Source organism: Alcanivorax sp. MD8A (assembly GCF_002888555.1).
GTDB lineage: Bacteria > Pseudomonadota > Gammaproteobacteria > Pseudomonadales > Alcanivoracaceae > Alcanivorax.
Window position 1 is genome coordinate 57,672 of sequence record NZ_AQOQ01000007.1, and the last position, 57,671, is coordinate 115,342.

Consider the following 57,671-nt stretch of genomic DNA (forward strand, 5'->3'; position numbering starts at 1 on the left):
GGCTTACACCTTCTTCTGGCTGATCTGCGCGAACAGGCCGCCGGGGCGCAGGATCAGCACCAGCAACATCAACGCATAGGGGGCAACCTGGCCAGCCCCGGAAGGCAGATACCGGCCCGCAAAGGGCTCGACAATACCCACCAGCAAGCCGCCCAGCAGGGCGCCAGGCAGCGACCCCAGCCCCCCGATCACCGCCGCGGCAAAGGCCTTGATACCGAACAGCAGGCCAACAGAAGGTTCCACCGCGCCCTTGGCCGCAAACATCACCCCGGCAATGGCGGCCACCACCCCGGACAGCGCCCAGACGATGGCATTGATGCGTTTGACAGGAATCCCCATGTAGTACGCCGCCATCTGGTTCTGGCTGCTGGCCTGCATGGCCACCCCCAGGCGGGTACGCGCAAAGAAGAAGTACAGGATGGCGGTCAACGCCACGGTGGTGCAGATGATGACCGCATCCACAACCGGAATTATCAGCTCGCCCAGCTGCCAGACCTTGCCGACAAACGGGGTTTCCAGTGAAGACGGATCATGGCCCCAGATCACCCCGGCCACGAAGCGCATCAGGAAACCCAGGGCGATGGTGAGAATCACCATGGCAAACTGCGGCTGGCCAAAGATGGCCCGTAACACCAGCCTGTCCAGCAGATAGCCAAACAAGCCGAGCAACAAGGCGGCCAAGGTAATGCCGATCAGAAATGGCAGGTCGGCGTAACTCGCGTTAATGAAGGTGATGCCGAGGAAAGCACCCAGCATCATCATGTCGCCCTGGGCAAAGTTGACGGCTTCTGACGCTTTGTAGATCAGCACAAAGCCCAGCGCCAACAACCCGTAGATACAGCCGTTCGCGACCCCGCTGACCAGCAGCTGGAGAATATCCATGGTCCCACTCTCTCCCGGGATTATTGTTCTGTTGTGGTGTTTTTTTATTCAATTCACCCGAGCCTATCTGAACCCCGACATTCTCGCCAGTATGTCAAATGTAACAAGGTAGGACGAAGGCGCCCGATGGACGAAACCCTCGCCACCGCTGGCGTCGCTCGACAATAAACGCCGTAAAGACTCGCCCAGCTCTCCCGTGCAGTGCCATCGTCATGCCGGTGACTTTCCACTCTCACCCCCACCGGTGTCCCGCCCCTGAATCCCAAACACTTCTCAAATCCGGTTGGCCCGAAGTGCCGGAACAACCTTGGATCTTCAGGGTTACCCTTGGCTTTTGTTCAATTTTCAGGCGACAATGCTGCCCATTCCGAATACCAATCATGGCGGCCCATGTATAACAACCCTGGCCAGCAGCGTGAACTCGCGCGCCCGTACCGCAAGTCCCTGCTGATTGCGTTGCTGCTGATTACCTTCAGCAGTGGCCTGCTATTCGCCTGGATCAATTTGGGCCGCGGCAATGTGGTCGTCGCCGCTGCCGAGCTCATCATGGCCGCCTACTCCGTGGTGCTGTATTTCAATATTCGCCGTACCCAACGGCTGGAACTGTGGGCCTTTGCCTACCTGATCCCGTTTTTCAGTGTGATGATGGTGGCGCTGGCCTCGCCGCGTTCCACCATGAATGTGTTTGTCTGGGTGCTGTTGATTCCCATGGTGTCGCACTTGTTGCTGGGCAGGATCAAGGGGCTGGTTCTGACGGTGATTTATATGTCCATTGCCGCCGGGCTGTTCTTTTGGCGCTTTGGTGATGACCCGGAGGCCATGCAACCGGTGATTCTGGCCAACATTGGTGTGCTCACGCTTTGTCTCACGGCGTTTTCGCATGTCTATGAAATTACCCGTGAACAGAGCGAACGCCGGCTGGTAAAACTGGCGCACTCGGACGTGCTAACAGGGCTCCCTAATCGGGCGCACCTGCAAAGCCGGTTTGAGTACGAACAAGCCCGGCACCAACGGCTGAACAATCCCATGTCGCTGGTACTCCTGGATCTGGACTACTTCAAGAAGGTGAACGACCGGCACGGCCACGAGGCCGGTGACAAGGCATTGCAGCATGTGGCCAGACTACTGAAACAGCGGCTCCGCAAAACAGATCTGGCGGCACGCCTTGGCGGAGAGGAATTCTGCCTGTTACTGCCGGATACCGATGGTGACCAGGCACTGCTGGTGGCCGAGAAAATCCGCCAGCAACTGGCGGCCAGCCCCCTGACCTTTGGGGAGCACAGCATCACCCTGACCTTGAGTGGTGGTATCGCCTGTTTTGGCGAACAGGAAGGCATGGAACTCAACGCCCTGACACGCTGCGCTGACAAGAAGCTCTATTCCGCCAAATCCGCTGGCCGCAATCGCATTGCCCTGGCCCTGTAATATCACTCGCCCAGCACCGCAGGGTATACATCTGTCATCACTAGTCGCCCCCCACAGGAAACCGGCTTACCATGAGGCGAAAGTCCTGCCCTTATTGGCCCAAAGAGAAAAAGAACACGGCGATGGCAATTGCACGACACCCCGACACGGATACGCTGGCCAGCATGTTGAGCCGGGCGTTTTTCCATGATCCGCTGTTTGTCTATTTTTTTCCCGATGATAAAAAACGGGAGACCCTCTGCTGGTATACCTTCCGCTACATGCTGACCCATGGCCACAACAAGGGTGAGGTTGTCGTCACTGACAACGGCCAGGACGGTGCCGCCATCTGGTCTCCCTCCGGCACCATGCGTTATGGCTTGCTGGATCTGCTTCGCTACGGCGCGATTCGCGGCAGCCTGCGTCAGGGCCCTGCGGCCTTGCTAAGGCAACTGAAGGCACTGGACATTATGCAGGCGATGCACAAGTCCATCATTACCGAACCCCACTACTATCTTGCCGCTCTCGGCGTTGAACCCAACAAGCATGGACAAGGTCTGGGTAGCGCCCTGCTGCGCCCAACCCTGGCGACGCTGGATTCACAAGGGCTGCCCGCCTACCTGGACACCCATAACGAAAACAATGTCTCGCTTTACCGACGCTTCGGTTTCGAGATTGTTCACCATGGTTATTTGCCTGGCGGCTCCGTCATGCACTGGGCCATGTTGCGGCTGCCCCGATAAGAAATTTCCCCGGGCCGATCCCCGGAACCGGTGCCAACCTCAACGGGCACTACGCCGGTTCATAATTCGTCGAAATGATGAATGATGCGATCAGCAAGATGGCCATGCAGATTGCGACCGTCACCGTTGTAATACACACCCACCATGCCCGCGTTTCTGGCAGCCAACAGGTCGTATTTAAAATCCCCGACATAAGCGAGTGTGGCGGGGGCCATTTGCCAGTCTGCAGCGATGGACAGCAAACCCTCTGGCGCCGGTTTGGGGGGCGCGTCTTCCCGGGCCAGCCAATGGCTGATCGGGATGCCCAACCGTTCGATAGTCAGCGCGGTAATTTCCCGGGCGTTGCGGGTCAGGATGGCGGTGGGAATACCGTTGGCGGCGAGCCGCTCCAGGCAGGCTTTTGCCCCAGGCATCCAGCGGGCCTTCATGGCCCCATTGCGTTCGTGGCGCAGCACCACCTCGCGGGCCGCGGGCTGCCGATCCCGCGGCAGGGTATCGATAAATTCCAGCACGCCGATCCCTTCCGGGCAGTCCAGTTCATGGCGAATCAACGTGAAATCCAGACGGGAGTCCACCAGGGTGCCATCCATATCGAAAATGATGCCAGCGTAATCCGTGTTGGCGATCTGCATTTCGGTCATTCCTTCATTTATAAGCAGGCTTGGCTGTGTGACGCCGCCCATACACAATTGTCACAAACTGGGTAATACTGACGACGACCAACCATCAGGGAGAGATAACAATGAAACGTCTACAACAACTTATTGCAGCTGTCGCGCTGTGCTCACTGGCGCCATTATCTACCGCTGGCGTGTACATCGGTGCAGGCCTATATAACACCGCCGTTGATGAAGAAGTCGAAAACGTCAAATTCGATGACGACAATACCACGGGAGGCCTGTTCCTTGGGTGGCGTCCTATCGAGTTGGTCGGCGTAGAAGTCGGATATTATGATTTCGGTGAAATCGAAGGTGAATACAACACCAAGGTCGAAGGCGGAGCCGTGACATTTGCAGGCCTGCTCAGCTTTGAACTCGGGCCTGTAGGGCTGTATGGCAAAGGCGGGATCGCCAATACCGATTTTGATGTAAAGCACCCTCTGGGCGATGATGATGATTCATCAACAGATGCATTCGGCGGGCTGGGTGCAACCGTTGATATCATGGACAAACTGTACGTTTACGCGGAATACATGCGTTTTGATAACGAGCTGAACGTGGACATGTTCGGTGCCGGACTGCGCTTCCAGTTCTAGCAAAACACCTACCATGCTCAGCCGTTCCTTCGGCCGCCCCCTCTTCGCCTGATGGTGAAGAGGGGGAACTCAGGCTTACAGTGCCGCAAGCGCCGCGCCAACCTGCCAAACCGCCACACTGCCTGACACTTACCTGTCGATGTAACGCAGGTCAGTCGAGCTTGCCGGGCGACGCCCCTTCCAGCCCTCCCCCCTTCCGGTCATGACAGCATCATGATGAATAGAGAATCTTGAACGAATTGAACACGACGCTGGTCTGTTAACCGGCTGACTGAATGCACTGCACTATTGACCTCAAGTCTGGTTGAGGATTTAGGGTCGCTATGACCTTTTGCGTTTGCAGGACCTGGAGAGACCATGACCCCCGTTGAAAAACCCGCCACCCGCCGTGAATGGCTGGGACTGGCTGTGCTGATGTTACCCACCGTGTTGCTGGCACTGGACATGACGGTTCTGCATCTGGCTGCCCCGCACCTGAGTGCCGACCTTCAGCCCACCAGCGCGGAATTGCTGTGGATACTGGATATCTACGGTTTCATGATTGCCGGCTTTCTGGTGACCATGGGCACCCTGGGTGACCGCATTGGCCGCCGCAAGCTGCTGTTGGCCGGGGCCACCGCATTTGGGGCAGCTTCCGCACTGGCCGCCTTTGCCAGCACGGCCGAAATGCTGATTGCCAGCCGTGCGGTACTGGGCATTGCGGGCGCCACCCTTATGCCATCAACCCTGTCGCTATTGCGTAATATGTTTCAGGTGGAGCAGGAGCGGACGCTGGCGATTACCGTGTGGATGACCGGCTTCATAGTCGGCAGTGCCATCGGCCCTCTGGTGGGCGGCGCCCTGCTGGAATATTTCTGGTGGGGCTCGGTATTCCTGCTTGGGGTGCCCGTGATGCTGTTACTGCTGATTTGCGGCCCCGTGCTGTTGCCAGAGTTTCGTGATGATGAGGCTGGACGGCAGGACTGGACCAGTGCCCTGCTGTCCGTGGCGATGGTGTTGGCCGTGATCTACGGCCTCAAGGACATGGCTCGCAATGGCATCACTGTGCTCCCGCTGCTCGCCATTGCACTCGGCCTAATTATTGGCATGGCCTTTACCCGCCGCCAACGACGGCTGGCAGAACCCATGCTGGATATGACTCTGTTCGCCAACCGGATGTTCAGCACTTCGGTCGGCGCCATGATGCTGACCATCCTGGCACTCTCGGGTGCCTGGCTGATGGTGTTTCAGTATCTGCAAGGGGTCCTGGATCTGTCGCCGTTGCAGTCCGGCCTGGTCATGCTGCCACCGGCGGTGGTGCAGACAGTGGCGTCCTTGCTGATCCCCCGCCTGGTGGGGCGCATCTCACGGCAAAAGCTGGTCAGTCTCGGCTTGCTGATGGCCGCCTTCGGGCTAGTCCTGCTGCTGCCGGTTGAGGATCCGTCAGATATACCGATTTTGATTGCCGGCATGACGATCATGGGCATCGGGGTGATGCCGATGATGATTCTCGGCACCGACATGGTGGTGAGTGCCGCGCCGCCGCGCAAGGCCGGCGCGGCATCGGCAACCTCGGAAACCGCCACGGAACTTGGCATGGCTCTGGGAATCGCGGTGATTGGCAGTATCGGTGCTGCGGTGTACCGCACACATATGCGCGTTTCCATGCCTGCAGACCTGCCCGATACCCTGTCACTGGCGGCCATGGATACGCTTGGCGGAGCCCTGGGGGCCGCCGCCCAGCTACCGGGTGAGACCGGGCAAGCACTGATGAGCGCGGCCAAAACGGCATTCAACCTGGCATTGCATACCAATGCGGCCATTGGTGCGGTGATTCTTGCCGGGACTGCGGCATTGGTGGCGATCCTGTTGCGAAACAGCGCACCGCCTGCGGATGATGAAGGCCACCGGGAACGGGCTGCCGAGTCAACAGCGCCTCAGCACGGCGCCATCCCTGGCGCGGTAACCGCCCCCGAAGCACACGGATAGGTGATGCGATGATTAGCGATGGCGGCGTCCTTCAGTGAAGGCGCCGCCTGTGACGACACCGGGCAAACAGGCTAGGGGCTGTCACTGATTTGCCGATCGATGAGCACCCTGTGCGGCGTATGGCTGTGCTGGTCCGGGCCAAAGGCTGCCACCAGGGTGAGGCCGGGGTTGAGTCGTACCCGCTGACGAATACGGCGCTGGCTTTCGCCATTTTGATAGCTGATATCCAGGTCAAACGCGTCTTGCCCCAGGCGTTCGATCACCAACCGATAACCCTCCTCATTGGCCTGCCAGCGCTGCTGGCCCTGGTCATACAGGGAGATCAGCCAGTCTTGCCCCTCTGCCCCGGTTTCTGTGGTGACGCGTACTCCACTCACGGGAATCTGGTGGCGCTGCCAAACCAGGGTATGAAACGCCACAGCCAGTACCACCAACAGCACAATGGCGGAAATCCACAAGCGCCACTTCATCATTTTATCCATGTGAGATTCCGTGCTTTCCCATGCATCTTCATACCATGATTGGCCTATTGTTTCTTTTGCGTATCCGACTGTCACAGTGACCTTGTAATTCTGCCAAATCGAGCGCTAAGTGGAAGAGGACCACGAAGAAAGCGGCAAGGGAGTGAGATAACAATGAAAATGCACATCATGCCGGTTCGCCGGAACCTCAAGTTCCATGTGCCCGACGAGCAGGTGCTCAACTGGCACAACTGGGGCCCCGCGGTCACCCAGTTCTTCAATACGCTGTCGCTGTTTTTCCCTGAGGGAGAGCGGTTCTTTATCAATAGCGTTCGCAAATACCGTGACCGGATCGACGACCCGGAATTGCAGCAAGCCGTGCGTCATTTTATTGGCCAGGAAGCCATGCACGGGCGCGAGCATGAAGACTACAACCAGAAGATGGTGGAAGCCGGGTTACCGGTGGACACTCAGGAGCTGATCGTCACCAAGTTGCTGGATGCGGTGAGCCGTTATCTGCCGGATTCCATGCAACTGGCAGCGACCGTGGCCCTGGAGCATCTCACCGCCATTCTTGCTGATGTACTGTTGCGCGAGCCAGACTTGATCGACGGCTCAGACCCGGCTTACCAGAAGCTTTGGCACTGGCATGCGCTGGAAGAAACCGAACACAAGGCGGTCGCGTTTGATGTGTTTGAGACGGTGTTTGGCCGTGGCCTGAAGGCCTGGCTGTTACGCTCCAGCGCACTGGTGCTGGCCACCACCATTTTCTTTGCCCTGTTTTATCCGTTCTACCTGATCAATACCTGGAAAGTTGGCCAGCTGTTCAACCTCAAGGGCTGGTGGCAATCCTTCCGGTTCCAGTGGCTGTCACCTGGGGGCCTGCGCCGGGTGATCCTTCCCTGGCTGGACTGGTTCAAGCCGGGCTTCCACCCCTGGGACCATGACAACCGCGAATACCTGGCCGAGATGGATCAGCTGATCGGCGATGTGGAAGGCTACCAAAAGGATCAGGCCGCCTGAGCCCGTGCATGGCTCCCTTGCCTTGGCAGGGAGCCATGTTAGCGGCCCGGGTCAGCGCTTCACCTCGACCCACTGCCCTTTGCTTCTCGCCTGATAGCGGCCGTCGTACATGGCTTCCGCTGTCCAGGCCGGCAGGTAGAAACGCCCGGCGAAGGTAGCATTGAGGTTCACTGACAGAGACAGTGCATTCTTGCTGCCCGGCGCCAAATCGAAGTAATGCATGACGCGGTCGTCGCGCACATCCTGATAGGTCACCTTTTCCTGATTCCCCCCTTCGCTGGCACTGCCATCCAGACGACTGCTGGTGATCTGCCAGCCTGACGGCAGGATCTGGGTCAGGGCCACGTTATCGAGGGTGCGCTGGGTGATGTTGGTCACGGTAATCCGGGCGGTGAAATCCTGCCCCTGGGTCAGGCTGGAAGGATTCACCGATTGACCATTGGCTGTGAACTGCACGGCCAGTCGCAACCCTTCACTCACCGCCTGCTCGTTACCGGGCTCTGGCGTGCCGCGTTGGCTGAGGGTGACAAACAGTTTGCGATCACTGTCGTTACGCACGGTCAGCCCCTCGCCCCCGGCCTGCAATGTCTGGCGCGTTACCGGCGAGGTGGCGGCCACTTCCTGCCAGCCCTGCTTGCCTTCCTTGACGGCATACTGGTAGCCCTTCGCCTCCCCCTGAGCGCCGGCATAACGGGCCATGGCCATCAGCGCCCACGCGGTGCTCTGGGTACTCAGCCAGTCGTCACCCGCCAGTTGATCGGCAATATTGCGCGCCAGTGTCCAGGCATGCTGGGCATCGCCCTGGGCCTGGCTGACCGTCAGGCGAATGGCATCGTCACGCAGCAGCGAACCATAGCTGTAGCGGGCACCATCGTTGTCCAGCCCGGTGGCTTTCAGGGTGGTCAGCTCGGCCGCCACATCAGTCAGGCCCATCTGCTGATAAGCCGCCGCCAGCAACCAGCGCCCGGTGTGATAACTGCTGCTGCGGCGATAGTCCTGCTCGGCCATCTGCAGTCGTTCACGCAGGCGGTTCATGACACCAACCTGGGGACTACCGGACAGGGCCAGGGTGTACTGACGATAGGCTTCCGCACTCCATTCCCAGGGACGATCCCCCAACTGCTGGCTGCGCCGAATCTGGTAACGCTGCCAGTTATCGAGCATCTCTGCCGGCACCGCATACCCGAGACGGCGCGCTTCCAGCAGGAAGTGCCCGGCGTAGGTGGTGCCCCAGTCATCGGCATTGGCCAGGCCCGGCCAGTAGCTGAACCCACCGCCGTGCATCTGGAAGGTCTGCAAGCGCTCGACGGCGGCGCGGATGTTGTTTTCGATATCCTGCTGCTGGCTGTCATCCAGCGACATCAGTTGCGGCAGATACAGTTGCGGCAACGCCGCCGAGGTCGTCTGCTCGATGCAACCGTGGGGATAGCGCAGCAGGTAATCCAGACGCCGCTCCAGCCCCATTGCCGGCAGGCTGCTCACGGCCAGCGAGGCGCTGTTGGTGCCGGGCAGCCCGTGAGGGGCGGTTTCCAGCGCCCAGGTCTGGCCTTTCTCAAGGACCTTGAAGGTATCGCGTGTGGTCGGCGGATTGGCAGCGCGTACCGGCAGGTTCAAGGTTTCGCGGGCCTCGTGCTTGCCCCCTTTTGCCGTGACGGTAATCTCGCCAATCCCTGTCTGCTTCCTGGCCGTGACCCGCAGCATGGCAATTTGATCCGACGGCCCGGTAAAGGTGAGTTCGGTGCTGGCCTTGTCCAGCGAGAACAGGCGCTCATCGGCCTCCACGCTCAGCGTGACCTTGTTAAGGCTGTCATCAGTCACAAATACGGTTACCGGCAGATCCACACTCTCACCCGGACCCAGCACCCGCGGCAGGCTGGTGAGCAGGGTCAGCGGCTGGGTCACGGTAATGTCCTTGTCCGCCTTGCCGTAGGCGCCGTTGTCACCGGCCACCACCATCACCCGCACCTGCCCCATATAGGGCGGCAGGGTAATCTCGTGCTGGGCAGTCTCACCCGCTTCCAGCGAGAACGGCCCCAGGAACGACACCACCGGCGGGAAACGGCGACGCTGTTTGTCGCGGCCATCGTCACTACCATCGGAGCCCCCGAGGGCGAGCAGCTGATCCAGCTCGGCCCCATAGGCACCTACCACCATGTCGAACAAATCCCAGGTCAGCACACCCAGCGCCTCGCGCTGGTAAAACGCCTTGTGGGGATCCGGGGTCTGGAAGTTGGTGAGTCCGAGCAGGCCTTCATCCACCAGCGCCAGGGTGTAGGTCATGGCTTTGCCCTGTGTTTCGCTGACTTCGATACGGAAGGTTTGCTCCGGTTTGACCTTGTCCGGGGCGTTGATCTGCGGTTCCAGGCGGGTGGCCGGATCGTCCACCAGCAGCGGCACGATGCCGTACAGCCGAATTGGGCGGTCATTGTCTCGCTGGTGTGGCTGCAGCAACGCCACATGCACATAGACATTGGGCGCCATCTCGCCAGTAATCGGGATGTCCAGGGTCTGGGCCTCGCCACTGGCGGCCAGCCAATACTGGTCGATCACCCGGGAGCCGGTTTCCAGCGTCACCAGCAGTCGTCCATTGGCCACTGCGGGCAATTCAATGCGGGCGGTGTCGCCGGTCTGGTAGCGGTCCTTGTCGGCGCCCAGGCTGAGCCGGGTAGCCGCATCCTGATTGTCGCTGGCGCGGTCCCAGCTCCATCCCAGGTACACCGTCTGCGAGGCGCAATGCTCGCTGACGGTATCGCACACCCGAATCAGGTGACGCCCCCACTCGTAATCTTCACCGTTCAGGGTCCACTGGGCACGGCCGTCGGCGTCGGTCGTCAGCTGCGCCTCGGACACCACCTTGGTGTGCGGGTCACTCATAAAGTGCGTGAGGTTCTCGCCGGAACGGTCCCACCACCAGCGCCAGTCAATTTCGTACACGGTGATCTGCAGGGGCCGACCGGCGAGGGGTTTGCCATCGCTGTCCACGCTGATCAGGTCGATACCGTGCTGCTTGTCGCGGGCCAGCGAGTTACCCCAGCCGCTGCCCTGCGGGATACGCAGCCCCGCCCATTGCGCATAGGGGTACACCGGCACGCTACGAATTTGGGTGCTGTAATCGCCGCTGTTTTCAAACACCCGGGTGGTCAGGGTGGCCCGCAACATGCCGGGGGGCAAATCCACCGGCACGGTCAACGGGAAAGTGGCTTTGCCCTGGGCATCCACGCTGGCCTCGAAAGCCGTGAATGGCTCACTGCCCAATGCCCGGGTGCGATCATCAAACTGGTAGGCATCCAGGCCGGCAAAACGGGTGGCTTTCGGCGTCACCCGAACCTTCACATCAGCCTTCAGGTTGGCCGCAGTGGCACCATTGAGCCACTGACTGAACAGGGTCACCGGCGTGGCCTCGTTGGCGGGCACTTTTTCCGGCAGGTCCAGCTCGATCTTCAGACGATTGGGTTTGATGGCCTCAACCCGCAACGGGGTATCGAAATAACGCTGGCCCAACCGGGCGACAGCCCGCCAGTTACCGGTCGGAGCGGACTCCTGGGTGCTGAGGGTGAAGGCATAAAAACCGTTGAGCGGAGACTCCAGGGTGTAGCTGTTGACCTTGTTGCCGCGCGGATCGAACCAGTCCAGGGTCAGGGGGTGATCTTCCGGGATACGGTCTTCGGGGTCCTGCAACACAAAGGTCAGGTGAATGTCGTCCCCGGGGCGCCATACATCCCGCTCGCCGTAAAAGAACCCTTTCAGGCCATCGTGCACGCGCTCGCCGCCCGTGTTGAACTGATTGGTGGGTAACGCCCGGTTGCGGGCCAGTTTCAGAAAACCGGTGTCGCGATCCTTGACGGCTTTCAGGTAGAACGGCGTGCCTTCAACCTTGATGGCGACCATGCCTTCAGCGTCCGTCAGGCCCATGCCGATCTGCTGCTGTTGATAGTTATAGACCTTGACCACCACGTCTTCCGCCGGGGCATTGGCATCCAGCGACGTCGCCACCACATGGAGGTCATCGCCCTGCCCCTGCTTGGCGATCAGCCCCAGGTTGGACGCCAGAAACGCCCGGGTACTGCTGGCCAGATCGTTGTAGCGGTAGTAGCTGTCGGAGCAGGGATTGTCCTGTTCATACCAGCTCAGGTAACCGGCATCGCGGTAGTAACGGCTGACATCCACCTGATCGTGATCCTGGCCGGGGCCTTCATAGTTGTCCGGCAGGCTGGTTTTTCGGCTCAGGGCTCCTTCCGGGCAGCTGTAGCGAATGTCGTCGCCATCAATGGTGAGGGTTAAATGCAGCAAACCGTTGGGATGGCTGGCCATCAGCTCGGTGAGATCGAGCTGGTAACGCTGCCAGCCCTCATCTGCCGCCGGCAGCGGGATGGATTTCTGCCACAGATAACGACCGGCACGAGTATCCATGTGCCCTTCGTCCAGCTCGCTGCCCTGCAGGTACTGGCCAATGTTGTCATCGAATACGCGGAACGCCTGTACCTTAACGCTGTTAACACCCGCGGCTTCGAACGGCACGCTGAGAACCTTGCCATTGGGCAGAATGGTGCCCTTGCCGACAAAGCGAACGCCGGGGCGGGTCATCATCAGGGTCAGGGTCTTTTCCAGTTTCTTGCCGAGCCGGGCCTGCTTGGCAGAACGGACTCCCGCCTCGACCACCAGTTTCACCGCCTCGTTGCTGTCGTCTTTCGGGTAGACCCGCAGCCGGCTGCCATCCACTTCCGTGCGCGGCTTGAGGTCACCATCCAGGGTGACCAGCCCCATCAGATTCTGGGTACCTTGCAGCGGCTCGGAGAAATTCACTTCCACATGGGGCTGCGGATAATTCACTGCCCGCACATTGGTGACGGCGAAAGCGGCGATGGCCGGCACCCCATAATGGCGCTCGCCGCTGTTGTTCAGTCCCAGGGGCTCGCCGTCCCAGCTGAGCGTCAGGCGGCCTTCGCTATCGCCCCGAACCACCTCACTGACGGTGAAATCATGGCGTAGCCCCGCGGCATCATGCTGCCAGCGGATCACCGGTGAGGCGCCCTCAAGGCGGGCACGCAACACTGCCTCCACCGTGGCGGCCTCGGCCACATCACGGGTTTCCAGGCTGCCGCTGAGCACCATGGTATCGCCCTGTTCTGCTGGCAGCAGGGATTGCACCGTCAGGGTCATCTGCTGGCGCATCACCTGCAGCGGCAATTCGGCCACGGGCAGCTTGTCATCGACCCCCTCGAGCCCCTGGGCGAATAGCAGCAAGGTCACCGATTCGCCACTGGCAAAGGGCTCTTGCGGCTGCACGGACAAGGTATCCGGGCTCGTCGCCACCACGGTCACCGGTTTCTGCGACGCCAGCCGGGCGACGCCAGAGACGGGCTTGCCGAGTTGTTGCTGGCCGAAAACCGGATGGCTGAAACGGACGACGATGGCACTGCGGGCACTGATCAGGCCGGAAGGCACCGCCGCCAGATGGGCCTGCCAGCGATCATCCAGTGACGCAGTAGACTCAGCTTCGGCCGGCTTGGTGGCTAGCGCATCCGGCCGGGTATCGGAAAGGGAGTCACCGTTTCCATCGTTGTTATCACAGGCGACAAGGGTCAGTACCAGGCCAAGCAAGAGCAGCCGGCTGACAATGGCAAACGGTGACGACATGAATCCTTTCCCTCTGGTCGGTAAGTGGGTCAAACATAGCATAGGCCCGCCACAAAAATGTGTTGGCTCCTAATGAGATAAGACGGACAGCAGGCAGAATCGAAAACCGAATGATATGCACCAAAATGGAACCAAAGTGCAAATATTGACCATTAGAGCCACGCAAAAAGTCTGCAAAGCGAATGCTTGCGCGAACAAGTGTCCACATAATGTGCCTGTCGATGAGGTCCCATCCATCGATGGCGGAGTTCTGCTCCGTGATAGCTCTCCCGAGCCAAACTATTATCGGCGCCCTTTGGGCGCCGTTTTTTTTGGTTCGTCACAGACTTGAGGGAAGATTGCGTGGTCTGGTCGGACGTCAGACGTCTGACTAACCTTAATCCTCGATGAACCTTTTTCCGGGTCGGGATCGCTTGCAGGCAGGTGTTGCAAGGCAACGTAGCCCCCCCGCCGCATCCGCAAAAGAACTGACGTCAAAACACCCGTCGTTCAGTGCAGCATGAAAGTGATGTATTCCAGCTCGCCCATCTTGCGATTCACCAGCCACAGCCCCAGCAGCACGCACACCGCCAGCGCCAGCAGAAAGCCAAAGCCGAAGAACTGCGGCCCCAGATAAAGGCTGATACCGGTAAAGAGAATGTTCAGGACCATGAACAAGCCGGTGAGAAGCACCAGCATGCGCCGTTGATCCAGGTAACAGAACACATTGATGATCGCCAGGAACACGACCTGCAGAGCCGTGGCGATCAACTGAACTTTCAACAACGGCAGGTAAAGGTCGGAAATTCCCAGCGCGGCGAAGATCTGTGCGCCCGTGACCATCAATAACAATGCGGAAATCGCCTGGATCTTGAGAATCTGGAAAATACCCTGGCGAATGACGAACACCATCTGGTTGCGCTGCTCCTCGATATAGGCCAGCGAACCGCCCTCGCGTACCGCATCGTAGAAGTTGCTGTAGTGCTCCACAAAATCGGTTTCCATGCGCACCAGAAACACCGCCATACCGGGAATCAGCGACAGGTAGGAAAGAAACACCGGAATATCGTAAATCAATGAGGCCCGTAACGGCCCGATCACGTCACTGCCCGTACCGGAATAGAACCAGAACATGGCCTTGTCCGCCCAGACGCCCGCATTGTAGAAAAAGCCCACCAGCATCAGCGACGGATAGAGGTACTTGCCGGAAAACATGTCGAAAGACACAATCGTCAGCGCCGGGTACCCACGAATGATCAACACCAGCATGCCGCCAAGCAGGGTGACCTGCCCCAGCAAAAACCCCAGCAGCAACCCTTCCAGATCCATAAACCGTAACAACAGGGCTGCCAGAACGGTGACCGTGTAACCCAGGGCATACAGCCACAGGATTGCCTTGTACTGTTTCATGCCAGACAGAAATACCGTGGCAATCCAGATGTTGCTCAGCACCACAAAACTGGCGACCAACAGCACCCGGAAAAGAATACTCTGCGCCGGGAACAAAAACAGGGCGATCAGCAACGACAGACAACCGGCGATCAGGGTGACCAGCACCGTCACCCCGCCAAAATTCGGCAGGATGAGATCTTCGCGCTGCTCAAAGGAACGGTCGGCACAAAAACGGGTGAACGCCAACTGCACAATCCCTGTCAGCACCAGACTGCCTGCGATCAGATAAGTCACCGTCACCTGAAACTGGGTGACCGCCAGATCTGGCACCACCATGCCAAGGCTGAAAATACCGATAATCAGGATGCCGATAATCGACAACACCCACGGGCCAGAGCTGATCACACCGGCATAGGCATAGGCCCGGATCAGCCCAAGCAGGGTGTCCTTGCGCAGCAGTTTGCGAAGTTCAAACCCGATACCGGCCATTAATGCTCCCCTGCCTGTGCTGCGCTGCTGTCAGCATCGCCCATCAGGCTTTGGTACAGCTCGCGGTACGCGCCGAACATCATCTCCTGAGTGTAAAGGGCTTCCACCCGGCGAATTCCTGCCTGCTGGGCCCGATACCATTCGTCGTCATCAGAGAGCAGGCGCGCGACGGCCTTGCCCAGGGCTTCCGGGTCCGCAATACCGACCACATCGCCGGCCTTGCCGAAGGCCTCGTCTTCCGGCCCCAATCCTTCGATCAACTGACGGCAGGAGCCCACATCGGTGGACACCGTGGGGACCCCGGCCGCAAACCCCTCCAGAATCACCAGCGGCAACGCTTCACTGATGGAGCTCAGCACCATGACGCCCACTTTCGGCAACAACTCATCAATCTTCTGGAAGCCCAGAAACTTGACGTTTTTTTCCAGCCCAAGGCTGGCCACCAACCCGTGACATTCTTTGGCGTAATCCTTGTCTTCATCTTCCGGGCCAGCAATCCAGCCTTCCGCATCAGGAATCTCATTGACCAGGGTTCGCATGGCCCGCAGGAACGTTTTCACGTCCTTGATCGGCACCACCCGGCCCAGCAGGCAAGCCGTTTTCGGCACACCCGGGCCTCTGGCCGCTCGCACTTTCTGCATGCGTGGCAGGTCGATACCGTTGGGGATATTCATGGTGCGCGCTTCCGGTGCGCCGTCACTGACCTGGCGCTCGCGGTTACGCTCGTAAAGCGCGACGATTCTGTCCGACGCCAGGTAGCATTCTCGCCCCAGCTCGGTGAAAAAATTCACCCACTTCTCGCGAAAATAGGCCATTTCCGCGTTGTTCTTTTCCACCAGCCCACGGTTGTCACTGATCCATTCGCTTTGAAACAGATCAATCTTGCGCTCTTTGGTGTAAATGCCGTGCTCGGACAACAGCAACGGCTTGCCGGTGCGACGCTTTAGCATGGCACCGAGAAACCCGGCATAGCCTGTGGAGATGGTGTGATACATCTTCGCCGGAATCAGATTATCGGCAATGTCATTGAGCACCCAAATGGGGGCGTGCATGATGCGCACGGTCCAGAAATAGTCCACAAAGGACGGGTCACGGCTGTAATCACGGTACGCCTGGGAAATATAGTCCCAGCTTGCCCGGCTATGCAGAAACGACTCTTCGGAGTAGATTTCTCCGTCGCCAAGATGATTGACAATTTTTTCAAATAATTTTGCCTTTTTCTGGTTGTCTGCCCCGCTTTTGATGAGCTCGTGAAAGGTACAGACATCCTTGTAGGCTTTGGCATTTCCATTGGAGGGCTTTTTTTCCACACCTCGTTTGAAATTGTGCAGGTAGTGCACTTCCAGATGCACCACGTTGTCCGGCAACTCGTACTTCATCTCACCGTAGTCTTCCGGACGACTGCCAACAAAACAGCAGGCAAAGGTGTACTCCGGGAACCCTCGAATGATCTGGTTCACCCAGCTCGACACCCCACCACTCACATAGGGGAAGGTGCCTTCCAGCAACAGACAGATATCCGCCTTGTCAGCGGTGGGCAATCCCATTTCGTCTCCAGAATTCCACAGATTTATTGAGGTTGGTGAACTGGCTGTCATCCGTGATTTCGGCCATCAGCCGACGCACCATGATCAGCTGGCGCCGATTCAGGGCGATCTCCGCCAGCCATGGGTTGACCTGATTGGCCGACAGCCCCAGGCGCCGGGAAAACACCAGCGATTGCTGGGCATCACCGTACTCCTGACGAGCCAGCTGTATCCGACCGCGCAGCAGCCATAACCCGGCATCCTGGGGCGCTTCCATTAATGCCATGTCGGCATAAAAAGCGGCCTTTTCCAGGGTCAGGCTGCGAATATCCCCACGCACCAGATCCTGATAATTAAGTTCCCAGTACAATTCTGACAGTCGCCGGGCCAGCCGGTATCGGCGGGACTCTTTTGCCCGTTCCAGCATTTGCATGGCGCGCTCGATATCCCGGGTAATCACCTTTTCTTTCTGATCAAGAATCCCGTAAGAGAGCAACCGAACATCCTCGAAACGATCGCCGAGGGATTCTCGCAATACCCTGCCCGTGACCTTCGCCGGCATATCCTTGAGCACCAGCATGCCCTGAACGCGCAATGCATCCGGGGCCTCATTGCTGGACAACAATTGCTTCAGGTCAATCTGTCGAAACCCACTGCCAGCCGAGGCCTGCACAGGGGTGAAGTAAGGTTGCTCGACAATGCCAAAACCGTGCTGCCGAAAATTCGTCGGCAGCCAGATCCCCAGTGCCACCCCTCCCAACAAGGTCAACAGACCGATCGCTGGAATAAAAAATGCGAAGCCAAAGATCAATAGCCAGGACAGCAGCTTGGGAGTCCTGAAGCGCGCCGGCAGCACGCCCCACGCCACCACCGTCATCAAGGCCGATGCCAGTCCATGGGAAACCAGATACAGCAGGAAAATGCCCAGCGAGGCTTCCTTGCTGAGCAAAAGCAGCAGAGAGCCCAGCTCTGCGCTGACGGCATAGATCAGCAGCTTCAGGCTAGACACCTGCGGCTCCCAGCAACTCGGCCACCTGTTCTTCCGGGTCTCGTCCGTCCAGATGGCGGTAAAAGAACTGCACGCCCGCCTGACGCAGGCTCATAAAGGCAAACTCATCCTGTAGCCAGCTGTCTGTGCGCAGGACAAAACCTTCCAGCCCCGATTCCCCGGTCATGGGCATCATGATCATCAGCACGTTGTCGTTCAGCCACCAGGCCAGATCCAGACTGCGCAGACCACGCGCCAGCGCATCCAGGATCAACCCGGCCTGCTCACTGTCATCGGCCACAAACAGGGTCAAGGCGGTTTCGACCCGCACGTCGGTTCGCAGACGGGTCAGCGCGACCAGCTCACTGGCCATGCGGAAGGGCAATCCGGGCCAGCGCGACAGCATACTCTGGGTTTCCGGGCCGCTGTGCACCACGTCAGCATAGAAGTTCATCAATACCGATAGCAGTTGCAGGTTTTCATAGTTGATGGACAGGAATGGCAGACGTTCGACCACCAACACACCGATGGTCTGCCCGGCGCTGGTGATAATGGGCGAGGCGACCAGGTAAATGCCATGGTAGTGATCATCATGCTCTGCCTGCTGAACGTGGGCGAGCAACTGATTGTCCAGAGCATGTTCGAGTAGCGCATTGGTTCGCTCAAGCGGTTTGTTCTCGCCCAGTGCGGCGGCGGGCTTGTCCTGCACGACGCCATGGATAACCGGGTAAATGGCTGCCCGTTGCAGCTGGCAATATTCCGCCAACAAGCCCACCAGATCATCAGCGGCGGGCAGGGTAATGTCCCGGCTTTCATCGAGAATCAGGTCGCGTAGCCGGGTGAGAGCATCCCGTACGGTGTAGGGTTTGATCAGCAAGTTTTCTTCAAGGCGATCGTGGGAGAGGCGCAGTAACACATAGCGCTGGGTGAGATTCTGCAAACGCTCGAGCGCATAGCTTGCGGCGCTGTCGGCACGCAACAACCGGACTCGCCAGAGATCGGCAAATTCACCGGCAATCAGGGTGATGATAAAGCCACCAAGCATGGTGCTTTCAGGAAAGTCATGACCAATATAGAAACCGAGAAAATGCAGAATGAACCAGCAGCCGATCAGGCACAGCATCGCCAGCACACCGACCAGACTCCCGTAGCGAAGCGCCAATAACAAGGGCACCAGTAACACCCACCGAAAGGTGTCAATCAGCGTCAGGGGATCCTCTGTCCGTAACCACAGGCCAAGCCCGACTGCTGCCGCCGTCAGCAACAGCGTCTCGAAGACCGCCCAGGCGCCGCCTTTCATGGGGGCCAATAGGGCAGACAGCTTTCCGTTGCCGATCCGCTCCAGCATCAGTCGATTACCGGTTTCAGTAATTTATCAATGACCTTTTGCCCTGTTTCACTCAGGGAATCCCTTGCCCAGCCAGCACGAGAGCCCGTGCCGCTGTACACGATCTCACCGGATGGCAGTTCGCGAATTTCCAGCATGACACCCACTGCAGGTTCACCATCCACACCGGTCTTGTAGCGCCATTCGTGAACCACACCACTGACGACATAAGTCGCATCCTGGGTGCTGACCCACTGGGTCATTTTCTGTCGGCTTGCAGGCGACGAGGCTTCAAACAGCACACCGTCATTTTCCGTGTCCGGGTAGGCCTCCACTCTCTCTACACCATGACGGTAAAGAACGGACTCCACAATGGCTGCCGCTCGCAAGCCCGCCTGGGGGGTCGCGGTGCGGTTCACCAGCGGCAGCACCAACCAGGTGCCCTGCCCGGACACACTCACATCCTGGCTACTACGCACGTGAGTGCAGCCCGCCAGCGCGACGATCAGCAACACGCTTATCAGTAATCTCATGGCAACTCTCCTAGTAATAGATCCTGTATTCAAAAGCCGCTCGGTAGCTATCTTCACCGCTACCCCCGGTATTCAATTGCTGTTCCAGATACAATTTCCAGCCATCACGACCGATGAACGGCCCCTCTACCCCCGCCCGGCCCGTAAAGCCGTCACCGGACAAGCTGTTGTGGCTATAGCCCAGTTCAGCCCAACCCTGCAGCCGGTGCGGCCGCAGATGCACATCGGGCATCCCGAGCAGCAGAGACAGCTCTGTCTCGTGATAACCCTCCGGGATAGCAACCGCCGATTGCCCTGGCGGCAACAGAGCTTGCACTTCGTCCATACTTTCCCGCTTTTCACTGAAATCGGCACGGGTATGACGAACTTTCAGCCCTGGGGAAAAACGCGACAGCCAGGGGCGCCAGGTACTCTGCATATTCAGGATAGTACCGCTGCCAAGGGTTTCGCCATCCAGGTCGTGATAGGTGTAATCCGACAAATCGGCACTGTTCTGCCAGGTCGCCGACGGAGCCCAGGCCAGGCCGTAACGCAAACCGGTACGCGAGCCCCCCAGCAACAATAATGACGATTCATCCGCCGGCATTTGCCACTGATAGCCCAGAGTGCCGGACCAGTCTGTGTGCCAGGAGGCCCCCAATTCCAGCTCGGCCATGGTCTCGCTGTGATCCAGCAAGTCACGCTGCCCGACAAACAGCGACTGACGATATCGTTGCCGCTGATGGTTCCAGTAGAGCCCCGCACGGTGTTCCTGGTCATCCACCACCAGCAATTCTTCGTCGTTACTGGTGAAGTGCCGACGATCGAACTGAAACACCAACTCACTATGATCACTGACGGGTTGATACTGGGTGAACTGCCAGTCGAGCACGTCCAGGGCACCGAGCCTGCGGCGCTCCAGCCCCAGCCCGGTTGAACGCGCGGTAGGCAATAACAGGCTCTCCTGAAGCATCACCTCCCCCGCCAACTCCGGGGCACCTTCCTGCATGCGCATCAGGGTCGCTGCTGCACGCCGCTCCTCATCCAGTCTCATCTGAGTATCAAGTTGCTCACTGAGTGTCAGGCGGTTCCAGTATTGCTCCCGCACCTGTGCAACCTGGTCCTGATCATCCTGGAGCCCGGCATACGCAAGGGCAGAGCCCGCCTCTAACTGTCCATCCGCCTGCCATTTATGAAAATACCAGCTTTGCGCCAACTCCCGGCTATCCTGATAAAGCGACCATTGTGCAAGCCATTCAGCACGGGTTGAGTCAGACACATCCGGTGGCGAACCCGCCATGGCTTGCGCCCTCGCCAATGCGGCATCACCGCTTTCGAAGGTCTGGCTCAAGGTGAGCAACATGAACTGGTATTCTGTTTTTCGGTCGTCATCCACTGACTGCGGTAGATTGCGCCACAAGGAACGAAGCACAGGCCAGGCTTCGCCATGGCGCCCTGCGGTCATCAATGTTTGCGCGTAATTCCATTGTGTCAGCCAATCATGAGGCCGCTGTTTCAACATGGCACGCTGATAACGCAGGGCAGTCTCTGGATCGCCTAGCTCAAGGTAGGCCGCGGAAAATGCCGGCCAATAGCGACTGTCAGAGACTGCTTCGCTCTGCCAACGCTGGACACTGCGGCGCAGAACGGCTTCATCGGCAATGGCGATATTCAGCCAAAGCCAGTTGATTCTTGAGTCTCTGTCCCCTGGCGCCAGGTGCAGTGCGCGGCGCAAGGTATTCTTGGCTGCCTGATGCCTCTGGTTTCGCAACTCCAGCCCCGCAAGGAACCGCAAGAAAGCCGGATCTTGCTCAAGCGTTTTCCGCTGCTCGGGACTCAGCCGCCCAAGAAAAACTTCAATACCCCGATAGTCGCCCCGATCTTGCAAGGCGTAGAGCACCGCCACGGCCATGTTTGGGTCGTCCAGCTTTTCCCAGGCACGATCCATCAATGCTGTCATCTGGTCACGATCGAAATAACGCAGAAGATTGATGAACATGTAGAGATCAGGGATGGTGTCATCATCGTTCTCAACCAACGCGTTATAGCTGGCGATCGAAAGATCCCACTTGCCCTGCTCTGCAGACATCACGGCAAGATAGCGAGAGACCTCCGGATGGTAGTCCATTCGTTGTGCATCGGCTTGAAGACCGGACAGTGCACTCTCCCTTTCGCCCTGTAACCACAACAGCCTTGCCGTATCCAGCGCCATGGAAGGCTCCGGGCCAAATCGATCCATGTACTCACGGGCAAAACGGGCTGCCTGGAGGTCGTCTCCCATGTTGAGCGCCAATAGCTGCATTTCCCTGAGTGCAGCGCGACTGGGATAACGGCGATTCCACTCCTGCAGAAATCGAACACCTTCAGCGGGCTTACCGAGCAATTCATATTGACGGGCGATATCTTCAATCAGATCCGCATCGTAGGGGTGCTCACGCAACGATTTCTTGCGCGCCTCCATAATCAGCTCGTTGTTGTAGGTCGCCGGCGCCAGTTCCAGAACCGCATCCCAGGCCTGTGGCGAATCAGAGAGATGCGCCACCCGTTGCCAGGCGCGCAGTGAGGTGCTCATATCACCCTGCCAACGTGCCACCTGTGCCAACCGTTCAAGCCAGCGCACATCATCAGGGTGCCAATAAAGCGCATGGTTGATGACCTGTCTTGCGCGCACCAGATTGCCCGCACCGACGAACACCTGATAACTGCGGTCGTAATAATTTTCCACGTAGGGCTCAGGAGACTGGGCATGCACGACACCCACCAGTAATAGCCCTGCCGCAATCCCCCGTCTCATCGGCTCGCCTCTGCGCCGGGAAGATTCAGAAGAATTACCGCATAGCGTTGCGCACGGGTCATGTCACCACCGGACTGGGCAAGCAGCATCAGCCGATAGACCACCTCTTTATCATCAAGAAAACTGCGTTCGCGGCGCTCTGCGAGGGCCAGTGCCTGGCCGTGCAGCCCCCCTGCCACAAGCACGTCCATTGCGGACAGAAAATACGTCTTGCGCACATCATAATCGCCACGGGCATCCATAGCGCGAATATAGGATGTCGCCGCCGCCAGATAGTTGCCATGGGCCAATTGAACACGGGCGGCACGTTCATGCCATTGCGCTGGAGTATCCGATTGCACCGCAATACGGGCATAGGCGTTGGCCGCGGCCTCGGCCTGGTTGAGGGCCAATGCCATTTCCGCGAATTCCTCACGCTGCTCACGGGTCAAGGCTCCCCAATCCACAGCATTCAGACGCTCGACGGTTTCATACTCCAGCATGGTGCCGATACGGTCTCTGGGCGGTAACGCCATCAACCGGTAGAAATCTTTTAACAACCGCAACCAGGCCACATCGCCATCATGGAAATGACCATGCCCGGCAATCAGCGCAAGCTGATCTTCTGCCTCTCGAAAACGCCCAAGCAAAATCAATTCCCGGGCCATCAACAGGCGCAACTCATCATCGTTCGGCTTCGCCTTGAGCCAAGCCTGCATATAACTGAATGTCACCGCATCCAGTCGCGCATTACGCAACGTGGTAGACAAATCGCGCGGAAAAATCATCCAGCACACCACGGCAATCAAGAGCAGGAACGCCAGTAGTTCATGCAACCCCATCACCCGGAGGCGTTCACTGCGAACATTGTAGCCGTAGCTCAACGAGCCCATGCTTCGCACTCCGGTAGTAGTGGATGTTTCCTTCCCGGCGCACCGGACTAAGGATCTTGCCTGCGTGCCGCAGCGCGCAGCCTTTGGCATTGCCAATGGCAAATTCCAGAGCGGCATAACCGTGTAGTGAGAAGGTCAGTCCTGTCTCGGTTTGGGTAAAGTCCGTGAGTCTGGCATTCGCTTGCTGGAGGTAAGGCCGGGAGTTATTGCCTGATTCCCAGCTGGCATAACCGTCCTGTAAATGCAGGTAACGCCCGGGTTTGTCGACCCGGTAGCCGGCAACCCCTTCACTGCCATTCATATCCGGCAGTCCGATCCCCTCCGGTAAGCGCAGGGTCCGTAATTCACCGCCCCCCCTGACTAGCCAGCGGTCTCCTTCCCGTGCGATGGCCATCTGGTTGAAGTCCAGCACCTTGCGCACGTATTGCGATGCGAACAGGGGAAACAACGGCTGGTCTTGCGCCCACTGGTACACCTTTTTCAGCGACTCCAGAGACGCATTCTTGCTGGCAATATAGGTGTGGTAATAGATATCCACCGGCTTGAACCGGTAGGGTGATTCCGTCATTTCGAAGGTTTCGATCACTCGCTCAAAACCATAGAAAGGCCCGGTCCATCCATTGGTATAAATATTTTCGTTCTGGTTTGGCGCATAAACCTGGTATTCGTCGCCTTTGGGCAAGCCAATGCCCTTGATCAGAGTCCAGGTCGGGGCACTGCGAGTGATGGTGGTGTCACTGCCGTTCATGTTCAGCAGTCCATGTTCACGGGCTGCTGCCAGGGCTTCAGGGGTCGGAACCGTATCGCCGCTCCACAGTACCATGCGGGTTTTCTTCCCCGGCGGTAGCAGGTTTTTCTCGATGTAGTCAGCCGAGCCGGCCACCTCTCTCACCGGATCCATTTTGTAACCTGGCATGGGAAGACGAAGCTGCCCTTCCGGGCCATACAGTTCTCCCGGATTGTTTTGGGCGTCATACCAGAAGAACGGATGTGAGTAAGTGTGTGTCGCCGCTTCAACATGATCCAGCCGGAACATTTCCCGGGCGATCTGCTGCAGATCTGCGGCCTGGTTCGGGTACAGACCATCACTGGCGACCTCGCCTTCGATCACCGAGAGTGTGGTCGGCAGAGTGAACTTCTTCAGCACCTCTTCCAGCAACACACGAGCATCGGCCCGGCCCTGGTAATCACGCACTTCTGCCAGACTGGGAAAACCATCGCCGTCCATATGGGCAAAACCCAAGCGGCGACCGTTCTCGGTGGTCACATCCGGAATCGGCATGGCGGGCAATCGCAGGGCATCATGCAGGAAGGTCAGAGGATTGAGCATCCACCGGTCCAGCCCCTCCGCCTTGACCGTAGGCAGCGCAGAACGGATCAGATAGGGCTGCATGGCATAGCCGCCCCAGTCCGTAATCGCCACAGGCATGTACCGCTGGGATCCAGAGACCATCTCGAGCCAGGGCATTGTGGCCTGCTCGTTGTAAAGCGGCTCGCCCACCGGCAGGAAACGCGGTAATGGTGCTTCAAACCCCATATCGGCGTGCTGACTGACAATCGAAGGCAACACCTGTGGGGTTGTCCTCCCCTGAAAACCGAAAACCTGCCCGTTAGGCCCCAACGGATCTACCGCAGGATAGCCAAGCATAACAATAGGCACGCCGGACTCACGTTGGCGAACCAGCCAGCGTTCGAAATCGGCGCTGGTCACACCGTCCTTCTCCAGCCACACCACAATGCCGGCATAACGACCGCGCAATTCGCCCGCGGGCATGGGGTCGTCAACATTCCGGATATCAGGGATCAGCCCCTGGAACTGCAACGGCATCAATCCGTAGCGGATAGCATCAGCATGCTCCCAAAGGCGCTCTTCGCTTCCGCCGTGGATCAACAACACATCCCGCGGCAATACTTCTCTGATGCCTACCCCGAACCCGTCGATCGCCGGGTTGGTCACCCAGGGGATCAGGCCATGATTCGCGATCTGCCTGGCCAGCTTGCGGGCCTGATCGCGTTCGGCCGGCGGAGCGTAATCGATGGCAATGCCGTCCACATCAAATTGCTTTCGGACCTGCAAAAATTGCTGAAGCAGCCACTCACGATCCGTATCCGGCACGACCTGATAGCTATCCTTGTCAGGCAGCCAGCGCTGGTAAAGCGACTCTGCGGCGATAGCATCCACTGTTGCCGTGATCATCGGCATCAGCTCAAATCCACGATTGAGAATAAATCGGGCATCCGGGTAACGCTCAGAGACCGCATTAATCAGTGCTGCCAGCCCCTCTCTCTGGCGCTGACGCGCCGCCTCCTCTGTCACTCCGAGCTGATAACTGTCCAGAGTGTCGAGAAAAAAGCCGCGATAGCCTGCCTCCCACAACGGGGCAAACACTTTTTCCACAAAAATATCGCGCAACTCGGGTTGCGACTGGTCGAGAACCCAGGAGCCCCAGTTGCGGTTTTTGCCTAACCGCCACTCAGGCTTGATCAGGGAAAAATAAGAGCGCTGTGGCAGCACCTCGCCAAGGCTTACGTAGGCGTAGAAGCGTTGGTCAGACACCGACGAAGGCACACCGTCGGCCTGATCGGGCTCGACGACAGGATAGTCATAGAGGGCAAGCCGGGACCATGGGATGTCCGGACCATAGTAAAAAGCAGCGGCTGTACCTGCGTAGGCCGGCAAAATCCCGACCAGCCACAGAGCAACGGCGAGGAGAACGCGTGAAAGCAAAAGGCACCCTGTCCATGTGAGTGTTGTTCACTATATCCAGTTATACATCAACAGGCAGTGAACAAAGAGGCCCTTGGCTTGAAAACCACGATAAAACAGCGATTTAGGGACATTATTTTACAATGACTTTTACAAGTGACGGCTATCTTTACCAAACTGGTTACGCAGGAACGCCATCTGGTCACCACGAATTCGGTGACTGTTGATCAAGGCCAGATACTCCGCCATGTTCGGCACATAAGGGAGAGCCAGCAACTCCATGTCGATTTCTTCCAGCTGGCGATTTCCCTTGCGCTGATTGCAGCGTCGGCACGCCGACACCACGTTGGACCAGCGGTCTTTGCCCCCTCTGGAGGTCGGCACAATGTGGTCCCGAGTGAGCGCATTTTCAGCAAAGGGTTTCCCACAATACAGGCACAGATGCTGATCACGACGAAATAGGGCCCGGTTCGTCAATGGTGGCGCGGTACGACGACATGAGAAGGGGGTGCCATCACAGGCAATGATCGAGTGCAGCGACAACGACGAACGCTGGCCGGTATCCCGGCATACTCCCCCGCGCAATCGATAGATCACCTCCCCCAGCGTCCAGGTCACCAGGCCACGGGCATACAGGGTGGCGGCCATCTGCCAATCCAGCCACTCCACCGGGGTGCCAGCCTTGTCCAGACGCAGGATACGTTCACTCATGGGCAACCTCACTGTCGCGTGTGCGGATAGATGCCTGGGCCTGTTCACACTAATTCCGTGGCCCCTGCTGGAGTCATTTTTTTGTCCAGTAGCTTCAACCGGTGCGCAGTGTAGTTGCTCTACATAAGTAACGGTTGGAGCTGCTGGACGGAAAAAGGGCCCAGCCCTTCGGGTTGCGGCCCCCAATGCGCCACTCGTTGTTGCTCGTCGTTCATTTGGAGACACCAAACATCTCTCCTCGCGCCTAGATTGGCGCATTGTGGGCCGCAACAGGGGCCACGGAATTAGTGTGAACAGGCCCTAAGTCAGGAGCGATGACGATTCGGCGACAGCAGGGCAAAGGAGACAGGGCGGCCAGCAGACAGGGTCTGGAAGGAAGGAGTTGTGTTGGCGGTCGGTTCAACACCATGGTGCGCCTTTGCCGGAGGTCTGTGATTAACCTGCCACGACAGGCTAATCACAGACAGCTCAAATAATATACAGAGGCAGCAATCGACCGCAACTGTCAGCGACGAACCTGGAACACCGGCAGTCGATAACAGGCTTCTGCCCGGCTGGCGGTATTATCGGTGTCGGTCATGATCGCCACGGCATCGACCCTTTCCACCTCGATACCGTGATAACGGAGAAAATCCGCCCGGACATCCCGGGCAAAATGTTGCCACTCGCCCGCACCTGTCCTGCCCTGCACTACCACCATATGAGCCTGATCGGCGAACGGATTGGGCCAGTGCTCACCCACCCGGGCCTCCCGTGACCAGACATAATTGATGGCCCGCGTTTGCCAGGGTAGCCAGCCTTTGTGGATCACATAGACCCTGGCCAGAAAATCATCCCCGTCCTTGCTGCGCTCAGAGATGGAAGGCCAGGCAGGCAGGGTTGAGGCACGCCACGACCACACCAGCCAGGGCGTTTGTGACACATTCACCCGCGACTCAAGGACCAGCCCGGATGCCGCGTTATCAGACGTCCCCCGCCAACACCCCTCGACCTGACGATAGTGGGTCTGCCCGGAAAACCGGACTTCTCGCCATCCTTCAGGCAACGCTCCCGCCGCGTCTGCCACCGCCAAAGCCGGCCCTAGAGGCCACACAGCCAAAGACATTAGCAGCAGCGCAGGTATACATTGGACCACCGAGTCAGTCACAGACCTCGTTTTCATGGCTTAATTTCCTAGAATACACAGCATGTATAGAGCAGAGGCGCGCCCGGTCTGTCGCCATTTCCTTTGCTTTTCGTGCTTGAGCTACCTTTTTGAAGGCAAACTTCATGGAATTTGATTACATCATTGTCGGAGCTGGCTCCGCTGGCTGCGTGCTTGCCAACCGTCTCTCCGAAAACCCGGATAACCGCGTCTGCCTGCTGGAAGCTGGCCCGGCAGACAACAGCCTTTTCATTCGTATTCCGGCCGGCATCATCCTGATGATGCGCTCCAACGCCCGTAACTGGCGTTACTACACTGTGCCACAGAAAGCACTCAACAACCGACAGATCTATATCCCCCGCGGGAAGACCCTCGGCGGTTCCTCAGCGGTGAATGCCATGTGCTACACCCGCGGCCACAAGTGGGACTACGACCACTGGGCAGAGCTGGGCAATCGCGGCTGGAGCTACGATGACGTGCTGCCCGTGTTCAAGCGCTCCGAGCACTATGAAGATGGCGAAAATGCCTTCCACGGCACTGGCGGCAAGCTCAACATCGCCAACCTGCGCTATAACCATCCTGTCAGTAACGCCTTTGTCCGGGCCGGGGTAGAAGCTGGCCACCCGGAAACCGACGACTTCAACAACGATGTGCAGGAAGGGGTCGGGCTCTACAAGGTAAACCAGAAAGATGGCGAGCGTTGCGGGGTCTCCCGAGCCTATCTGCACCCGGCCATGGATCGTCCTAACCTGACCGTGCTGACAAACTGCCTGGCCAACCGCATCCTCTTCGAGGGCAAACGGGCTGTCGGCGTGGAAGTGGAGCACAATGGCCAGATCCGTACCCTGAAGGCGGCCAGTGAGGTCATTCTCTCCGGCGGTGCGATCAATTCCCCCCAGGTACTGAAGCTATCCGGGGTTGGCCCGGCAGCAGAACTGGCCGAGCACAACATCCCGCTAGTGCATGACCTTCCCGGCGTGGGAGAAAACCTGCAGGACCACCCGGATGTGCTGGTGGTCAACAAGAGCAAGAAAAAGGATACCCTGAGCCTGGCACCGGGGGCGTTGCTCTCGACCGGCCTTAAGGGCGTGTTCGATTTCTTTTACCGCCGCACCGGACAACTAACCTCCAACGTGGCCGAGGCCGGTGGTTTCATCAAGTCTCGCCCGGAAGAGTCTATCCCTGACCTGCAGCTTCACCTGACCGCGGCTCGTCTGGACAACCACGGCCTCAACTTCGTGTTCAGCATGGGCTACGGTTACTCGGGCCACGTCTGCATTCTCCGGCCGAAAAGCCGAGGCAACATTACCCTGCGCGATGCCAACCCACGCTCGCCGGCACTGATCGACCCACGCTTCCTTGAGCACCCGGAGGACATGGAAGGCATGCTGCGCGGCCTGAAAGCCATGCGCACCATCATGCAACAACCGGCACTGGAAGACTGGCGCGGTGAGGAAATCTACCCGGGTAAACAGGTTCAGAGTGATGACGAGCTGCGTGATTATTTGCGCCGCAAATGCGACAACATCTACCACCCGGTAGGTACCTGCAAGATGGGCCAGGATGATATGGCTGTCGTCGATGACCGCTTGCGGGTTCACGGGCTGGAAGGGTTGCGAGTCATTGATGCGTCGATCATGCCAACGCTGGTAGGGGGCAATACCAACGCCCCCACAGTGATGATTGCTGAAAAAGGCGCCGACTTTATTCTCGGCCTGGAAGACTAACCTCTTGGCACCGTTTTGCCACAGAACCCGAAGAGGTCATGTGGCAAAACGGCGTGAGAGTACAATCACTAGTGGGAACCTGTCTGCAGGCGATTACCGCCAACAGGCCGCTACACCCGATCCGCCAGGGGCGAGCCTACCCAAGCCAGGATGTCGGCTTCATAACGTTTCACCAGCGCTCGCCCTTCCTCGATCGCTTCCTTCGCCCGGTGGAAGTCCATCAGGGCAAAATCTTCCAGCATGGGCACCAGCGTGACTTCCGGCGGGTCACCCGCCATACGCGACCGGGTGATGCGGTCCTGCATGATATTGATACTGGACGCCACCACATCGAAGAAGCCGGGGTCCTCACCATCGCTGGATGAGAAATAATCCATCATCTTGTTCCAGATGCTGCGCTCTTCGTCGCTGCCACCGGCCTGATCCACCTGGGCGCGGGAGTCACGGGCCATGTGAGCACCCACCAACTGCGCATTCAGATTCACAGCGATCACCACATCCGCACCCATGGCACGGGCGGCAGAGACCGGCACCGGGTTCACCAGACCCCCATCCAGCATCCAGCGTCCCTGACGTTTTACCGGTGAAAACAACCCCGGCAGCGCGCAGGAAGCACGGGCAGCATCCAGCATCTTGCCTTCGGTAATCCAAACCTCGCGGCCGCTTTGCATATCTGTGGCGACAGTGACCAGTTTCTTGTCCAGAGTCTCGATATCCGGGTTGGCATGATGCTCGCGGAAAAAACCAAACAGCTTCTCGCCTTTCACCATGCCACCGGAAAAACTGATATCGAGCAGCCCGAACACATCCTTAACGGTCAGCGTCTCCACCCAGTCGGCAAACGCATCCAGCGAGCCGGTGACATAAGCCCCACCGACCAGCGCACCAATGGACGTACCCGCCACGACCTGAGGCTGAACACCGATATCTTCCAGCGCCTGTATGATGCCGATATGCGCCCAGCCACGGGCAGAGCCACTGCCCAGCGCCAACCCGACAACCGGTTTACTGCCCTGCTCTTGCGCAAGCTGCGTGGTCATTGGCCATCCTTGTTCTTGCGCACCACACAGGGTGCAGTTTCACCGTTCATTCGCCGTTCGATGCGCCGGAACACTTCGCGCTTTTCGTCATCCGACAGCAACCCCCAGATGGAAATTTCCCCACCGGTACGGAAGCAGCCCACACAGATATCGTCTTCATCCAGCGCGCAGATGGATACGCAGGGCGAAACCAGTTGCCGATCAGTCATGGGAGAAGCGTTCATCCACTTCAAGATGATCACGGAATTCCTTGGCATGAGCCACATAGTGCATGCTGCTCATGGTCAACATGGCCTTGTGACCATCGGTGATTTCCTTCACGACTTTTGCCGGTGAGCCCATTACCAATGAATTATCCGGAATCTTCATGCCTTCCGGGACCAGGGAATTCGCGCCGATGATGCAGTTTTTGCCAATCACGGCCTTGTTGAGCACCACCGCATTGATGCCAATCAGGCTGTTATCGCCGATCGTGCAACCGTGCAACATGACCTTGTGCCCAACCGTCACATCACGACCGATTTTCATGGGAACACCCGGATCGACGTGCAGCACCGAGCCATCCTGAATATTGGTATTCTCCCCGATTTCGATCACATCGTTATCGGCTCGCAATACCGCGTTGAACCAGATGCTGGTATTGGCTTCCATAATCACCGAGCCAATGACCGTAGCGTTATCGGCAATCCAGTGGCCCTCGCCACGCATTTCCAGCTGACGGCTGCCAATCTTGTAAATCATGTGTTGTCCTCTTCAGGCAATCCAGTGACATCAAACTGGATCCCTGCATCGTAAACATGGTTGATCAATTCCAGAATCATGAAGGCCGTGAGCCCCCAGATGCGTTTGTCTTCATAGTAATAGCTGGGAATCCGGAAACGACGACCAAAAAAGTCAATCGGACTGGACAATTCCGGGGTTTCTTCCAGAAAAAAGCGCAGAGGCACCTGAAAGATCTGCTCGATTTCACCCGGTTCTGCCTGCAAGGGGGCATCGGGGTGGACAATCCCCACAAAGGGCGTGACTTTCATGCCATAGCGGGAGGCGACTGGCGACAACTGCCCCAGCACATCCACATAACTGGACTCCAGCCCCACCTCCTCATGGCTTTCCCGTAACGCCGTCATTAACAGGTTACGGTCGCCCGGGTCCCGCTTTCCTCCCGGGAACGCCACCTCACCGGCATGGGTCGGCATGCTGCTGGAACGCACAGTAAGAATGACACGAGGGTCAGGCGCATCCACCAGCGGCATCAGAACCGCCGCTTCCGGGAGCGCCAAAGGCAATTCGGTGCGTTGGTAATCAGGCAGACGCTGCCTGAGCAAATCGAGCACGCGGCTCTCCCTCTGTTGGATGATTCAAACGGTAGTTTGAACAGCAATCCCGCCTGCGGCAAGTCAGTCTCGCCCCCTTGAGCCCCTTCCCTCTCCACTGGTCAAAATTCGTGCATGACACCTTATGGACAATCTCCTACACCGAGGGGCTAATCGCGAACAAGATCACATTTCCCTTGTTATTCAGCACTTCTCACGTTTTGCCCCCTTTGCAGGCATCCCGAATGCGACCCGGCAGCACAGCTGTATACCACTGAGGTGTTAAATCATGCACAGAAATTCAGCACCCATGGCGAATTTCGCCCCATCCTGAAACACGCAAGACTCACTGGGCGAGGAACAAAAATGCTCGGGAAGGCATTCAGGGAAAAGCATCATGGCGCTCAGGGAAGGCAACATGGGAACAGGGCAATCACGACGCCTGACACTGGCAGGTATTCTGCTGCTGGCCGGCATGCAAAGCCATGCGGGCGACCTGTCCTTTTTCCACGAAATCCCCCACGGCAACGAAGCCGACATTTCCCAGACCGGCGCCGATTTGATGGCATATGTCGAGCAGACCGGCAACAACCAGGCCAGCGTTGATCAACAAGGCCACGCCCACGATACCCGCATTGTCCAGCAGGGTTACGCCAACCAGGCGGACGTTATCCAGTACGGATCAGACCAGCAGGCCGACATCACCCAACTCGGCTGGGAAAACCTGGCCGTCGTCGCCCAATACGGCATCGGCAACAGCGTCACCATTGATCAAAACGGCATGTACAACACCGCCACCATTGAGCAGATCGGTGAATACAACCGCGCTTATGTACAGCAATACGGAATAGGAAACCGTGCCGATATCAAGCAGACCGGCACGGCCAACGGAATTTCGGTTATCCAGTATGGATCCGGAATGAATGTCTCGGTTCAGCAATGAGACGAACTTTGCAGCACTGATTTTTTGCCTAGATAAATGATGAGGAGAACACCCATGAACGTAATGAAGCCCCTGGCAGTGGCCGTACTGGCCGCCATCACCAGCACTGGCTGGGCCGCAGGCAGCACCGCCACCACCAACCAGACCGGTAACGGCAACACTGCCACTACCAGCCAGACCAGCGTTAACGACTCTGTTGCAACCGTTGATCAGAATGGTGACAACAACACCGCTGATGTCAGCCAGGCCAACAGCGCCAACATGATGACTGCTGACGTCGACACTACCGGTAACGACAACATTGCCACCATCAGCCAGGACGATAGCTGGTTCGCCACTGCCACCATCGAACAGGATGGCGACGCCAACAATGCTGATATCAGTCAGGTCGCCATTTCTGACTACACCTCTGCCAGCATCCAGCAGATCGGCGGCACCACCACATCACAGGCCAGCATCGACCAGAATGCTGCCTATGACAGCGGTGCTACCATTGTTCAGAGCGCTTCCACCGACGCGGAAGCCAGCATCACCCAAACCAATGGTTTCAACCTGCAGGCAACCGTCACCCAGAACAACCTGATTGGCTCCGTTGCGACCGTAACCCAGACCAACGACAACAATACCGCTACCGTCCTGCAGGACGACAGCTGGTTCGCAACTGCCACCGTTGACCAAAGCGGCTCAGACAATACCGCTGACATCAGCCAGGTCGCCATTTCTGACGGTGCCACCGCCACGATCCTGCAATCCGGCGACAACAACATTGGTACCGTCAGCCAGGACTTTTCCTGGTTGTCTGACGCCCTCATCGACCAGAGTGGCACCAATGGTATGGCCAGCGTAATCCAGGACGAATCCACTGAAAGCTCCGCCACCGTGATGCAGTCCGGCGACAGCAACATTGCTGAAGTGGATCAAGGTCTGGGCGATCGTAACGTAGCCACCATTACCCAATCTGACGCCTTCAACTACGGTCGTGTAGAGCAATCCGGCTCTGACAACGTAGGTTCCGTGACTCAGTCCGGCACCAACAACGTCGGCGACATCGACCAGTGGGGCGGCAATGGTGAAGCTACCATTCTGCAGTCCAACATTGGTAACGATGCTTACATCAACCAAACAGCACCTGCTGAGTATGGCATTGCTTCCATCGAGCAGTCTGGCGAAGGTAACGTCGCTGACATCCTGCAAACGGGCCTGGGCACCGGCGTTGATCCGAACACTGCAACTATCCTGCAGTCTTCTGACTTCAATGCTGCGAGCATCAGCCAGCACGGTGGTGCCGGCAATAACGCCTCTATTACTCAGATGTAATAACGGCGCTTCCAGAAAAGAGGCCACCTCTGGTGGCCTTTTTTTTATTGAAGAAAAGAACGCCTAATAAATGGCCCTCAGCCCCGTAATAACTACCTGGATTGATTCGAAAACACGTTGGTTTCTCATTGGCACAAAGGTATCGACGGCAACACCCTCACCCTACCGCATGGCGCAGGACCAAATTCAGTAACCATGGCTAATATCATCTCAATTCCCCCTTGGTCAGACTGATCTTCACGCCTTTTGCTATGGGCCGTTGCGGGTCTCCCCTGAGGACTCCATCATGAAAAAATGGATGCCTTGTTTTTTGCCTGGACCGACACTGGGCGGAATCCTGTGCACACTACTGCTTTCATCGGGTTCAATGGCTGAAACCCATACTGCGGCTATTGGGCAGTACGGCAGTCAAAATCTGGCCAATGCGGTGCAAACAGAGAGCCGGTCCAGCCACATCCAGATCATGACCCAGGGTGAGCACAGCCAAGCTGCTGCAACACAAAGCGCAAGCGACCACGTCAGCGCTCGAATTGAACAAACCAACGCTAACGCCACGGTAACCACCATTGAGCAACGTAAAACATCGCTCTCTTCGGTTTTCGTCACGCAATTCAATAGCACAGTGGCATCCGGCAGTGTCATCCAGCAGGACAGCACACAGGATGACGCTCAGGTGTTCCAGTCACACAGTGTCATGAGCCAGGCGCATATCAGCCAGACCACCACCGATCGTTCGGCGGCGATGATTTCGCAAATGCATACCACTGACTCACTCAGCGTAATCGAACAATCCAATGCGGCCTCAAGCACCGCCCACATTGAGCAGGCAGCGACACCGCTTTCACACGCGCAGATTCACCAGCAAGACACCGTCAATGCCAAAGCCACCATTCGTCAGCGCGACAGTCATCTGATGGGCGCACAACACAGCCAGATAACCCAACATAATGGTGAGGGAGCGACCGGCTGGGCAGATCAGGCCGGGGACAACAACACGTCCCTGATCCACCAACAAAATGATCTGAACCAGGCTCGAGTCCAGCAACATAGTTCACCCGCGACGGCATCAGGCAATGACGCCTTGATCTTTCAGTCTTCCGGCGCCAATGGGGCGCGCATCATACAGTTTGGGAATGGAAACCATGCCAACATCCATCAGTTCTAGTCGGCTTATCGCGATGTCTCGTTGGGCCATCGCACTTATTGGAGGAAGCTTTTTTATGCCTGCCTACAGCAATCACGACGCGCCGGATCACTGCATGATAAAAGTCGTGCACGAACCCACCCCTCCTCTGCATCGGTTTCAGCTTTCTTTGCGCTGTCCGGTAGACGGGAAGCCGCTTTACTACGAGATTGAACTGGAGAAAAAAGGAGGGAGCGGCACCAGCAGGACGCGCCAGGCCGGACATACCATCATCGACGCAGAGGATCTCGTCGTCGGCGACATGAAAGTCAACCTCACTGCCTCCGATACCGTGCTGGTAAATGCGACGCTGCGAGACAGCGAGCAAAACATCGTTGCTGAAACCAGCCAGAGTTTTGCCGCGCAATAACCCGGCAGCGCCAACCAGAAAAATCGCATTGATGCAGGCGTCAGCGAGCCTCTGAATAATGGCTCCCGCCTGCACAGCGACACGATGGGGTCAGAAACGATTTTGACTGATGCGAGACGTTCACTCGCCAGGGCGGACAGTGCCGATCTCAGCATCTCGCCCCCGGCTTTGCGTACCGCTCTCACTATTCCTGCTGGAACGCCAAGCTGTATTGCTGAATCACCTCTGACTCCATGTCGCCAGGGTTCTTCAGTTGCCAGTTACCTTCCAGCACCCCTTTGACAATCAGGTGCGCAACGGCCGCTTCAATGGCCAGCTTCACGCATTGCTGCACGGGCTCATTGGTCGTCACACCGGCTTCTGTTTCCAGCAGTTCCTTGAAATCGATGTACCGGTAGACCCCGACTTGTAGCTCTTTGCTATAGATCGTCTTGCGGGTAGACACTGTGCTGATAATGCGACCCGTACGGACATCTACCGCCCGCAGGTTCACCGTCACCTGATCGGCACGGTACTGTTCTGACGCACCCACCCCCAAATAACGGGCGCCAAGGCCTCCCGTCTTGATATTGGTTTCATAGGCAACAATGCCACCCTGGAAAAGGATATCCGACGAGAAAAGATCCGGGACATCTGCCACTGCTGCGCCTTCCTTCTGACGCTTTTCCACCACCGCCCGGGCGATTTTTCGCTCGGTGAGCAGATCCTGCAGCCCTTCCCGTTCCAGGGTCAAAAACCAGCCGGAACGATTCAGTGCATCGATCAGAAACGCCGCAGCCCCCTGTGTGACGGCCGTAGAGAACGAAGAGGACGGCGCCGGACGATACTGCCCCGTCAAATCCCGAAAGCTGTACACCGATGCCATGATGCGTCCCTTGGGCTCCGGCAGTTTTTCCAGATCCTGGGCCACTTCGGATTTTTCCACCAGCTCGGGCGCTTCTGGCTCCAACGGCGGCGTCACACAAGCGGACAACAGCGCCATCAGGCCCAGAACCAAGCCTGCTTTACAGATTGATAGGTACATATTCTTCCCTGAATACTAGAAGCTATCCGGCACCAGACCATCCACTTCGATCTGTGTGATTTCTCCGGTATTAACATCCTCGATAATGATCGACAGAATGCCCTGGTTATCGACGATATTGATGGCAAAGTCTTCCGTGACAATGCTGCCTTCGTTCCCCGCCCCCACATCCGCCAGCAGCTGACTGAGCAACCGTGATTGCAATGAGGAGGTCAGGCGCTCCAGATCGGAAGGACGCTCATACCCGGAAGAGGACGCCTCAGGATCCTTGTAATCATTTTGGGCCTGGGCATTGCCCAGCAAGTGAGAACCATTGAGGGGATTTCCCCCGAAGTTGGGGTTCACCGGCTGGTAAACCAGTTCACTGCCAATTGCCGGTGCGCCCAGCGCCAGCAGGGCCAATATCATCATCCTTTTCATTAGTAGCCGTCCTTGGCCAGATCCGGGTTATCCACCAGGGCATTCATCAGCTTGAGGCGCCTGACCTGCATCTCTACCGACTGCACCACCGATTGCACCCGGGCGTCTTCCCAGTTGGATGCGAAAGACAGAACAAAACGACTCAGCGTAGAGTCCGCGCCCTTGATGGTGATAATGCTGCCGCTTCTGGCGGAAGGTTGTTCAAAAATACTGAGACTGAACGGCGTATCCGGGTACAGATAGTGCCGTTGATAAGCGAATTGCTGATAGAAACGTTTGCCGATGGGTGTAACGGTCTGGTCCACCACCACCCCCATGTCCTGCTCCAGGTCCGATGCCCGGGCAGCAGAAAGGGTCAGCAACATCCCCAGTAGCAGCAATGCGCACCAGGCATGTCGCCGGGCAGCCATTACTGCCCCTCTTCTTCCAGGTGGTTTTCGTGAACCCAGCGCATCACTCCCACCCGGTTTTTTACACCTACCTTACGGTACAGGCTCTGCAGGTGGGCTTTGACGGTATGGGTGCTCAGGCACAGGGCGTCGGCGATTTCGTTGTTGCTCATACCCCGCACCACGTGGTCCAGCATCTGACGCTCACGGCTGGTGAGGCTTTCAAACACATGGCCACACCGGGTCGGTGTCTTGCGGTGACGTACCAGATAATCCATGTAGTTGCGGGGAAACCAGCTTCTTCCCTTGCACACCACATCAATCGCCTTGGAAATCAGCGTATCGTTGTCTTGCTGATAGATAACCCCTTTTACCACGGGCCAGTTCAACAGGAAAAAGATATTGTCTCCGCGATCTGCATTGACGAGTATCACACGACACAATGGCATGCGTTCCTGAATGCGTCCCAGCAACCTCTCGATTTCCGCAGAGGGAAAATCCAGCACATTGATCAGGACCAGATCGTCCTGAATCTGGTCGCAGAACAGATCATCCCGTGTGATCGCAGTACAGGTCACCCCGCGCTGAGTCTCTATCGAGCGGGCCAGCAGCCGGATTGCCAGATTGTTGCAATGAGAGACAACGAGATAAGTCTTACTGTCGTCACGCGATCCCTGCGCCATCGAAGCGTCCATATCAATATCCCCTTTCCCCTAAATCATGCGTAATGCCGCATGATGAGAGTCGTTCCCTTCCTGATTGGCCGGAGGCCAAAGGGCCGATCCAAGCGTCGACCGGATGGTTAGTCTAGGCCGTTAGCGGCCACGGGAGCACTAATCCTTCCGGCTATTTTTAAACATTGAAAAATGGTGACGCAGGTCACATTTTGCCCTGCATATTTTTTATACTCCCTATTGTACGGGATTGCACCCCCATGAATAAGGCATTGCCACCTTCATCTCGGGTACACTGCCTGACTTAAGGTGACAGGAAGTGAGTTTTCATGCGTTTTTGCAGCCAGTGCGGCAACCCGAATCTGCATTTCAGTATCCCGGAAGGCGATAACCGCCCTCGTTACTGGTGCGACCAGTGCGAAGCCATTCACTATCAAAACCCCAAGATCGTGGTCGGCGCAGTGCCTGTCTGGGAGGGCAAAGTGCTGTTGTGCAAGCGCGCCATTGAGCCGCGCAAAGGCTACTGGACCCTGCCTGCCGGCTTTATGGAAAACGGCGAAACCCTCCAGGAAGGTGCCGCCCGGGAAACTTGGGAGGAGGCCTGTGCCACGGTTGCCATTGACGACCTGTATACCGTCTTCAACCTTCCGCACATCAACCAGGTGTACGTCTTCTTTCTTGGTGAACTGGTGGATGGCAAATATGACGTGGGCGAAGAAAGCAGTGATGCCGGCCTGTTTGCACTGGACGAGATTCCCTGGGATGAACTGGCCTTTCCCACGATTGGCCGCACCCTGCGCTTTTACATTGATGATCTGAAGGAAGACCGTTTCCCGGTGCGATGCCAGGATATTGCCCCGCTGAAACGTCGCCCCAGTGAGGACTAAAGGCGGTTAATTACCTGCCGTCAGGCCACTGCCAAGGGCAATGCTCCGGCAAAGAGCGCTACAGCGGCGGGATCAGGCGGGAAGCGGTTCCAGCTTCCACAGATCAATGGCGGGCTCTTCATAGGGATGCGCCAGCCGTAAGGCGCTAATCGCCGCCTGCAGACAGGCGGCGGTGACGATGGTTTCGACCCGGTATTCCTCTACCACCTCGACTTCCCCCTGCTGGCCCAGAAAAGGCTGGCTGCCATCAAGAGGGCGAAACTGACCTTGCCCCAATACCTGAAAGGCACAACTGTCGTAGTCACCAATGTGACCGGCGCCAGCCTGGAAGATCGCCTGCTTCACCTGCTCCACATGGCTCACCGGCACGTAGAAACACAGCTTGTAGGTCATCTCTTCCATGGTCACTCCTGTTATTGGGCGCGAATGGCGGCTTCCAGCTCTGCGTATTCCGGCTTGAGGGCATACTCGCCGTGGGCGGAGATCCAGATCCCTTCTGCGGCCACCGTTTGTTGGCCATTGACCCAGACCGAACCTTCGCAGAGCAGCTTGCGCCGGTCCAGTTTGATCAATCGGGCTTCGAAATCCACATCATGCTGAATGGGCGTTCCGGCCAGATAGCGGATATTGAGGGTGCCGGTCATGCCGATCTGCCGCACATAATCCTGTGTCTTGGCCATCAGCATATCCAGAGACAGGGCCAACACGCCACCGTGCACTCGCCCCGGCGGCCCCTGATAGACCATGCCAAAGTGGGCGCGCCCGCACACCGTGTCACCGTCGAGCCATAACTCCAGCGGCGGGGAGACCGGGGATGCCTTGCCGGAAAGGATCTCGAAATCCACCAGATCGGTAACGTCGTCGCCACTGCCCTGCCCCGCCAGCAGGCGCTGGGTAATCTCCATGTAATCCCGATTGCCGTACTGGGCCAGGTCATCGCGCATCTGGTTCACGTGTGCGATGTATTCGCGCAGTTTTGACTCCGGCGCATCCAGGCGCAGCACCTGCTCGTTCAGGTCCGCCAGCGCCTTGCCCAGGTCGCGATGCAACTGGGCCCGCGGCGTCGGTGCCGGCGTTTCTGCCACGCGGATATCCTTGAAGTGGTACCTTGGCTCACTCATGTGCTACCCCAAACTCTTGGGGGTCAACCACACCCCTTCTGCGTGCACAGTCTGCTGGTCTCCGTGCCAGATACTGCCTTCGATAAAGATCTTGCGTCCTTCCTGTCCGGTAATCCTTGCACGGCAGGTAATCGTGTCTTCAATGGGGGTCCCTGCCAGATAACGGATATTCAACGTGCCGGTGACGCCCAGCCGGAAGGCGGCGTGCAGGGCCCGTGACAATACCGCGTCCAGAATCCAGGCGATCACCCCACCGTGCACCCGCCCCGGCGGGCCCTGGTATTGCTGCCCCAGACGCAGGGTACCTTCGACCCCCTCCTGGCCCTCTTGCACCCAGGTGACCTGGGGCGCAATCGGGTTGGCACCGCCACTGATCGGATCAAAATCCATCATGTGGTAAAGGTCTTCGATGGTGGCCGCCCCGGTAAACAGCTTGCGATTCGCCTGCTTGCTGTCGCGCCGTTCCGGCTCCCCCACCGTCGCCACCACGGCTTCCAGTTGCTCGGCCCAGTGCTGCAGGGTGGCTTGATCCACCTCGGCACGAATCACCCGCTCGGACAACGTACGCATGGCAGTACTGATACGCCGACGCAGAACAAAATCATCCGGCACAGGCTCGGTGCTGTAAGCCTTCTGCAATTCAAAAGGCCCGAAGGTTTTTTCGGTCATGAATAATTCAGTGAACAGTTAACAGTGAATAATGAACAGCGAAACACGGTTCAAACGATCGTTTGATTCTGAACGTCGCCTCTCGCCGCCACAAGTTCATAAAAGGACATAAAAAAGGCGGAAATGGCCAAGCCATTTCCGCCTTTTCTTTTCCGCTGTTAACTGTTAGCGGCCTTTCACCCCACCCACTTACGCGCGTTGGCAAACATTCGCAGCCAGGGGCCGTTTTCGTGGCCGCGCCAGTCGTCGGGGATCCAGCTGTTTTGCAGCACGCGGAACACCCGCTCCGGGTGCGGCATCATGATGGTGACGCGCCCGTCGGTGGAGGTAAAGCCGGTAACGCCCTGCGGGGAGCCGTTCGGGTTGGCCGGGTACTGCTCGGTGGCGTTGCCACGACCGTCCACGTAACGCAGCGCCACGAGTCGCTGCTCGAGGTTACGCTTCAGGGTCTCGTCCGCCAGCTCTACCCGTCCTTCGCCGTGGGCCACGGCAATCGGTATGCGGGTACCGGCCATATCCTTGAGCAGAATGGAGGGCGAATCCTGGATCTCCACCAGCGAGGTTCGTGCTTCAAACTGCTCGGACAGGTTGCGCACAAAGCGCGGCCAGTGCTCGGCACCAGGGATCAGGTCTTTCAGATGCGACAGCATCTGGCAGCCATTACACACCCCCAGCGCAAAGGTATCTTCGCGGAAGAAGAAACGGTTGAAGTCCTCGCGGAGGGATTCGTTGTACAGCACGGTCTTGGCCCAGCCGCCACCGGCACCCAATACATCGCCATAGGAGAACCCGCCACAGGCCACCAGCCCCTTGAAATCTTCCAGCTTCACGCGGCCAGCCAGCAGATCGCTCATGTGCACATCAATGGCGTCAAAACCGACACGGTCGAAGGCCGCGGCCATCTCGGTCTGACCGTTAACGCCCTGCTCGCGCAGAATCGCCATTTGCGGGCGCGCGCCCGTGTTGATCATGGGCGCGGCCGGGTTCTCGGTCATATCGAAGGTCAGGCGCACGTTCAGGCCCGGGTTGTTGCTGTCCGGGATGGAATCAAATTCCTGACGGGCACAATCCGGGTTATCGCGCAGGGCCTGAATCCGGTAGCTGGTTTCCGCCCAGATGCGGTGCAGTTCCCGGCGCGGTGTCTCCAGCAGGATGCCTCCGCCCAGACGCAGACGAATTACGTCGTCGCCATCGGGCTGCCCCAGACGGAACACGCACTGACTCAGACCGGCCTTGTCGAACCGCTGCACCACCTCATCGGCATGCTCGGCAGGCACCTGAATCACCGCCCCCAGCTCTTCCGCGAACAGTGCGGCCACCGCCTCCGGGCCATCGCCGGCGATGTGATCCAGGGTAATGTCCAGACCGGTGCGGCCCGCGAAGGCCATCTCGGTAAGGGTGGCGAACAGACCGCCGTCAGAGCGGTCGTGGTAAGCCAGCAGTTTACGTTCCGCCAGCAATTGCTGGGTCACCTCGAAGAAGGCAATCAGGTCTTTGGCATCGTCCAGGTCCGGGGGGACATCCCCCACCTGACCGTACACCTGCGCCAGAGCCGAGCCCGCCAGACGGTTTTGGCCACGGCCCAGATCCAGCAGCAACAGCTCGCTGTCCACTCCGGTCTTGAGTTCCGGGGTCACGGTCAGATCAATGTCGGTCACGGTGGAGAAGGCCGAGATGATCAGCGACAGGGGCGAGGTAACGCTCTTGTCGATGCCCTTCTCGTTCCACACGGTGCGCATGGACAGGGAGTCCTTGCCAACCGGGATGGCAATCCCCAGCTGCGGGCACAGTTCCATGCCCACGGTTTTCACGGTGTCGAACAGGGCCTGGTCTTCACCCGGATGGCCGGCAGCAGCCATCCAGTTGGCTGACAAACGAATCTGTCCCAGGTCGCCAATGTGGGCACCACTAATGTTGGTGATGGCTTCCGCTACCGCCATGCGACCGGATGCAGCCGCATCCACCATGGCCACCGGGGTACGCTCGCCCATCGACATGGCTTCACCCAGGTTCTGGTTAAAGCCGGTCGCGGTGACCGCACAATCGGCCACCGGCACCTGCCAGGGGCCCACCATCTGGTCACGGTGAACCAGGCCGGTGATAGAACGGTCACCGATGGTGATCAGGAAACTCTTGGAGGCCACGGTAGGCAGGCGCAGCACCCGCTCGCCGGCCTCTTTCAGATCAATCCCTTCGGTGCTGAAAGTCTGACGCTGGAAGTCTTCACGGTCGAAACTGCGCTGCATCTTCGGTGGCTTGCCAAACAACAGATCCATGGGCAGATCCACCGGCGGCTTGCCGAAGTGCTCATCGCTGACGGTCAGGTGCTCTTCGTTGGTTGCCTCGCCCAGCACCGCGTAGGGCGTGCGCTCACGCTTGCAGATGGCATCGAAGCGGTCGATATCCGCAGGCATCACCGCCAGCACATAACGCTCCTGGGCTTCGTTACACCAGATCTCCACCGGGCTCATGCCAGGCTCGGAATTGGGGATGCGACGCAGCTCCAGCTGAGCGCCCATATCGTGGTCGTGGACCAGCTCGGGCAGCGCATTGGACAAGCCGCCCGCCCCCACGTCATGGATGGACACAATCGGGTTGTCGTCACCCAGGGCCCAGCAGCGATCAATCACTTCCTGCACCCGACGTTCGATTTCCGGGTTATCCCGCTGTACAGAGGCGAAATCCAGCGCTTCATCCGACTGGCCGGACGCCATGGAACTGGCGGCCCCCCCCCCCAGACCAATCAGCATGGCCGGGCCACCCAGCACAATAATCTTGGCCCCTTCGGTAATTGGGTTCTTTTCCACATGGCCGTCACGGATGTTGCCCATGCCGCCAGCGATCATGATCGGCTTGTGGTAACCGCGGACTTCATCGCCATTCACCCCCGGCGCCTCGATTTCCAGGGTACGGAAATAGCCACACAGGTTGGGACGACCAAATTCATTATTGAAGGCCGCCCCGCCAATAGGCCCTTCGATCATGATATCCAGCGCCGAGGCAATCCGGCCCGGCTTGCCATAGGGCTGTTCCCAGGGCTGCTGGAAACCGGGAATATTCAGGTTCGACACGGAGAAGCCGGTCATACCCGCCTTGGGCTTGGAGCCACGGCCAGTGGCGCCTTCATCACGGATTTCACCGCCGGAACCCGTGGCCGCCCCCGGGTGCGGGGCAATCGCGGTGGGGTGGTTGTGGGTTTCCACCTTCATCAACAGGTGCACCGGCTCGTTGACGAACTGGTAACGGGCACTGTCCGGGGCCGGGAAGAAACGATCGGCAACAGGACCGGCGACCACGGAAGCGTTATCCTTGTAGGCACTCAACACGCCTTCGGGGGCATTGTTGTAGGTGTTGCGGATCATCCCGAACAGGCTCAGTTCCTGTTCCTCTCCGTCGATGGTCCAGTCCGCATTGAAGATCTTGTGACGACAGTGCTCGGAATTGGCCTGGGCGAACATCATCAACTCGGCATCCGCCGGGTTACGGCCCAGAGCGGTAAAACGCTCTACCAGATAATCGATTTCGTCATCTGCCAGCGCCAGACCCAGTTCGCTGTTGGCCGTGGCCAGCGCGTTACGGCCACCACCGATCACATCCACGGTGCTCAGCTCGCGGGGGGCATGGTGGGCAAACAGGGCTTCGGCATCGTTCAGCTCCGCCAGCACCACTTCTACCATGCGGTCATGCAGCGCCGCCGCCAGCGTCACGCGATCCCCTTCGCCGGCCAGACGGTATTCAATGCCGCGCTCGACACGCTCCACCTGGGTCAGGCCGGCGTTGTGGCAAATATCCGTGGCCTTGGACGACCAGGGCGAGATCGTGCCGGGGCGTGGCACCACCACGAAACGTTGGCCGTCCACGTCATCCTCTTCCAGGCTCGGGCCGTATTGCAGCAGCCCTTCCAGCACCTGCTGCTGAGCACCATCCAGTGGCTCGTGCAATGCCACAAAGTGAACGAATCGGGCTGAAATAGCGGTAATCCCGGGCAGGGATTCCAGCAGTTTTTCCTTGCGAAATGCGGACAGGGCCGGGCTTCCGGAGAGGATCAGCATAGTGCGCCTTACTCTGATTGATCAGTGGGGGATGAAGTGGAGCCAAATTCAGGGCCGCAATGATACGGGATTTGCCTGCCTATCGCAGCCTTCATGGGGTGCAAATTTCCCCTGGCTCTGGATCCCTCCCCTGCCCCGCCCTCTCAGGGCTCACCCCTTCATAAGACGGTAGCAAATCACCTACGCCACTTGCCTGATAAGCAAATTCATGCTCTTTACCGGACTTTTAAAATTTGTGCAAAAAACCGGCTATTGTCCGACAAATGGTTACAGATCATGGGGTTGGCAATGCTAGAGTGCGCCCCAAGTTTCGTGATATAGATCACAGGTAGTGGGAGAAAGGCTCCCAACCGGTCGGCGGTAAGCAGTATCGACCTGTCTGGACAACCTGACAGAGGTACCACCAAGGATGACGGTTTTCTTTCGACACAGTAAGCATTTGCTCGCCTCGCTGGCACTGTTCGGCGTGGTCGGGATGATGCTCGCCATGCGTCCCACCCCTTCCGCAATGGAGAGGGTGATGGATCGTGGTGAACTGGTCGTTATCACCCGTCCCTCCAATACTACCTACTATGAAGACCAGCACGGCGAAACCGGCATGGAATTCGAGCTTGCCAAAGGCTTTGCCGACAGCCTCGGGGTGAAACTCAAGGTGCTGGAGTCCGACGACCTGTCCTACATCCGTTACGCCATCCGTAAAGGCACCGCCGATATCGCCGCAGCAGGCTTGGTGGTGACCCCCGAGCGTACCGAAAGCCTGCGATTCAGCACTCCCTACCAACAAGTGGATTCCCTGGTCGCCCGTCGCCTTGACAGTCCGCGCCTGCGAGATCTTGCCGATTTGGCCGGACACACCGTGGCCGTACCGGCAGGTTCCAGCCATGCAGAGATGCTGATCCAGGCCCAGCTGGAAACCCCGGAACTGGAATTCATTGAAGTGGAAGACGCCACACCAGAGCAATTGCTGGCGCTGGTGGAAGATGGCGAGGTGGATTACACCCTGATCCACTCCAATTCCTATGCCCTGCAGCGAGCCTTGTGGCCAGACCTGATTGCCGACTACACCGTGGCCACCGACATGCCGCTGGCCTGGGCGTTCAATCCCAAGGATGACAAAAGCCTGTATCTGGCAGCCCAGCGCTTCCTGACCCAGGCCAAAGCCGATGGCACTACCGCCAAGCTGGAAGATCGTTTCTACGGGCATGTGGAGTACTTCAACCTGTACGCTGCCCGCAGCTTCATGCGTCACCTGGAAGAACGGCTGCCACGCTACGAAGAGCTGTTCCGCTCCGCTGCAGACGACAACGAATTCGACTGGCGCCTGCTGGCTGCCGTGGCCTATCAGGAGTCCCTGTGGGATCCGGGCGCCATCTCCCCGACCGGGGTGAAGGGCCTGATGATGCTGACCAATGATACCGCTCGGCAGATGGGCATCAGCGACCGTACCGACCCGGAACAAAGCATTCGTGCCGGCGCCGCTTACCTGCGCCGCGTACACGCCAAGATCCCGGACCGCATCCCGGAGCCCAGTCGTACCTGGATGGCGCTGGCGTCCTACAACGTGGGTTTCGGACATCTGGAAGATGCCCGTGTTCTTACCCAGCGCCAGGGCGGCGACCCGGACAACTGGCAGGATGTGAAACAGCGCCTGCCCATGCTTGCCAAACCTGCGTATGCAGAGCAGCTGAAATACGGCACCGCCCGTGGCGGTCAGGCCGTAGTCTACGTCCGCCATATCCGTCGTTACTACGACCTGTTGGTATGGGCCGAAAACAGCCGCCGCCGCGATGATACCCGCGTGGCTCTTCACTAAGATCGCGGCCTGACAGCCCCGGACCTCCCCGTATTTCAGTGATCACGGCTGTAGAGCCAGTTTGTTCCTAGAACAAACCGGGCTGATCGACCTGATGAGCCAACCCCAGCTCGGGCAGATCCGGCACCTTCTCCCGCAACAACCCCTGCCATAACTGCGCCAGTGAAAAGGCCTTCCCGTTGTCCGGCATATGGATGAACATATAGGGCTTGCGGCCCTCGGCAATCCAGTTCGCCATTCGCGGCACCCACGGCGCCAGATACTCACGGTTTGCCTCCAGCTCCGGGTGCCCGATAAACCGCACGACTGGATTTGCCCGCGCCACTGGCAACACATGCACCGGCAACTTCGGCTTCTTGCGCTGGGCATCGCGAGTGCTTTCATCGACTGGGTCGGCCGCAAACAGGGGGCGACTGTCAAAACATACCCGGGCCACCTCTCGCTCACGCAACCCCTGATTCAGGGCACGCTCTGCCTCCCCCTTTTCAAAAAAGGCCGGATGACGCATTTCCACAGTACAGGTCAGCGCATCCGGCAAGCGGTCCAGGAAGCGCCAAAGATTGGCAAGATGCTGAGGTCCAAAGGCGGCGGGCAACTGCAGCAGGAAAGGACCGAATACATCCTGCAAGGGCGCCAGCGTGGTCAGAAAGCGACGCACCTGCGAGTCGGTTCTGGCAAGCAGGGCATCGTGGCTAATCTCTCGCGGAAATTTGAACAGAAAGCGAAAACACTCCGGCACCTGTGATCGCCACACTTCACATTGGGCGGAGGTTGGCGTGGCATAGAAGGTGGTGTTGCCTTCCACCGTGTTGAATACCCGGCTGTATTGCGCAAGCGATGATGGGCCTGCAGGCAAACGTCCCTGCCAGTCAGGGTGCTGCCATTGTGGACATCCCAGATAATACGGCAGGCTCAACATGCCCCCGCCCCATAGAATCCGGCGCCAGCCAGGGCCTCTCGCACGACCGCCACCCGTTCATTGCTCAGCTGTCGATAATCCGGATACGGACTCAGCAGCAGGCGACGGGCTACATCCATGTTAAGCCGCCCCACCGCATCAATCGGTGTCGCCTGATGTGCCAGCCCCTCGAAACGATGCAGGTTTTCCTTGCCCGCAATCCAGTGCCAACCTGCTGCCGGCAATAATTGAGGAGCAAAACATATGGCCGTCTGGGTAAACAGCGCATGATCGCGATAACGACGCCAGTCATCCCCCTCCGGGCTTGCCACCTTGGCCAGCAGGTTGATGATCTTGCGCCAGTGATTGGAGTTTGCCTCAGTCACAGCCTGGGCCGTGGGAGCCTCCGCAAACGTCTCCAGACCCACGGGGCGATGGGGAAGATACAGAATCAGTCTGGCGGTGGCGGAGCCAAGGATGTCGCAGGAGGTCATGCAGCAGAGCCGGGAGAAAGAAAACAGGAGCACCATTCTATCAGCGGCCAACTCGGCAAGTGCACCCCACGAAAGCAACCCTCGCCTTTGCGCCATAAAAACAGGGCCTTCGCGGGTTTAAGGGAATCGTCCACAGAAGAGCCCCTTCCGTAGGAGCGTCGCTCGCGGCGCGATAAAACACGTCGTTAAAGACTGATTTCCCACAGAGGGCACAGGGTTCACAGAGGCAAACCGTCTTCCTCAATGAACCCTGTGCCCTCTGTGATGAAAATGCTTTTGATCCTGGTTTGGGATCGCGCCGCCAGCGACGCTCCTACGGCAAGTGAGGGGGTAAATCGGGCCTTTCACGGAAATCCGCGATGAACCTAAAAAAAAGGCCTGTCGCACGCGACAGGCCCTTTATATTTGGTACAACCGAGTGGATTCGAACCACCGACCCCCACCATGTCAAGGTGGTGCTCTAACCAACTGAGCTACGGTTGTATATTCAACAGGCCGCCTACAACGCCCTGAAGAGGGTGGCAATTCTATGCAGCTTGCCAGGTCAGGGCAACCCCTGAGCGGCACGTCATGATTTTTTTCGTCGTGAACCCCAGGCCGTCTCGATCTGCCGGGCCCGGGTGATGGACTCTTCAACCAACTCGGACTGGTGTTCGGCGAATTCGCGAATGATCTCCAGCGCTGAGCGAACATCACGACGGAAGATGGTTTCCACCAGTGCCTTGAAGAACGACAGGCATTCTTTCACCTCATCGGCCTCCAGATGCAACGCCATGAAATAGGCACGCTGCATGGCCGGCTGCATATTGATCAGAATGTCTTCCACAAAGGGGTTACGGGCGTAAGGGTAGGCATGCTCGAGAAAACGGAAGCTGAGCGCAAAAAAATCATCCAGATCCCGGTCTTCTGCGGCCAGCTGAAGGCCATGCACCAGCTCGATAAAGGAGTCCAGATCCTCTTCTCTTACCACCTTGATGGCTTTGCGGATCACCAACCCCAGCAGCACCTGCATGACCTCATAGAGGCTGCGCACGTGGCTCTCCGACATTTCTTTTACCACTGCCCCGCGACGCGGCAGGATATCGATCAGCTGACGACGCTGCAGAATCAGCAAGGCTTCACGGACCGACCCGCGACTGACCTCCAGCTCACCCGCAACTCGCAGCTCTTGAATACGATCCCCGGCCAACATGTCACCGCGAATAATCTGGTCGGCAAGATGCTGGGCAATTTGCTCCGACAGGCTTTCCTTGGCTTTGAAGCTCACCGTGCCCCCACTACGTCTTGTTTAACAATCATGGCGTGATTGTCCGACTATAGTACAGGGACAGCTAACGACCAACCTTTTGTTGATTGCATATGCCCGACATTGAACAAGGTCGCTCAGCCCACCGGGCCGGCGCCTACAATGCCAACCGGTTCCGTTTTTTTGCTGTCATCCGCTGGCAATAGCCTGCTTATCCCTTAGGATGAGAAGACACTCAAAAGCCGCGAAGCTGCGCGCGGCAAGACGCTCACTTCACGCCCGACCGGGCGCCAGAGACGGAACAACGGGATGACCCCTGAGCTAATTACCCGCCTGCCCCGTCTGGAGGCACTGTTCGACACCCATGTGGAGCGATTCGGCAAGGATCTGACACCTTACCGTAATCATGTGTATCGCCTGGTGAATCTGGTCGCCGCCCAGCGCCCGCTGGAGGCTGACGCGCAAGACAAACTCGCCATTGCCGGTTTTTTCCATGATGCGGGGATTTGGCTGGCAGGCACTTTCGATTATCTCGGCCCTTCTGCCCGACTCGCTGAGCACTACCTCGAAGAACAAGGACTGCAGCACTGGCAGGACGAAATTGGGGAAATGATCGACAACCACCACAAAATCAGCCGTTACCCCCATAGCGACGATGATGCCAACCGGCCGGGACTGGTCGAGGCTTTCCGACGAGCAGACTGGGTGGATGTCAGTCTGGGCATGCTCCGTTTTGGCATTCCTGCTGCCCGGGTACGGCTGATCAAGCGCGCTTTTCCGAATGCCGGCTTTCACCGCTTGCTGCTCAAGCTCGGCGGCCAACAACTCCTTACCCAGCCCTGGCGGCCGTTGCCTATGCTGCGTCGCTGACGCAGGGTTTCAGTTACCCACAACTTCTGTGGATAACTCTGTGAATAGACTGTCAGGAAACGTTCTCAGTACCGGCATTCACTGAGGTGGCAACAAAATGATGAAAATTTGTCCATTTTGTTAAACCATTTAAAATCAATGACTTACATCTACCCACTGTAAATCAACAGGTTAGCGGCCAACGTTCATTTGTCATGTGAAAAATGGTTACTCGCTGTGCAAAACTCTTGCCCATTGCAGGGGCAAATCGCACATCATCGAGGCACGGCACAGGGCAAAGCTGCGGGAATAGACAACCGGGCGGGAACACAGTCACGGCTGGATGGGGGTTCAGGACAGGATGAGAGGCACCCACCCGAACCGATTATCGGGGGGCGCCGGTCAGGTTAACGGCGGAAACTGTAGCTTACGCCCAGCACAACAGCGGGCTCCATCTCCAGATCGTAGCGGTCACGCTCTTCTTCAGAGTCACACGCATTGACGCCCCGATACTCTCCACACTCCAGGGCTTCGAGCACCCCGACCGCACCACTGACGGTCCACCGAGAATACGGTTTCACCCACTGGTGCCCCAATTCGAAAGCAACCCCCAGGCGCTCGTAGTGCCGTTCACCGCCGAGATCACCGCCCATCAGACCGGTATAGAAGCCGCTTTCATCCATCATGCCCCGCTCCATTTTGTGGCGCCAACCGACAACCCAGCGAAATTCCTCGGTATCAAGGCCGGACGAATCGACATAGAAAGCAGGGAGGGCAAAGAAGCTGTTCTGGGTAGTGGCCCACTCCAGATTGAGGCCAACCAGGCCATTGAGGTATCCGATCCCGATCAGGGCATCATCGGCCTGAGCCTGAAAAGGCAGCAGGGCAAGCAGGGACAGTAGCCAGCGACGCATGGCGAACTCCGGTTCTTGTTGTTATGTCTGGCCATTGAGGCGTGGTCAATATTCTTCACACCCCGGTGCCGATTACAAGGCTGTTGCGCCCGCTCACACCGCGCAGGGGTGTGAGCGGTCAGGCTTAAAGCGGGATCTTGTCGATCTCGTCGGCCGTGCTGTCGATGGCACCATCCACTTTTTCCAGCGCTTCATCGGCCGCATTACCGGCCACTGGAATAATTGACAGTACCGCCCCAACCACCGAGCCAGCCGCCCCCACCAGACGCATGGGGGTGGTCGCAATCTTGGTAAGAAAGCAGCCGCTCAGGGCTGCAGTCAGCACGGCAACCGCCGTCATTCGAAGAACCGCTTTCATGGTACGCTCCTTATTATTATCGCGTTCTCTTTATGGCGCTTTCAGTATTCGAACGTCATCCCCAGACGACGCCCCACTTCTTCGTAGGCTTCCACCACGCCCCCGAGGCCTTGGCGGAAACGGTCTTTGTCCAGTTTTTCACGGGTGTCCTTGTCCCACAGCCGGCAACCATCAGGGCTGAACTCATCGCCCAGCAGGACTTCCCCATTAAACACGCCGAACTCGAGTTTGTAATCCACCAGCAGCATACCGCCATCCAGAAACAGCTGCTTGAGCACCTCGTTGACCTTGAAGGTCAATGCTTTCATCTGGGCAACCTGGTCATCGGTGGCCCAGCCGAAGCTGCGGATGTGGTAATCATTGACCATGGGATCCCCCAGGTCGTCATTCTTGAGGAAGAATTCGAAGGTAGGCGGGTTGAGCTCTTTACCCTCTTCCACCCCCAGACGACGACAGATAGAGCCTGCCGACACATTCCGCACCACGCACTCCACCGGAATCATATCCAGCTTCTTCACCAGCGCTTCGGTCGGTGACAACAACTTTTCGAAATGACAGGGAATACCCGCAGCCTTGAGCTTCTCCATGATGGCGGCATTGAACTGGTTATTCACCGCGCCCTTGCGTGCCAGTGCTTCCTTCTTCTTGCCGTCAAAGGCAGAGGTGTCATCACGAAACACCATTACCAGCCGCTCTGCATCATCTGTCGTGAAAACAGACTTGGCTTTGCCGGCATACAACTCGTCGCGTTTTTCCATGGAGAGACCTTTCACCCGGGTCAATATCAAATTACCTGTAGCCAGTCGAACCCCTGGTTCTGACTGGCTACGCCAATACGTTCGTGGCCGGTGTCCAACGCTGCCTGAATCTCGGCCAGCGCCAAAGTAGCCGTGTTGTTCTGTTCGCTCAGATGAGAGAGAACCAGATGCTGCAGGCGATCGGTATTGGCCTGCCGTAGCAGGGCCGCCGCCTGTGCATTACTCAGATGCCCTAACATACCACCCACACGCCGTTTCAACGAGGCAGGATACGGCCCATTCGCCAACATCCGCGGGTCGTGATTGCATTCCAGCACCAGAGCATCGCACTCACTGTAGGCATCCACGACATGAGGCGTAATGGAGCCCAGATCGGTGAGCACACCCAATGTGCGCTGCTGCCAGCCAAAGCGGTACTGGCAAGGCTCGCGGGCATCATGGGGTACCAGCACCGGTAGCACCTCCAGCTCCCCGATGCGAAATGCACGGCCTGGCCGCACTTCTTGCCACTGGGTGTTGCGCAGACTTGCCGGTTTGTCTTCGACTGCACAAGCCGTCCCAAAGGAGCTGTAAACGGGACAACCGGCCTGACGGGCCACCGGCCCGACCCCACGAATATGATCCCCATGCTCGTGGGTCACCAGAATCGCACTGAGCTGCCCCAGCTCAATCCCACGGGCGGCCAGTCGCACGCGGGTTTCTTTTAACGTGAAACCGCAATCTACCAACACCAGGGTGTCACCGGCTTCGATGAGGGTCGCATTGCCCTTGCTGCCACTGCCCAGAGAGGCAAACCGCATCAGCATTGACCCCGCCAGCGGGCAGGGAAAGCGGTCTTTGCAGGGGACTGCGGCACGTTATTCCAGCTCTTCGTAAATACGCTCAAGAATGGCCGAACCGGGGGTTTTCTCTACCAGCGCAGTGCCTTTCTCATTGAGTACCGCCACCTGGATGCCATTGGTGGTATGACTGAGTTTCAGCTGCGCTTCCCGCGCCCCCAGTTCGTACCGGTCCGGGACCCGCAAATAGAAAATACCCACTTCGCGATCCCGGTCGCTGACCCTCAAGTCGGTCTCCTTGAGCGCGTCGTTCACGTATTCCCACGCCCATGCATAACGGGTCGTCATCATGATAATCGGGTAACCGTTGCCATCACGGGCCAGCACTGCCCGAATCGACTCGCCCTTGGGAGCTGGTGTGGCATCGTCCTTGTCCGCCTCATTACCCAACACCACCAGCTGCGGGGGTTGGGGTGGCACGTACTTGTCTTCCCCTTCCTGGGCGCCGATCAGGCGATCTTCCTGACGAGGCACAGAATAAAGCGGCTGCTCGCCGATAAACACGCCCCCCTCAGGCACCTGAATGGGGTCGGTGACGGCTGCATCCCGGTAAAGCAGACTGTTATCCGGTAACCAGCTACACCCAGCCAGGGCAGACAAGGCCAGCAGTGTCAGCGCCAGGCTTGCGCCTTTGCCAGGAATACGCGATGCAGTCGTTACAGTGTGCTTCATTTACCCTCCAGCAGCCCGCACTGACGCATGGTCTCACGCAGCCGCGGCTGGGCCGCCTCAGACAGCGTGACCAGCGGCAGCCGGATACCTGCATCAATGAGGCCCATTTCATAAAGTGCCCATTTCACCGGAATCGGATTGGCTTCGATAAACAGATCACGATGCAGGGGTTCAAGTTCCGCATTCAGGGCACGGGCTTTGTCAGCCTCCCCGGCCAGTGCGGCATCACACATGGCAGCCATCTTGGCCGGCGCCACATTGGCGGTAACGGAAATGTCGCCATGACCTCCCGCCAGGATGAAATCCATGGCGGTGGCGTCGTCACCGGAATAGAGCATGAAATCCTCACCACAGCGCTCACGAATTTCGCGGGCGCGCTCCAGATTACCGGTCGCTTCCTTGATACCAATGATATTCGGCACCTTGCTCAGGCGCTCCACGGTTTCCGGCAGCATGTCGCACGCGGTACGGCCAGGCACATTGTAGAGAATCTGCGGAATGTCCACCGCCCGGGCCACCGCCAGATAATGCTGGTACAGACCTTCCTGGGGAGGCTTGTTGTAATACGGCGTCACCAGCAGGCAAGCATCCGCGCCATCACGCTTGGCATCACGGGTCAGGCGGATGGCTTCTTCGGTGTTGTTGGCCCCGGTCCCTGCGATCACAGGAATACGGCCCTTCGCCACCGCCACCACTTCGCGAACCACACTGTCGTGTTCCTCGAAACCCAGGGTGGCAGACTCCCCGGTGGTGCCCACCGCAACAATCGCGTGGGTGCCTTGTTCCACATGCCAGTCCACCAGCGAACGCAGGCGTTCCCAGTCCACTGAACCATCCGCGCGCATGGGGGTAACCAGCGCTACAATGCTACCGCGAATCATGCCTCTCTCCTGTTGGGCGCAAAACTGGTGCGCAAAGCCGGAAAACCGCCGCATCGGCCCCGGCCAAAGGGTGAAGGGCGCTATGGTAAACGCCGACAGGGCCGGACGCCAGATGTGGCCGGTCAAACCCGCCTTTTCGCCAGCATCGACTCTCCCGAAGCGGCCGTCTACACTTTCCTGACCCATAACCTTACGGACCCTGGAATCATCACCAGGCCACCGAAGGACGGATTGTACTGCCCGGTCTGGGCAGGACCTTTATTGAGGACAAGGACAACGCCATGGAACAGCTGATCGTCATCTCCGCCCTGGGTACCGACCGCCCCGGCATCGTGGAAGCCCTGTCCCGGGCAGTGCTGGACCGCAAAGGGAACATTCTTGATTCACGGATGACCGTGCTGGGGGGCGAATTTGCCGTGCTGATGCTGGTCAGCGGCAGCAATGACACCCTGGATCAGCTGGAAGCCGACCAGCAGACGCTGACCGGGGATCTGGACCTGCTGATCACCCTCAAACGTACCCGCCAGCGCGACACCCGCCCCAGCAGCCTGCCCTACGAGGTTGAAGTGGTCGCCATGGACAATCCCGGCATCGTCCATGAAATCGCCAATTTCTTCTCCTCCCGTAACATCAACATCGACGACCTGCACACCGGCACCTATGCCGCGCCCCACACCGGCACGCCCATGTTCAGCCTTCACCTGGTGTTGAGCATGAACGCAGAACAATCCGTGGCCCAGCTGCGCGACGCCTTCCTGGATTTCTGCGAGGCCCGCAATCTGGACGCCACCATGAGCCCGAAGCGCTGAGGCGCTTCTGGATAACGCTTACACGCCCGATAACACGAGAGATCTAACCCCGATATGGCACATCCCAAAATTGGCAACCTGGCCCCCAATTTCAAACTCCCCGATCAGGATGACAACCTGGTGGAACTGAAGTCCTTCAAGAATGAGCACCCGGTAGTGATCTTCTTTTACCCCAAGGCCATGACCCCTGGCTGCACCACCCAGGCTTGCGGGATTCGCGACACCCGTGCGGAACTGGAGAAGCGCGGGGTAAAGGTATTCGGCATCAGCCCGGACCCGGTCAAACGCCTGCCCAAGTTCATCGAGAAACATGACCTGAACTTCAGCCTGTTATCCGATGAAGATCACGCCGTGGCGGAAAAGTACGGCTGCTGGGGCATGAAGAAATTCATGGGCAAGGAATTCATGGGGCTGATCCGCACCACTTTCATTGTCGGCAAAGATGGCAAATTGCTAAAGGTCATGGACAAGTTCAAGACCAAAAGCCACCACGAAGATCTGCTGGCAGAACTGGACGAGCTGGGGATCTAGCAGGCTGCTGAAAAGCCCTTTACATGCTCAGCGTGGCCTGGAAGGGTGCAGCTGTTGTGTTATGTCGCGACGGACAGGGTTGCTCCCTTTCCTGGCGGTATCTGGAGGCGCCGCCACGGCGCCTCTTGCTGTGTTTAGTCGCCAGTAGCCTGTTCAGCCACCGGATAACTTCCCTCCCGGGGCCAGGCATTCAACACGGCCTTGAACAGGGTCGCCAGGGGAATCGCGAAAAACACCCCCCAGAGCCCCCACAAGCCACCAAATAGAAGAATGGCAGTAATAATCGCGACCGGATGCAGATTCACCGCCTCAGAAAACAGTAGCGGGACGAGAATATTGCCATCAATAAACTGGATGATGCCGTAGACCACCATCACCAATGCAAACTCGCCACTCCAGCCAAACTGCACATAGGCCACCGCCGCGACAGGCAACGTCACCACGGTCGCCCCGATATACGGCACAACCACAGAAAGCCCTACCAACACACCTAACAACACCGCGTAATGCATATCCAGCAGAACAAAGGCGATAAAGGTAACGCTGCCCACCAGCAGGATCTCCACTGCCTTGCCACGGACGTAGTTCGCGATCTGCCCGTCCATTTCGTGCCAGACATGGCTCAGTACCCGACGCCGACTGGGCAAGAATTGCATCAGCCAACCCACAATGGCGTCCTTGTCCTTGAGAAAAAAGAACACCAGCAGAGGCAACAGCACCAGAAACACCATCACTTCCACAATATTGGGAATAGAGGCCAACGACAGGGTCAAGACCCCCTGTCCGGCTTCCGCCACCTGCCTCTGGATGACGGCAATCACCGAGTTCACTTGCTCAAGGGAAATTACTTCCGGGTAATGCACCGGTAATTCCCGCAACCAGGCCTCACCATTCTTCAACACATGGGGCAACTGCTCCTGGACCAGCAAGGCGGTTTGCCGCCAGACCATGGGTAACAACAGCACCAGTGTCATGACCAGCAAACCCAGAAACAAGGCGAAGACCAGGTTCACCGCCAGCATGCGCCTCATGCCGCGCCGCTCCAGCCCTGACACCAGCCCCTGCATTAAATAGGCAATCACGATAGCCGCCAGTACCGGCGCCAGCATGCCCCCGAAAAAGGCGATCAGCAGGCCTGCTGCCAGAAGGACGACCAGCAGATAAACCGCTTCCTCGTCAGAAAAATACTGGTCCGCCCAGTTGCGTAAAATCCGCAGCATCAGTTCTCCTGTTCACCGCGACGAATCACAAGAATAAAACGGCCTGATGTCTCCTCACTGCGAACCAGCTCGTGGCAGGATTGTCTCAGATAGGCAGGAATATCGTTGGCCGAAGAGGCATCAGTGGCGATCACTTCCAGCACCTGGCCTGGCTGCATATGACGCAAAGCCTGGCGGGTTTTAAGAAGCGGCATGGGGCATTGCTGCCCGGAAGTATCCAACTGGAGATCAGTCACAGGGTCCGTCATGCTATTCATTGATTGCCATCCTGACGGCATTATAGTCACAACCCGGCCTGCCCGACATGGAGCCATTGATTGAAGTTGCTATCCCGCACACTCTTGCTGTTCTGCTGCCTGCTGACAGGACCTGCCAGTGCCAATGATGATTTGCCGGTACTGGGAGACCCCACTTCAGCATTGATGTCAGCAGATCAGGAGTACCGT

General features: G+C 58.1%; 53 protein-coding genes and 1 tRNA gene (1 of these 54 only partly in view). 16 read left to right on the forward strand and 38 right to left on the reverse strand.

The window, feature by feature from the left end:
• Positions 1-3: 3 nt before the first annotated feature.
• Entirely contained in the window at positions 4-882 is an 879-nt protein-coding gene (locus A15D_RS05390) for a branched-chain amino acid ABC transporter permease (RefSeq protein WP_102791089.1), read from the reverse strand.
• 390 nt (positions 883-1,272) lie between these two features.
• Here A15D_RS05390 and A15D_RS05395 point away from each other — a divergent pair, with 390 nt between their 5' ends.
• The gene (locus A15D_RS05395; protein ID WP_102791090.1) at positions 1,273-2,307 is read left to right on the forward strand and encodes a GGDEF domain-containing protein; all 1,035 of its coding nucleotides are present in this window, start codon (positions 1,273-1,275) and stop codon (positions 2,305-2,307) included.
• 122 nt (positions 2,308-2,429) lie between these two features.
• The gene (locus tag A15D_RS05400; RefSeq protein ID WP_102791091.1) at positions 2,430-3,029 is read left to right on the forward strand and encodes a GNAT family N-acetyltransferase; all 600 of its coding nucleotides are present in this window, start codon (positions 2,430-2,432) and stop codon (positions 3,027-3,029) included.
• Positions 3,030-3,088: 59 nt separating this feature from the next.
• Here A15D_RS05400 and A15D_RS05405 read toward each other — a convergent pair whose 3' ends face one another.
• Positions 3,089-3,661 carry an HAD family hydrolase gene (locus A15D_RS05405; RefSeq protein ID WP_102791092.1) on the reverse strand — a complete coding sequence of 191 codons (573 nt, stop codon included), beginning with the start codon at positions 3,659-3,661 and terminating at the stop codon, positions 3,089-3,091.
• Positions 3,662-3,771: 110 nt separating this feature from the next.
• On the opposite strand from A15D_RS05405, the gene A15D_RS05410 reads away from it, so the two are divergent.
• Positions 3,772-4,284, forward strand: coding sequence for a porin family protein (locus A15D_RS05410; RefSeq protein WP_102791093.1), 513 nt, complete (start codon positions 3,772-3,774; stop codon positions 4,282-4,284).
• A gap of 357 nt (positions 4,285-4,641) precedes the next feature.
• Positions 4,642-6,252 carry an MFS transporter gene (locus A15D_RS05415; RefSeq protein WP_102791094.1) on the forward strand — a complete coding sequence of 537 codons (1,611 nt, stop codon included), beginning with the start codon at positions 4,642-4,644 and terminating at the stop codon, positions 6,250-6,252.
• A 71-nt stretch (positions 6,253-6,323) separates the two neighbouring features.
• Here the strand turns inward: A15D_RS05415 and A15D_RS05420 are convergent, their stop codons facing one another.
• Positions 6,324-6,734 (reverse strand): hypothetical protein, encoded by a 411-nt coding sequence (locus A15D_RS05420; RefSeq protein WP_102791095.1) that lies wholly within the window; start codon positions 6,732-6,734, stop codon positions 6,324-6,326.
• 153 nt (positions 6,735-6,887) lie between these two features.
• Between A15D_RS05420 and A15D_RS05425 the strand changes: the two genes are divergently transcribed.
• The gene (locus A15D_RS05425; protein ID WP_102791096.1) at positions 6,888-7,736 is read left to right on the forward strand and encodes a metal-dependent hydrolase; all 849 of its coding nucleotides are present in this window, start codon (positions 6,888-6,890) and stop codon (positions 7,734-7,736) included.
• A gap of 51 nt (positions 7,737-7,787) precedes the next feature.
• On the opposite strand, the gene A15D_RS05430 is transcribed toward A15D_RS05425, so the two are convergent.
• From A15D_RS05430 to A15D_RS05480, 11 genes are all read right to left on the reverse strand, one after another.
• Entirely contained in the window at positions 7,788-13,373 is a 5,586-nt protein-coding gene (locus tag A15D_RS05430; protein WP_102791097.1) for an alpha-2-macroglobulin, read from the reverse strand.
• 489 nt (positions 13,374-13,862) lie between these two features.
• Positions 13,863-15,233 carry an exopolysaccharide Pel transporter PelG gene (pelG, locus tag A15D_RS05435; RefSeq protein WP_102791098.1) on the reverse strand — a complete coding sequence of 457 codons (1,371 nt, stop codon included), beginning with the start codon at positions 15,231-15,233 and terminating at the stop codon, positions 13,863-13,865.
• Entirely contained in the window at positions 15,233-16,780 is a 1,548-nt protein-coding gene (gene pelF / locus A15D_RS05440; protein WP_102791099.1) for a GT4 family glycosyltransferase PelF, read from the reverse strand. Before pelF ends, pelG begins: the two co-directional genes overlap by 1 nt.
• Complete coding sequence (locus A15D_RS05445; protein ID WP_102791100.1) at positions 16,761-17,768, reverse strand: hypothetical protein; 1,008 nt, start codon at positions 17,766-17,768, stop codon at positions 16,761-16,763. The genes pelF and A15D_RS05445 overlap by 20 nt, the downstream gene beginning before the upstream one ends.
• A complete protein-coding gene (locus tag A15D_RS05450) occupies positions 17,761-19,095 on the reverse strand; it encodes a PelD GGDEF domain-containing protein (protein WP_102791101.1) in 1,335 nt (444 codons plus the stop codon). Before A15D_RS05450 ends, A15D_RS05445 begins: the two co-directional genes overlap by 8 nt.
• Positions 19,095-19,607 (reverse strand): hypothetical protein, encoded by a 513-nt coding sequence (locus tag A15D_RS05455; RefSeq protein ID WP_102791102.1) that lies wholly within the window; start codon positions 19,605-19,607, stop codon positions 19,095-19,097. The genes A15D_RS05450 and A15D_RS05455 overlap by 1 nt, the downstream gene beginning before the upstream one ends.
• 10 nt (positions 19,608-19,617) lie before the next feature.
• On the reverse strand, positions 19,618-22,380 hold the full coding sequence (locus tag A15D_RS05460; protein WP_102791103.1) for a tetratricopeptide repeat protein: 2,763 nt from the start codon (positions 22,378-22,380) through the stop codon (positions 19,618-19,620).
• On the reverse strand, positions 22,377-23,252 hold the full coding sequence (locus A15D_RS05465) for a hypothetical protein (RefSeq protein ID WP_102791104.1): 876 nt from the start codon (positions 23,250-23,252) through the stop codon (positions 22,377-22,379). Before A15D_RS05465 ends, A15D_RS05460 begins: the two co-directional genes overlap by 4 nt.
• Positions 23,215-25,980 carry a bifunctional glycoside hydrolase 114/ polysaccharide deacetylase family protein gene (locus A15D_RS05470; protein WP_233192096.1) on the reverse strand — a complete coding sequence of 922 codons (2,766 nt, stop codon included), beginning with the start codon at positions 25,978-25,980 and terminating at the stop codon, positions 23,215-23,217. Before A15D_RS05470 ends, A15D_RS05465 begins: the two co-directional genes overlap by 38 nt.
• A 129-nt stretch (positions 25,981-26,109) precedes the next feature.
• Positions 26,110-26,670 carry an HNH endonuclease gene (locus A15D_RS05475; RefSeq protein WP_102791105.1) on the reverse strand — a complete coding sequence of 187 codons (561 nt, stop codon included), beginning with the start codon at positions 26,668-26,670 and terminating at the stop codon, positions 26,110-26,112.
• A 505-nt stretch (positions 26,671-27,175) separates the two neighbouring features.
• A complete protein-coding gene (locus A15D_RS05480) occupies positions 27,176-27,832 on the reverse strand; it encodes a DUF3047 domain-containing protein (protein WP_102791106.1) in 657 nt (218 codons plus the stop codon).
• 107 nt (positions 27,833-27,939) lie between these two features.
• Between A15D_RS05480 and A15D_RS05485 the strand changes: the two genes are divergently transcribed.
• The gene (locus tag A15D_RS05485; RefSeq protein WP_102791107.1) at positions 27,940-29,541 is read left to right on the forward strand and encodes a GMC family oxidoreductase; all 1,602 of its coding nucleotides are present in this window, start codon (positions 27,940-27,942) and stop codon (positions 29,539-29,541) included.
• Positions 29,542-29,651: 110 nt separating this feature from the next.
• Here A15D_RS05485 and rssA read toward each other — a convergent pair whose 3' ends face one another.
• The 4 genes from rssA to A15D_RS05505 are packed head-to-tail and all read right to left on the reverse strand — an operon-like array spanning position 29,652 to position 31,915.
• Positions 29,652-30,581, reverse strand: a complete 930-nt coding sequence (rssA, locus tag A15D_RS05490; RefSeq protein ID WP_102791108.1) for a patatin-like phospholipase RssA — start codon at positions 30,579-30,581, stop codon at positions 29,652-29,654.
• Positions 30,578-30,790 (reverse strand): DUF1289 domain-containing protein, encoded by a 213-nt coding sequence (locus A15D_RS05495; RefSeq protein WP_102791109.1) that lies wholly within the window; start codon positions 30,788-30,790, stop codon positions 30,578-30,580. The genes rssA and A15D_RS05495 overlap by 4 nt, the downstream gene beginning before the upstream one ends.
• Entirely contained in the window at positions 30,783-31,322 is a 540-nt protein-coding gene (locus A15D_RS05500; protein WP_102791110.1) for a gamma carbonic anhydrase family protein, read from the reverse strand. Before A15D_RS05500 ends, A15D_RS05495 begins: the two co-directional genes overlap by 8 nt.
• On the reverse strand, positions 31,319-31,915 hold the full coding sequence (locus tag A15D_RS05505; RefSeq protein ID WP_102791111.1) for a CoA pyrophosphatase: 597 nt from the start codon (positions 31,913-31,915) through the stop codon (positions 31,319-31,321). Before A15D_RS05505 ends, A15D_RS05500 begins: the two co-directional genes overlap by 4 nt.
• 376 nt (positions 31,916-32,291) lie before the next feature.
• On the opposite strand from A15D_RS05505, the gene A15D_RS05510 reads away from it, so the two are divergent.
• The 4 genes from A15D_RS05510 (at position 32,292) to A15D_RS05525 (ending at position 35,707) form a co-directional block, all read left to right on the forward strand.
• The gene (locus tag A15D_RS05510; RefSeq protein ID WP_102791112.1) at positions 32,292-32,837 is read left to right on the forward strand and encodes a hypothetical protein; all 546 of its coding nucleotides are present in this window, start codon (positions 32,292-32,294) and stop codon (positions 32,835-32,837) included.
• A gap of 54 nt (positions 32,838-32,891) precedes the next feature.
• Positions 32,892-34,154: a hypothetical protein gene (locus tag A15D_RS05515; RefSeq protein ID WP_158245783.1), complete on the forward strand. Its 1,263-nt coding sequence runs from the start codon at positions 32,892-32,894 to the stop codon at positions 34,152-34,154.
• A 286-nt stretch (positions 34,155-34,440) separates the two neighbouring features.
• Positions 34,441-35,319, forward strand: a complete 879-nt coding sequence (locus tag A15D_RS05520; protein WP_146026854.1) for a hypothetical protein — start codon at positions 34,441-34,443, stop codon at positions 35,317-35,319.
• Positions 35,320-35,374: 55 nt separating this feature from the next.
• On the forward strand, positions 35,375-35,707 hold the full coding sequence (locus A15D_RS05525; RefSeq protein WP_102791115.1) for a hypothetical protein: 333 nt from the start codon (positions 35,375-35,377) through the stop codon (positions 35,705-35,707).
• 184 nt (positions 35,708-35,891) lie between these two features.
• Here A15D_RS05525 and A15D_RS05530 read toward each other — a convergent pair whose 3' ends face one another.
• Genes A15D_RS05530 through A15D_RS05545 form a run of 4 tightly spaced genes read right to left on the reverse strand, consistent with a single transcriptional unit; the run spans position 35,892 to position 38,223 of the window.
• Positions 35,892-36,731, reverse strand: a complete 840-nt coding sequence (locus tag A15D_RS05530) for a CsgG/HfaB family protein (protein WP_102791116.1) — start codon at positions 36,729-36,731, stop codon at positions 35,892-35,894.
• A 15-nt stretch (positions 36,732-36,746) separates the two neighbouring features.
• Positions 36,747-37,151: a curli assembly protein CsgF gene (locus A15D_RS05535; RefSeq protein ID WP_102791117.1), complete on the reverse strand. Its 405-nt coding sequence runs from the start codon at positions 37,149-37,151 to the stop codon at positions 36,747-36,749.
• On the reverse strand, positions 37,151-37,561 hold the full coding sequence (locus A15D_RS05540; protein WP_102791118.1) for a CsgE family curli-type amyloid fiber assembly protein: 411 nt from the start codon (positions 37,559-37,561) through the stop codon (positions 37,151-37,153). Before A15D_RS05540 ends, A15D_RS05535 begins: the two co-directional genes overlap by 1 nt.
• Entirely contained in the window at positions 37,561-38,223 is a 663-nt protein-coding gene (locus tag A15D_RS05545) for a helix-turn-helix transcriptional regulator (RefSeq protein WP_233192098.1), read from the reverse strand. The genes A15D_RS05540 and A15D_RS05545 overlap by 1 nt, the downstream gene beginning before the upstream one ends.
• A gap of 320 nt (positions 38,224-38,543) precedes the next feature.
• Between A15D_RS05545 and A15D_RS05550 the strand changes: the two genes are divergently transcribed.
• Entirely contained in the window at positions 38,544-39,101 is a 558-nt protein-coding gene (locus A15D_RS05550; RefSeq protein WP_102791120.1) for an NUDIX hydrolase, read from the forward strand.
• A gap of 72 nt (positions 39,102-39,173) precedes the next feature.
• Here A15D_RS05550 and A15D_RS05555 read toward each other — a convergent pair whose 3' ends face one another.
• The 4 genes from A15D_RS05555 to purL all read right to left on the reverse strand — a co-directional run bounded on the left by A15D_RS05555 (position 39,174) and on the right by purL (position 44,943).
• Positions 39,174-39,503 (reverse strand): NGG1p interacting factor NIF3, encoded by a 330-nt coding sequence (locus A15D_RS05555; RefSeq protein WP_102791121.1) that lies wholly within the window; start codon positions 39,501-39,503, stop codon positions 39,174-39,176.
• Between the two features lie 11 nt (positions 39,504-39,514).
• Positions 39,515-40,222, reverse strand: coding sequence for a PaaI family thioesterase (locus A15D_RS05560; RefSeq protein WP_102791122.1), 708 nt, complete (start codon positions 40,220-40,222; stop codon positions 39,515-39,517).
• Positions 40,223-40,225: 3 nt separating this feature from the next.
• Positions 40,226-40,891 carry a PaaI family thioesterase gene (locus A15D_RS05565; RefSeq protein ID WP_102791123.1) on the reverse strand — a complete coding sequence of 222 codons (666 nt, stop codon included), beginning with the start codon at positions 40,889-40,891 and terminating at the stop codon, positions 40,226-40,228.
• 176 nt (positions 40,892-41,067) lie between these two features.
• Positions 41,068-44,943 carry a phosphoribosylformylglycinamidine synthase gene (gene purL, locus A15D_RS05570; RefSeq protein ID WP_102791124.1) on the reverse strand — a complete coding sequence of 1,292 codons (3,876 nt, stop codon included), beginning with the start codon at positions 44,941-44,943 and terminating at the stop codon, positions 41,068-41,070.
• A gap of 409 nt (positions 44,944-45,352) precedes the next feature.
• Between purL and mltF the strand changes: the two genes are divergently transcribed.
• Complete coding sequence (gene mltF, locus A15D_RS05575; protein WP_102791125.1) at positions 45,353-46,756, forward strand: membrane-bound lytic murein transglycosylase MltF; 1,404 nt, start codon at positions 45,353-45,355, stop codon at positions 46,754-46,756.
• Positions 46,757-46,823: 67 nt separating this feature from the next.
• Here the strand turns inward: mltF and A15D_RS05580 are convergent, their stop codons facing one another.
• The 4 genes from A15D_RS05580 to A15D_RS05595 form a co-directional block, all read right to left on the reverse strand.
• Positions 46,824-47,675 (reverse strand): DUF72 domain-containing protein, encoded by an 852-nt coding sequence (locus A15D_RS05580; RefSeq protein WP_233192100.1) that lies wholly within the window; start codon positions 47,673-47,675, stop codon positions 46,824-46,826.
• Entirely contained in the window at positions 47,669-48,148 is a 480-nt protein-coding gene (locus tag A15D_RS05585) for a hypothetical protein (protein WP_102791126.1), read from the reverse strand. The genes A15D_RS05580 and A15D_RS05585 overlap by 7 nt, the downstream gene beginning before the upstream one ends.
• 406 nt (positions 48,149-48,554) lie before the next feature.
• A tRNA-Val gene (locus A15D_RS05590) sits at positions 48,555-48,631 on the reverse strand.
• Between the two features lie 85 nt (positions 48,632-48,716).
• Complete coding sequence (locus tag A15D_RS05595; RefSeq protein WP_102791127.1) at positions 48,717-49,415, reverse strand: GntR family transcriptional regulator; 699 nt, start codon at positions 49,413-49,415, stop codon at positions 48,717-48,719.
• Positions 49,416-49,703: 288 nt separating this feature from the next.
• Here A15D_RS05595 and A15D_RS05600 point away from each other — a divergent pair, with 288 nt between their 5' ends.
• Positions 49,704-50,264, forward strand: coding sequence for a hypothetical protein (locus tag A15D_RS05600; protein WP_199175777.1), 561 nt, complete (start codon positions 49,704-49,706; stop codon positions 50,262-50,264).
• Positions 50,265-50,650: 386 nt separating this feature from the next.
• Here the strand turns inward: A15D_RS05600 and A15D_RS05605 are convergent, their stop codons facing one another.
• From A15D_RS05605 to dapA, 6 genes are all read right to left on the reverse strand, one after another.
• On the reverse strand, positions 50,651-51,157 hold the full coding sequence (locus A15D_RS05605) for a hypothetical protein (protein WP_102791128.1): 507 nt from the start codon (positions 51,155-51,157) through the stop codon (positions 50,651-50,653).
• Between the two features lie 124 nt (positions 51,158-51,281).
• Positions 51,282-51,515: a DUF6726 family protein gene (locus A15D_RS05610; RefSeq protein ID WP_102791129.1), complete on the reverse strand. Its 234-nt coding sequence runs from the start codon at positions 51,513-51,515 to the stop codon at positions 51,282-51,284.
• Between the two features lie 41 nt (positions 51,516-51,556).
• Positions 51,557-52,273 carry a phosphoribosylaminoimidazolesuccinocarboxamide synthase gene (purC, locus tag A15D_RS05615; RefSeq protein ID WP_102791150.1) on the reverse strand — a complete coding sequence of 239 codons (717 nt, stop codon included), beginning with the start codon at positions 52,271-52,273 and terminating at the stop codon, positions 51,557-51,559.
• A 26-nt stretch (positions 52,274-52,299) separates the two neighbouring features.
• Complete coding sequence (locus tag A15D_RS05620) at positions 52,300-53,073, reverse strand: MBL fold metallo-hydrolase (protein ID WP_102791151.1); 774 nt, start codon at positions 53,071-53,073, stop codon at positions 52,300-52,302.
• 57 nt (positions 53,074-53,130) lie between these two features.
• Positions 53,131-53,784, reverse strand: coding sequence for an outer membrane protein assembly factor BamC (gene bamC / locus A15D_RS05625; RefSeq protein WP_102791130.1), 654 nt, complete (start codon positions 53,782-53,784; stop codon positions 53,131-53,133).
• A complete protein-coding gene (gene dapA, locus A15D_RS05630) occupies positions 53,781-54,665 on the reverse strand; it encodes a 4-hydroxy-tetrahydrodipicolinate synthase (protein WP_102791131.1) in 885 nt (294 codons plus the stop codon). The genes bamC and dapA overlap by 4 nt, the downstream gene beginning before the upstream one ends.
• 281 nt (positions 54,666-54,946) lie before the next feature.
• Here dapA and A15D_RS05635 point away from each other — a divergent pair, with 281 nt between their 5' ends.
• Both A15D_RS05635 and bcp read left to right on the forward strand, forming a co-directional pair.
• On the forward strand, positions 54,947-55,474 hold the full coding sequence (locus A15D_RS05635; RefSeq protein ID WP_102791132.1) for a glycine cleavage system protein R: 528 nt from the start codon (positions 54,947-54,949) through the stop codon (positions 55,472-55,474).
• Positions 55,475-55,528: 54 nt separating this feature from the next.
• Positions 55,529-56,005 carry a thioredoxin-dependent thiol peroxidase gene (gene bcp / locus A15D_RS05640; RefSeq protein WP_102791133.1) on the forward strand — a complete coding sequence of 159 codons (477 nt, stop codon included), beginning with the start codon at positions 55,529-55,531 and terminating at the stop codon, positions 56,003-56,005.
• A gap of 134 nt (positions 56,006-56,139) precedes the next feature.
• Here bcp and A15D_RS05645 read toward each other — a convergent pair whose 3' ends face one another.
• Both A15D_RS05645 and A15D_RS05650 read right to left on the reverse strand, forming a co-directional pair.
• The gene (locus A15D_RS05645; RefSeq protein WP_102791134.1) at positions 56,140-57,225 is read right to left on the reverse strand and encodes an AI-2E family transporter; all 1,086 of its coding nucleotides are present in this window, start codon (positions 57,223-57,225) and stop codon (positions 56,140-56,142) included.
• Entirely contained in the window at positions 57,225-57,482 is a 258-nt protein-coding gene (locus tag A15D_RS05650; RefSeq protein ID WP_369825819.1) for a sulfurtransferase TusA family protein, read from the reverse strand. The genes A15D_RS05645 and A15D_RS05650 overlap by 1 nt, the downstream gene beginning before the upstream one ends.
• Positions 57,483-57,542: 60 nt before the next feature.
• Between A15D_RS05650 and A15D_RS05655 the strand changes: the two genes are divergently transcribed.
• A protein-coding gene (locus A15D_RS05655; RefSeq protein WP_102791135.1) for a M48 family metalloprotease crosses the window boundary here: on the forward strand, positions 57,543-57,671 show its beginning. The gene runs 1,302 nt beyond the window's last position; 129 of the gene's 1,431 nt are visible here — the first part of the coding sequence; it begins with the start codon at positions 57,543-57,545; its stop codon lies off the right edge, out of view.

Bases quoted from the DNA above. Each gene is read 5' to 3' on its own strand.
- A15D_RS05480 (WP_102791106.1), bottom strand. From the start codon at position 27,832: ATGAAAACGAGGTCTGTGACTGACTCGGTGGTCCAATGTATACCTGCG.
- A15D_RS05635 (WP_102791132.1), top strand. From the start codon at position 54,947: ATGGAACAGCTGATCGTCATCTCCGCCCTGGGTACCGACCGCCCCGGC.
- A15D_RS05540 (WP_102791118.1), bottom strand. From the start codon at position 37,561: ATGGCTGCCCGGCGACATGCCTGGTGCGCATTGCTGCTACTGGGGATG.
- A15D_RS05605 (WP_102791128.1), bottom strand. From the start codon at position 51,157: ATGCGTCGCTGGCTACTGTCCCTGCTTGCCCTGCTGCCTTTTCAGGCT.
- A15D_RS05525 (WP_102791115.1), top strand. From the start codon at position 35,375: ATGCCTGCCTACAGCAATCACGACGCGCCGGATCACTGCATGATAAAA.
- A15D_RS05645 (WP_102791134.1), bottom strand. From the start codon at position 57,225: ATGCTGCGGATTTTACGCAACTGGGCGGACCAGTATTTTTCTGACGAG.
- A15D_RS05585 (WP_102791126.1), bottom strand. From the start codon at position 48,148: ATGACCTCCTGCGACATCCTTGGCTCCGCCACCGCCAGACTGATTCTG.
- A15D_RS05545 (WP_233192098.1), bottom strand. From the start codon at position 38,223: ATGGCGCAGGGATCGCGTGACGACAGTAAGACTTATCTCGTTGTCTCT.
- purC (WP_102791150.1), bottom strand. From the start codon at position 52,273: ATGGAAAAACGCGACGAGTTGTATGCCGGCAAAGCCAAGTCTGTTTTC.
- A15D_RS05450 (WP_102791101.1), bottom strand. From the start codon at position 19,095: ATGCTGGAGCGGATCGGCAACGGAAAGCTGTCTGCCCTATTGGCCCCC.
- A15D_RS05465 (WP_102791104.1), bottom strand. From the start codon at position 23,252: ATGGGCTCGTTGAGCTACGGCTACAATGTTCGCAGTGAACGCCTCCGG.
- A15D_RS05530 (WP_102791116.1), bottom strand. From the start codon at position 36,731: ATGTACCTATCAATCTGTAAAGCAGGCTTGGTTCTGGGCCTGATGGCG.
- bamC (WP_102791130.1), bottom strand. From the start codon at position 53,784: ATGAAGCACACTGTAACGACTGCATCGCGTATTCCTGGCAAAGGCGCA.
- A15D_RS05400 (WP_102791091.1), top strand. From the start codon at position 2,430: ATGGCAATTGCACGACACCCCGACACGGATACGCTGGCCAGCATGTTG.
- A15D_RS05600 (WP_199175777.1), top strand. From the start codon at position 49,704: ATGACCCCTGAGCTAATTACCCGCCTGCCCCGTCTGGAGGCACTGTTC.
- purL (WP_102791124.1), bottom strand. From the start codon at position 44,943: ATGCTGATCCTCTCCGGAAGCCCGGCCCTGTCCGCATTTCGCAAGGAA.
- A15D_RS05495 (WP_102791109.1), bottom strand. From the start codon at position 30,790: ATGACTGATCGGCAACTGGTTTCGCCCTGCGTATCCATCTGCGCGCTG.
- A15D_RS05500 (WP_102791110.1), bottom strand. From the start codon at position 31,322: ATGATTTACAAGATTGGCAGCCGTCAGCTGGAAATGCGTGGCGAGGGC.
- A15D_RS05555 (WP_102791121.1), bottom strand. From the start codon at position 39,503: ATGGAAGAGATGACCTACAAGCTGTGTTTCTACGTGCCGGTGAGCCAT.
- A15D_RS05405 (WP_102791092.1), bottom strand. From the start codon at position 3,661: ATGCAGATCGCCAACACGGATTACGCTGGCATCATTTTCGATATGGAT.
- A15D_RS05485 (WP_102791107.1), top strand. From the start codon at position 27,940: ATGGAATTTGATTACATCATTGTCGGAGCTGGCTCCGCTGGCTGCGTG.
- pelF (WP_102791099.1), bottom strand. From the start codon at position 16,780: ATGGGATTGCCCACCGCTGACAAGGCGGATATCTGTCTGTTGCTGGAA.
- A15D_RS05455 (WP_102791102.1), bottom strand. From the start codon at position 19,607: ATGAGATTACTGATAAGCGTGTTGCTGATCGTCGCGCTGGCGGGCTGC.
- A15D_RS05550 (WP_102791120.1), top strand. From the start codon at position 38,544: ATGCGTTTTTGCAGCCAGTGCGGCAACCCGAATCTGCATTTCAGTATC.
- A15D_RS05535 (WP_102791117.1), bottom strand. From the start codon at position 37,151: ATGAAAAGGATGATGATATTGGCCCTGCTGGCGCTGGGCGCACCGGCA.
- A15D_RS05425 (WP_102791096.1), top strand. From the start codon at position 6,888: ATGAAAATGCACATCATGCCGGTTCGCCGGAACCTCAAGTTCCATGTG.
- A15D_RS05430 (WP_102791097.1), bottom strand. From the start codon at position 13,373: ATGTCGTCACCGTTTGCCATTGTCAGCCGGCTGCTCTTGCTTGGCCTG.
- dapA (WP_102791131.1), bottom strand. From the start codon at position 54,665: ATGATTCGCGGTAGCATTGTAGCGCTGGTTACCCCCATGCGCGCGGAT.
- A15D_RS05395 (WP_102791090.1), top strand. From the start codon at position 1,273: ATGTATAACAACCCTGGCCAGCAGCGTGAACTCGCGCGCCCGTACCGC.
- A15D_RS05410 (WP_102791093.1), top strand. From the start codon at position 3,772: ATGAAACGTCTACAACAACTTATTGCAGCTGTCGCGCTGTGCTCACTG.
- A15D_RS05390 (WP_102791089.1), bottom strand. From the start codon at position 882: ATGGATATTCTCCAGCTGCTGGTCAGCGGGGTCGCGAACGGCTGTATC.
- A15D_RS05560 (WP_102791122.1), bottom strand. From the start codon at position 40,222: ATGAGTGAGCCAAGGTACCACTTCAAGGATATCCGCGTGGCAGAAACG.
- A15D_RS05510 (WP_102791112.1), top strand. From the start codon at position 32,292: ATGGCGCTCAGGGAAGGCAACATGGGAACAGGGCAATCACGACGCCTG.
- A15D_RS05610 (WP_102791129.1), bottom strand. From the start codon at position 51,515: ATGAAAGCGGTTCTTCGAATGACGGCGGTTGCCGTGCTGACTGCAGCC.
- A15D_RS05650 (WP_369825819.1), bottom strand. From the start codon at position 57,482: ATGAATAGCATGACGGACCCTGTGACTGATCTCCAGTTGGATACTTCC.
- rssA (WP_102791108.1), bottom strand. From the start codon at position 30,581: ATGACCACGCAGCTTGCGCAAGAGCAGGGCAGTAAACCGGTTGTCGGG.
- A15D_RS05415 (WP_102791094.1), top strand. From the start codon at position 4,642: ATGACCCCCGTTGAAAAACCCGCCACCCGCCGTGAATGGCTGGGACTG.
- A15D_RS05520 (WP_146026854.1), top strand. From the start codon at position 34,441: ATGAAAAAATGGATGCCTTGTTTTTTGCCTGGACCGACACTGGGCGGA.
- bcp (WP_102791133.1), top strand. From the start codon at position 55,529: ATGGCACATCCCAAAATTGGCAACCTGGCCCCCAATTTCAAACTCCCC.
- A15D_RS05420 (WP_102791095.1), bottom strand. From the start codon at position 6,734: ATGGATAAAATGATGAAGTGGCGCTTGTGGATTTCCGCCATTGTGCTG.
- A15D_RS05515 (WP_158245783.1), top strand. From the start codon at position 32,892: ATGAACGTAATGAAGCCCCTGGCAGTGGCCGTACTGGCCGCCATCACC.
- A15D_RS05565 (WP_102791123.1), bottom strand. From the start codon at position 40,891: ATGACCGAAAAAACCTTCGGGCCTTTTGAATTGCAGAAGGCTTACAGC.
- A15D_RS05620 (WP_102791151.1), bottom strand. From the start codon at position 53,073: ATGCGGTTTGCCTCTCTGGGCAGTGGCAGCAAGGGCAATGCGACCCTC.
- mltF (WP_102791125.1), top strand. From the start codon at position 45,353: ATGACGGTTTTCTTTCGACACAGTAAGCATTTGCTCGCCTCGCTGGCA.
- A15D_RS05460 (WP_102791103.1), bottom strand. From the start codon at position 22,380: ATGAGACGGGGGATTGCGGCAGGGCTATTACTGGTGGGTGTCGTGCAT.
- A15D_RS05475 (WP_102791105.1), bottom strand. From the start codon at position 26,670: ATGAGTGAACGTATCCTGCGTCTGGACAAGGCTGGCACCCCGGTGGAG.
- A15D_RS05580 (WP_233192100.1), bottom strand. From the start codon at position 47,675: ATGTTGAGCCTGCCGTATTATCTGGGATGTCCACAATGGCAGCACCCT.
- pelG (WP_102791098.1), bottom strand. From the start codon at position 15,233: ATGGCCGGTATCGGGTTTGAACTTCGCAAACTGCTGCGCAAGGACACC.